Origin of the sequence: Mogibacterium sp. CM50, assembly GCF_000293155.1 — a bacterium.
Taxonomy (GTDB): domain Bacteria; phylum Bacillota; class Clostridia; order Peptostreptococcales; family Anaerovoracaceae; genus Mogibacterium; species Mogibacterium timidum.
This window is the reverse complement of sequence record NZ_ALNL01000043.1, coordinates 1-57,671: the sequence shown is the minus strand read 5'-3', so window position 1 is coordinate 57,671 and position 57,671 is coordinate 1. Positions and strand designations below refer to the sequence as shown.

At 43.6% G+C, this 57,671-nt stretch carries 48 protein-coding genes and 3 pseudogenes (1 of these 51 running past the window's edge); 41 read left to right on the top strand and 10 right to left on the bottom strand.

The features are described from left to right. Positions 1–499, bottom strand: partial view of a hypothetical protein gene (locus HMPREF1152_RS07110; RefSeq protein WP_009644551.1) — the 5' portion only. 329 nt of this gene lie to the left of the window's left edge; only the first 499 of its 828 coding nucleotides appear in the window; it begins with the start codon at positions 497–499; its stop codon lies beyond the left edge, outside the window. Positions 500–707: 208 nt separating this feature from the next. Between HMPREF1152_RS07110 and HMPREF1152_RS07105 the strand changes: the two genes are divergently transcribed. The 14 genes from HMPREF1152_RS07105 (at position 708) to HMPREF1152_RS07040 (ending at position 15,985) form a co-directional block, all read left to right on the top strand. Next, complete coding sequence (locus tag HMPREF1152_RS07105) at positions 708–2,360, top strand: [Fe-Fe] hydrogenase large subunit C-terminal domain-containing protein (RefSeq protein ID WP_242822289.1); 1,653 nt, start codon at positions 708–710, stop codon at positions 2,358–2,360. Between the two features lies 1 nt (position 2,361). Next, a complete protein-coding gene (locus HMPREF1152_RS07100; protein ID WP_009644564.1) occupies positions 2,362–3,534 on the top strand; it encodes a SpoIIE family protein phosphatase in 1,173 nt (390 codons plus the stop codon). 149 nt (positions 3,535–3,683) lie between these two features. Next, positions 3,684–5,009, top strand: coding sequence for a replication-associated recombination protein A (locus tag HMPREF1152_RS07095; protein ID WP_009644481.1), 1,326 nt, complete (start codon positions 3,684–3,686; stop codon positions 5,007–5,009). 379 nt (positions 5,010–5,388) lie between these two features. Further along, positions 5,389–6,576 carry a GTP-binding protein gene (locus tag HMPREF1152_RS07090; protein WP_009644570.1) on the top strand — a complete coding sequence of 396 codons (1,188 nt, stop codon included), beginning with the start codon at positions 5,389–5,391 and terminating at the stop codon, positions 6,574–6,576. Then, complete coding sequence (locus tag HMPREF1152_RS07085) at positions 6,573–7,511, top strand: TIGR03943 family putative permease subunit (protein WP_009644491.1); 939 nt, start codon at positions 6,573–6,575, stop codon at positions 7,509–7,511. The genes HMPREF1152_RS07090 and HMPREF1152_RS07085 overlap by 4 nt, the downstream gene beginning before the upstream one ends. A 200-nt stretch (positions 7,512–7,711) precedes the next feature. Beyond that, positions 7,712–8,392, top strand: a complete 681-nt coding sequence (locus HMPREF1152_RS07080; RefSeq protein ID WP_009644523.1) for a response regulator transcription factor — start codon at positions 7,712–7,714, stop codon at positions 8,390–8,392. Beyond that, complete coding sequence (locus HMPREF1152_RS07075) at positions 8,376–9,944, top strand: sensor histidine kinase (protein WP_009644471.1); 1,569 nt, start codon at positions 8,376–8,378, stop codon at positions 9,942–9,944. The genes HMPREF1152_RS07080 and HMPREF1152_RS07075 overlap by 17 nt, the downstream gene beginning before the upstream one ends. Next, positions 9,937–10,794, top strand: coding sequence for an ATP-binding cassette domain-containing protein (locus HMPREF1152_RS07070; RefSeq protein ID WP_009644556.1), 858 nt, complete (start codon positions 9,937–9,939; stop codon positions 10,792–10,794). Before HMPREF1152_RS07075 ends, HMPREF1152_RS07070 begins: the two co-directional genes overlap by 8 nt. Beyond that, positions 10,787–11,539 carry an ABC transporter permease gene (locus HMPREF1152_RS07065; RefSeq protein ID WP_009644492.1) on the top strand — a complete coding sequence of 251 codons (753 nt, stop codon included), beginning with the start codon at positions 10,787–10,789 and terminating at the stop codon, positions 11,537–11,539. The genes HMPREF1152_RS07070 and HMPREF1152_RS07065 overlap by 8 nt, the downstream gene beginning before the upstream one ends. 416 nt (positions 11,540–11,955) lie before the next feature. Further along, complete coding sequence (locus tag HMPREF1152_RS07060; protein WP_009644515.1) at positions 11,956–12,324, top strand: GntR family transcriptional regulator; 369 nt, start codon at positions 11,956–11,958, stop codon at positions 12,322–12,324. Further along, positions 12,324–13,019, top strand: coding sequence for an ABC transporter ATP-binding protein (locus HMPREF1152_RS07055; protein ID WP_009644563.1), 696 nt, complete (start codon positions 12,324–12,326; stop codon positions 13,017–13,019). The genes HMPREF1152_RS07060 and HMPREF1152_RS07055 overlap by 1 nt, the downstream gene beginning before the upstream one ends. Then, a complete protein-coding gene (locus tag HMPREF1152_RS09065; protein WP_009644487.1) occupies positions 13,013–13,807 on the top strand; it encodes a hypothetical protein in 795 nt (264 codons plus the stop codon). The genes HMPREF1152_RS07055 and HMPREF1152_RS09065 overlap by 7 nt, the downstream gene beginning before the upstream one ends. Before the next feature lie 132 nt (positions 13,808–13,939). After that, positions 13,940–15,274, top strand: a complete 1,335-nt coding sequence (locus HMPREF1152_RS07045; RefSeq protein WP_009644572.1) for an MATE family efflux transporter — start codon at positions 13,940–13,942, stop codon at positions 15,272–15,274. Between the two features lie 306 nt (positions 15,275–15,580). Next, positions 15,581–15,985: an RrF2 family transcriptional regulator gene (locus HMPREF1152_RS07040; RefSeq protein ID WP_009644541.1), complete on the top strand. Its 405-nt coding sequence runs from the start codon at positions 15,581–15,583 to the stop codon at positions 15,983–15,985. A 212-nt stretch (positions 15,986–16,197) separates the two neighbouring features. Here the strand turns inward: HMPREF1152_RS07040 and HMPREF1152_RS07035 are convergent, their stop codons facing one another. Continuing rightward, the gene (locus tag HMPREF1152_RS07035; RefSeq protein ID WP_009644503.1) at positions 16,198–16,866 is read right to left on the bottom strand and encodes a trimeric intracellular cation channel family protein; all 669 of its coding nucleotides are present in this window, start codon (positions 16,864–16,866) and stop codon (positions 16,198–16,200) included. Positions 16,867–17,053: 187 nt separating this feature from the next. Between HMPREF1152_RS07035 and rarD the strand changes: the two genes are divergently transcribed. After that, positions 17,054–17,938, top strand: a complete 885-nt coding sequence (gene rarD / locus HMPREF1152_RS07030) for an EamA family transporter RarD (RefSeq protein ID WP_009644484.1) — start codon at positions 17,054–17,056, stop codon at positions 17,936–17,938. A 111-nt stretch (positions 17,939–18,049) separates the two neighbouring features. Here the strand turns inward: rarD and nhaC are convergent, their stop codons facing one another. Further along, positions 18,050–19,480 (bottom strand): Na+/H+ antiporter NhaC, encoded by a 1,431-nt coding sequence (nhaC, locus tag HMPREF1152_RS07025; protein WP_009644529.1) that lies wholly within the window; start codon positions 19,478–19,480, stop codon positions 18,050–18,052. 200 nt (positions 19,481–19,680) lie between these two features. Between nhaC and HMPREF1152_RS09610 the strand changes: the two genes are divergently transcribed. The 5 genes from HMPREF1152_RS09610 to HMPREF1152_RS07005 all read left to right on the top strand — a co-directional run bounded on the left by HMPREF1152_RS09610 (position 19,681) and on the right by HMPREF1152_RS07005 (position 23,195). Then, entirely contained in the window at positions 19,681–19,878 is a 198-nt protein-coding gene (locus HMPREF1152_RS09610; protein ID WP_009644496.1) for a 4Fe-4S dicluster domain-containing protein, read from the top strand. 18 nt (positions 19,879–19,896) lie between these two features. Beyond that, positions 19,897–20,976: a 3-methyl-2-oxobutanoate dehydrogenase subunit VorB gene (locus tag HMPREF1152_RS07020; protein WP_009644559.1), complete on the top strand. Its 1,080-nt coding sequence runs from the start codon at positions 19,897–19,899 to the stop codon at positions 20,974–20,976. Beyond that, positions 20,976–21,701 carry a thiamine pyrophosphate-dependent enzyme gene (locus HMPREF1152_RS07015; RefSeq protein ID WP_009644488.1) on the top strand — a complete coding sequence of 242 codons (726 nt, stop codon included), beginning with the start codon at positions 20,976–20,978 and terminating at the stop codon, positions 21,699–21,701. The genes HMPREF1152_RS07020 and HMPREF1152_RS07015 overlap by 1 nt, the downstream gene beginning before the upstream one ends. 11 nt (positions 21,702–21,712) lie before the next feature. Next, the gene (locus tag HMPREF1152_RS07010) at positions 21,713–22,249 is read left to right on the top strand and encodes a 2-oxoacid:acceptor oxidoreductase family protein (protein ID WP_009644516.1); all 537 of its coding nucleotides are present in this window, start codon (positions 21,713–21,715) and stop codon (positions 22,247–22,249) included. Between the two features lie 148 nt (positions 22,250–22,397). Further along, entirely contained in the window at positions 22,398–23,195 is a 798-nt protein-coding gene (locus HMPREF1152_RS07005; RefSeq protein ID WP_009644527.1) for an IclR family transcriptional regulator, read from the top strand. A gap of 53 nt (positions 23,196–23,248) precedes the next feature. Here HMPREF1152_RS07005 and HMPREF1152_RS09900 read toward each other — a convergent pair. Further along, positions 23,249–23,437: pseudogene (locus tag HMPREF1152_RS09900) on the bottom strand (transposase); the annotation flags it as partial. Between the two features lie 73 nt (positions 23,438–23,510). Between HMPREF1152_RS09900 and HMPREF1152_RS07000 the strand changes: the two are divergent. From HMPREF1152_RS07000 to HMPREF1152_RS06965, 8 genes and pseudogenes are all read left to right on the top strand, one after another. Then, on the top strand, positions 23,511–24,263 hold the full coding sequence (locus tag HMPREF1152_RS07000) for an ABC transporter ATP-binding protein (RefSeq protein WP_009644574.1): 753 nt from the start codon (positions 23,511–23,513) through the stop codon (positions 24,261–24,263). Beyond that, on the top strand, positions 24,260–26,125 hold the full coding sequence (locus HMPREF1152_RS06995) for an ABC transporter permease (protein ID WP_083844351.1): 1,866 nt from the start codon (positions 24,260–24,262) through the stop codon (positions 26,123–26,125). The genes HMPREF1152_RS07000 and HMPREF1152_RS06995 overlap by 4 nt, the downstream gene beginning before the upstream one ends. A 710-nt stretch (positions 26,126–26,835) precedes the next feature. Beyond that, a pseudogene (locus HMPREF1152_RS09385) lies at positions 26,836–27,087 on the top strand (BREX system Lon protease-like protein BrxL). Between the two features lie 125 nt (positions 27,088–27,212). Continuing rightward, positions 27,213–28,246: pseudogene (locus HMPREF1152_RS10085) on the top strand (hypothetical protein); the annotation flags it as partial. Between the two features lie 556 nt (positions 28,247–28,802). Further along, complete coding sequence (locus HMPREF1152_RS06980; protein WP_036379374.1) at positions 28,803–29,330, top strand: RNA polymerase sigma factor; 528 nt, start codon at positions 28,803–28,805, stop codon at positions 29,328–29,330. Then, entirely contained in the window at positions 29,327–30,115 is a 789-nt protein-coding gene (locus HMPREF1152_RS06975) for a hypothetical protein (RefSeq protein ID WP_009644520.1), read from the top strand. The genes HMPREF1152_RS06980 and HMPREF1152_RS06975 overlap by 4 nt, the downstream gene beginning before the upstream one ends. Then, entirely contained in the window at positions 30,096–30,983 is an 888-nt protein-coding gene (locus HMPREF1152_RS06970) for an ABC transporter ATP-binding protein (RefSeq protein WP_009644504.1), read from the top strand. The genes HMPREF1152_RS06975 and HMPREF1152_RS06970 overlap by 20 nt, the downstream gene beginning before the upstream one ends. Continuing rightward, on the top strand, positions 30,976–32,169 hold the full coding sequence (locus tag HMPREF1152_RS06965) for an ABC transporter (RefSeq protein ID WP_009644526.1): 1,194 nt from the start codon (positions 30,976–30,978) through the stop codon (positions 32,167–32,169). The genes HMPREF1152_RS06970 and HMPREF1152_RS06965 overlap by 8 nt, the downstream gene beginning before the upstream one ends. Positions 32,170–32,248: 79 nt before the next feature. Here HMPREF1152_RS06965 and pduL read toward each other — a convergent pair whose 3' ends face one another. After that, on the bottom strand, positions 32,249–32,833 hold the full coding sequence (pduL, locus tag HMPREF1152_RS06960; RefSeq protein WP_009644530.1) for a phosphate propanoyltransferase: 585 nt from the start codon (positions 32,831–32,833) through the stop codon (positions 32,249–32,251). 288 nt (positions 32,834–33,121) lie between these two features. Between pduL and buk the strand changes: the two genes are divergently transcribed. The 3 genes from buk to HMPREF1152_RS06945 are packed head-to-tail and all read left to right on the top strand — an operon-like array spanning position 33,122 to position 36,720. Next, positions 33,122–34,180: a butyrate kinase gene (gene buk, locus HMPREF1152_RS06955; RefSeq protein ID WP_009644472.1), complete on the top strand. Its 1,059-nt coding sequence runs from the start codon at positions 33,122–33,124 to the stop codon at positions 34,178–34,180. A 39-nt stretch (positions 34,181–34,219) separates the two neighbouring features. Beyond that, positions 34,220–35,401 (top strand): aminotransferase-like domain-containing protein, encoded by a 1,182-nt coding sequence (locus tag HMPREF1152_RS06950; RefSeq protein WP_009644517.1) that lies wholly within the window; start codon positions 34,220–34,222, stop codon positions 35,399–35,401. A gap of 44 nt (positions 35,402–35,445) precedes the next feature. Beyond that, entirely contained in the window at positions 35,446–36,720 is a 1,275-nt protein-coding gene (locus HMPREF1152_RS06945) for an MFS transporter (RefSeq protein WP_009644508.1), read from the top strand. Between the two features lie 312 nt (positions 36,721–37,032). Here the strand turns inward: HMPREF1152_RS06945 and HMPREF1152_RS06940 are convergent, their stop codons facing one another. The 3 genes from HMPREF1152_RS06940 to thrS all read right to left on the bottom strand — a co-directional run bounded on the left by HMPREF1152_RS06940 (position 37,033) and on the right by thrS (position 40,923). Continuing rightward, positions 37,033–38,121, bottom strand: coding sequence for a PTS transporter subunit IIC (locus HMPREF1152_RS06940; protein WP_009644482.1), 1,089 nt, complete (start codon positions 38,119–38,121; stop codon positions 37,033–37,035). 145 nt (positions 38,122–38,266) lie between these two features. Continuing rightward, the gene (locus tag HMPREF1152_RS06935) at positions 38,267–38,779 is read right to left on the bottom strand and encodes a transcription repressor NadR (protein WP_009644550.1); all 513 of its coding nucleotides are present in this window, start codon (positions 38,777–38,779) and stop codon (positions 38,267–38,269) included. Between the two features lie 92 nt (positions 38,780–38,871). Then, positions 38,872–40,923, bottom strand: coding sequence for a threonine--tRNA ligase (gene thrS / locus HMPREF1152_RS06930; protein ID WP_009644545.1), 2,052 nt, complete (start codon positions 40,921–40,923; stop codon positions 38,872–38,874). 527 nt (positions 40,924–41,450) lie between these two features. Here thrS and HMPREF1152_RS06925 point away from each other — a divergent pair. The 9 genes from HMPREF1152_RS06925 to radA all read left to right on the top strand — a co-directional run bounded on the left by HMPREF1152_RS06925 (position 41,451) and on the right by radA (position 51,940). After that, positions 41,451–41,873, top strand: a complete 423-nt coding sequence (locus HMPREF1152_RS06925; RefSeq protein WP_009644536.1) for a hypothetical protein — start codon at positions 41,451–41,453, stop codon at positions 41,871–41,873. 23 nt (positions 41,874–41,896) lie between these two features. Beyond that, the gene (locus HMPREF1152_RS06920) at positions 41,897–42,550 is read left to right on the top strand and encodes a hypothetical protein (RefSeq protein ID WP_156791982.1); all 654 of its coding nucleotides are present in this window, start codon (positions 41,897–41,899) and stop codon (positions 42,548–42,550) included. Between the two features lie 132 nt (positions 42,551–42,682). After that, positions 42,683–43,006, top strand: coding sequence for a hypothetical protein (locus HMPREF1152_RS06915; protein ID WP_009644538.1), 324 nt, complete (start codon positions 42,683–42,685; stop codon positions 43,004–43,006). Between the two features lie 169 nt (positions 43,007–43,175). Next, positions 43,176–44,570, top strand: coding sequence for an asparagine--tRNA ligase (asnS, locus tag HMPREF1152_RS06910; protein WP_009644534.1), 1,395 nt, complete (start codon positions 43,176–43,178; stop codon positions 44,568–44,570). Between the two features lie 208 nt (positions 44,571–44,778). Next, positions 44,779–46,713 (top strand): elongation factor G, encoded by a 1,935-nt coding sequence (locus HMPREF1152_RS06905; protein ID WP_009644502.1) that lies wholly within the window; start codon positions 44,779–44,781, stop codon positions 46,711–46,713. Positions 46,714–46,925: 212 nt separating this feature from the next. After that, complete coding sequence (locus tag HMPREF1152_RS09060; protein WP_009644519.1) at positions 46,926–48,140, top strand: AI-2E family transporter; 1,215 nt, start codon at positions 46,926–46,928, stop codon at positions 48,138–48,140. Further along, entirely contained in the window at positions 48,140–48,958 is an 819-nt protein-coding gene (locus tag HMPREF1152_RS06895; protein ID WP_009644493.1) for an ABC transporter ATP-binding protein, read from the top strand. Before HMPREF1152_RS09060 ends, HMPREF1152_RS06895 begins: the two co-directional genes overlap by 1 nt. Next, positions 48,955–50,529: a putative ABC exporter domain-containing protein gene (locus tag HMPREF1152_RS06890; protein WP_009644510.1), complete on the top strand. Its 1,575-nt coding sequence runs from the start codon at positions 48,955–48,957 to the stop codon at positions 50,527–50,529. The genes HMPREF1152_RS06895 and HMPREF1152_RS06890 overlap by 4 nt, the downstream gene beginning before the upstream one ends. Positions 50,530–50,563: 34 nt before the next feature. After that, positions 50,564–51,940: a DNA repair protein RadA gene (radA, locus tag HMPREF1152_RS06885; RefSeq protein WP_009644497.1), complete on the top strand. Its 1,377-nt coding sequence runs from the start codon at positions 50,564–50,566 to the stop codon at positions 51,938–51,940. Positions 51,941–52,033: 93 nt separating this feature from the next. Here the strand turns inward: radA and HMPREF1152_RS06880 are convergent, their stop codons facing one another. Both HMPREF1152_RS06880 and HMPREF1152_RS06875 read right to left on the bottom strand, forming a co-directional pair. Beyond that, the gene (locus HMPREF1152_RS06880; RefSeq protein ID WP_083844350.1) at positions 52,034–53,467 is read right to left on the bottom strand and encodes a sensor histidine kinase; all 1,434 of its coding nucleotides are present in this window, start codon (positions 53,465–53,467) and stop codon (positions 52,034–52,036) included. Next, a complete protein-coding gene (locus HMPREF1152_RS06875) occupies positions 53,442–54,128 on the bottom strand; it encodes a response regulator transcription factor (protein ID WP_036379381.1) in 687 nt (228 codons plus the stop codon). Before HMPREF1152_RS06875 ends, HMPREF1152_RS06880 begins: the two co-directional genes overlap by 26 nt. Before the next feature lie 181 nt (positions 54,129–54,309). On the opposite strand from HMPREF1152_RS06875, the gene HMPREF1152_RS09055 reads away from it, so the two are divergent. Beyond that, positions 54,310–57,671: Cna B-type domain-containing protein (locus HMPREF1152_RS09055; protein WP_009644566.1), on the top strand; the 3,362-nt coding region annotated here is incomplete at its 3' end.

The following is a 57,671-nucleotide window of genomic DNA, read 5'->3' as shown; positions in this document are numbered from 1 at the left end:
TCTGTTCTTCGATATCGAGGTATCTGGATTCAAGAGCGTCCTTGGTACTGTCCTCCTTAGCTCCTACCTTGAACTTGTGGATTAGCTCCTTCGCCGATTCCTTGTCCTCATCGCTGTAGATGTCCTTTTTGTACTTGTTGAGCTTATCGAGCAGATCCTTGATCATCGCCGACTTAGTCTTGACCTTAGCTACGTCCTTGTTGAATCCGGATACTGTCTTCCCTAAATCCTGTTTGAGCACCTGCTGCTTGAGCTTGTCCTCGTAGTCGCGCTTGATCTTGTTGACCGTGCCGATATCTTCCTTGAAATACTCGGACGTGTCCATCTTGCTGATGATGCTCAGCGCCTTGGCACGCATGCGGTCGACCGACGGCGTGTATTGCGTCAGGCCAAAGGCGATAGCGCCGGAGCAGATGATTATTATTATGTAATTCGTTATAGACTTGCGATTGAACAGTCGAATGGTCAATCGTTTCCATACTGAACTTGCAGAATCCATACATTCTCTCCATGGATGGTAAATTTGCGATATCACATCAGCATATATCCACATGAAATAATCTTATCTGAAATACCGCCTTTTGTAAACGAACAAATTGGGATATGATAAATACAGGTATGAAAAAGTATGAATGGTCGCGACCGCGACTGCTAATGAATATATTTTGAAGAAAAGCGAGGGTAATTAAATGGCTCATCCTTTATTTTTGAAAAAATCAAACTGCAAGAACTGCTATAAGTGCGTCAGACACTGCCCCGTGCAGTCAATCAGGTTCTCCGGCAATCTTGCCCACGTCATCGCCGATGAATGCGTTCTGTGCGGACAGTGTTATGTGGTCTGTCCGCAGGATGCTCAAAAGATCCTCAGCGAGGTTGAGAAGGTTGAGATGCTGCTTGAGGGCGACCGACCTGTATATCTGAGCGTCGATCCGTCCTTCGTCGCATATTACGATGGAACGGGAATCGAGACGATGTCTGAAACAGCCAAAGAGCTGGGCTTCGTGAGTGCAGAAGAGACTGCACCGTTCGGCGTCGTGGTAAAACGCGAGTATGAGGATGTCATCAAGGATGAGCGCATGAGCGTGGTAATATCATCGTGTTGTCCGTCTGTCAATCTCATGATTCAGAAGCATTACCCGGATCTCATCGGCAATCTGTCCAACGCCATGTCACCGGTACAGATTCACTGCGCTGACATCAGGAAGCGTGAGCCGGAAGCCAAGATTGTATACGTTGGTCCTTGCATTGCTCGCAAGGACGAGGCGAATCGTCACGGGTCGACAGTAGATGCCGTACTCACATACGAGGAGTTCGACGAGCTGCTTATCGCTCATAGCTTGGAGATTCACAAGGGAACGGACGAGTGCAAGCAGTCCAAGGAGCGACTGTTTGCAGCTGCCGGCGGTATCATTAGGTGCATGGATAAGAAGTCCGCAGGCTACGCTTACCTCACGGTGGATGGCCCTGACAAATGCATCGATGCACTCGAGGACATCGCAAATGGCGAGATGGAACAGTGCTTTATCGAGATGTGGGCATGTTCCGGCGGCTGCGTGGGTGGTCCGACGATAGAGAAGCTTCACAACAATCCGGTTAGAAACTACAAGGCTGTAAGCCGATATGCCGGCGATGAGCACTTTGATATAGAGCAACCGGAGCTAGGCGAGATAACTCGCAGCTTTGAGATTATGAAGGGCATGATGCCGATGCCTAACGAACGCAAGATTCGTGAGATTATGGCTAATATGGGCAAGACCAGACCTGCCGACGAGCTGAACTGCGGTATGTGCGGATATGACACCTGCCGTGAGAAGGCTATTGCCGTGTATCAGAACAAGGCGGTAATCGAGATCTGTCAGCCACTGCTCGCCAAGAAATCAGAGGATTTCTCGGACATACTGTTCGACAACGCTCCTAACGGACTCATCGTGCTCAATGAGAGACTTGAGGTGCAGGAGATCAATCCTGCGGCATGCAAGATAATGAATATCAGGAGACCACAGGATGTATTTGGCGCACAGATAGTGACGCTGCTCGAACCTAAGCCTTTTATGGACGTGCTGCAGACCAAAAAGAGCACGTTCCAGTGTTCATATCTCGCCGAGTATGACAAGTATGTGGAACAGACAATTTTGTATGACAATAAGTATCATATGCTGATCTGCCTGCTTGACGATGTCAGCGATGAGGCCAGGGAACGCAATAAAAAAGCGCAGATAATGCAGCAGACGACAGCGATTGCGGATCAGATGGTCGAGAAGCAGATGCGTATCGTACAGGAGATAGCGTCGCTCCTCGGAGAGACCACCGCCGAGACCAAGATAGCGTTGACCAAGCTCAAGGATACGATGGAGGATTAGTATGAACGATCTCAGTATAGACATTGGATACAAGAGTATTAATCACTACGGTGAACAGCTATGCGGAGATACGGTAGCGGTTGCGCAGCAGGAGAATGGCGACAGAATCATAGTTCTTGCCGACGGCCTGCGAAGCGGAGTAAAGGCGAGCATCCTATCTACTCTCACCTCCAAAATCATCTCCACTATGATGGCTGAGGGTATGCCGCTCGAGGAATGTGTGCACACTATAGCGGCGACACTTCCAATCAGCTCGGAATATGACGTAGCGTATTCAACCTTTACGATTATGCATATCAAGGATAACGAATCGCTGGAACTGATCCAGTACGAGAACCCTCGCGTAATACTCATCAGAGATTTTGCCGCAACCGACTATGAAATGATAGAACATGTTATAGACGGTAAGAAAATCTATCGCTCGGAGATTAAGCTGCAGGAAGATGACATGTTTATAGCCATGAGCGACGGCTGTCCCGGAGCTAACATCGATCTCTCGTACAACAAGGACTGGACCGAGGCTGACATCGCTTCGTTTATGGAGACCATCGCACCGGTCGGTTATCCTGCCAAGACCTTGGCAACAATTCTCGTCGAGGAATGCAACAAGCTCTATGGTGGCAAGCCGATCGACGATGCCACTGCCTGCATCATCAGGGTTATCAAACGTGCGCAGGTCAACCTGCTGTTTGGACCTCCTACCAGCCGAGATGACTGTGACCGCATGATGTCGCTGTTCTTCTCCAAGGCAGGTAAGCACATTATCTGCGGAGGTACGACCGCATCGATTGCATCCGCCTTCCTGGGCAGGCCTATCAAGACCGGCAGGGTAAATGGCAAGGTCGGTGGACCGCCAATCTCCGAGATTGAGGGTGTTGACCTCGTCACCGAGGGTATCGTAACCATAGATCACGTCGTTAAGAATGCCCGTGATTATCTCGCAAACGACGAAGGCTTCGCCGAGTGGAGTGTTTCGCACGACGCATCCTCTCTTATCAGCCGTATACTTTTTGAAGAGGCGACCGACATCAACTTCTTTGTCGGAAGAGCGGTAAACCCGGCTCACCAGGAAGCAGAGATGCCACTCAATTTCAGTGTCAAGATGAACATGATAGAGGAGCTGTCCGCATCTCTCAAAAAGATGGGAAAGCGTGTCAAGGTCAGCTACTTTTAGACCGGCACTTTTCGTTTGAAATATTCAGCTTGGCAAAGAAAGCGCAGTACAGGGAGTGTACGAAAAGGGAGCAACGCGGTGAACCGGACGAGGCAGGCATATGAGGCCACGAACTGTAAAGTATATCAGGCAGGAAAAGGGTATAGTTAATGGAACAGATTTCAATATTTGAAAAAGACAAGAGCAATGATGAACCGCTAGCTGCGCGCATGAGACCTAAGAATCTCAGTGAGTTTGCGGGTCAGCAGCACCTCATAGGAGAGGGCAAGATTTTGAGCCGGTTAATTGAATCCGATAAGGTTCCTTCGATGATATTCTGGGGACCGCCGGGAGTCGGAAAGACTACCCTTGCGCAGATAATCGCAGGTAAGACCAAGGCGAATTTCATCACCTTTTCCGCTGTTACCAGCGGTATCAAGGAAATTCGCAACGTCATGCAGCAGGCTGACCGATACGCGAGATTCGGCGAGAAGACCATAGTGTTTATCGACGAGATTCACAGATTCAACAAGGCTCAGCAGGATGCTTTCCTGCCGTTTGTAGAGAAGGGGAGCATCACGCTCATAGGCGCTACCACTGAGAATCCGTCCTTTGAGGTTAACGGCGCTTTGCTGTCCAGGTGCAAGGTATTCGTCCTCAAGGCTCTCGAAACCGATGATATAGAGCAGCTGCTCAAGCGCGCAATCGCCGACCCCAGGGGATACGGAAGTGAGCGTGTCAATATCACCGATGATATGCTGCATATGATTGCTGAGTTTGCTAACGGCGATGCCAGAAGCTCACTGACGACTCTTGAGATGGTCGTTCTAAATGGTGATGTGCAGCCGGATGGGACGATCGACATCACGATGGAAACGCTGGAACAGTGTATTTCCAGGAAGTCATTGCTATACGATAAGGATGGAGAGGAGCATTACAACATTATCTCCGCTCTGCATAAATCCATGAGAAACTCCGATGCGGACGCTGCCGTATACTGGCTGGCTCGCATGCTGGAGGCAGGTGAAGACCCGCTGTATGTCGCCAGACGCGTTACCAGATTCGCTTCGGAGGATGTCGGACTTGCGGATCCTCGGGCACTTGAGATAGCGATAGCGGCCTATCAGGCCTGCCATTTTATAGGAATGCCTGAGTGCTCGGTGCATCTGACGCAGGCTGTCATATACATGGCGCTGGCACCTAAGTCCAATGCGATGGAGGTGGCGTATTTTGCCGCCAGGGACGATGCTCAGGAGCACATGGCGGAACCGGTTCCGATGAATATCAGGAATGCGCCGACATCGCTGATGAAGGGACTCGGCTACGGCAAGGGGTATAAGTATGCGCATGACTACGAGGATAAGATAACCGCCATGCAGTGTCTGCCCGACTCACTGACGGGGCGTGAATACTACAAGCCGACTGAGCAGGGTGTTGAGGGCAGATTTAAGGAGAGGCTCAATAGCATCAAGGCCTGGAAGAAGACTCACAAGTAGGTGACGGGCACTGAAGCACGGCTTGTTAAGGAACTGCGCAGGAAGTCGGAAGAGGTAAAGATAAACGTGTATCCCTCAATTCCGGTGCTTGTCGAGGAACTGCGCAGGAAGTCGTAATAATACGATATAAGCAGCCATCTGCAACGGCATGGGCGAGGCGGATGGCTGATATTTTCGAGAAATAAAACACAGCAGTGACAAAAAGAGTTGGCTTTATGTGATATAATTCCGTCGTGCGGTTAGTTATCACGTACTTTAAATTGCAGCGGATACTCTAATGGCATAAGACTAATTACGCACGCTGCACGGCTACCGGCTGAGCAGCGGGTATAAGATTAAGATTTACCTGAAAATTTACGAATAGAAAGGATTGAGGGATATGACAAAAGTTGATATTTTCTCGGGATTTCTGGGAGCCGGAAAGACAACTCTTATCAGAAAGCTTATCGAGGAAGCTTACGATACAGACAAGATTGTTCTGATCGAGAACGAGTTTGGGGAGATTGGTGTAGATAAGGGATTTCTGCAGAATACAGGAATTCAGATCAATCAGATGAATGCGGGCTGTATCTGCTGCACTCTGGTAGGTGATTTCGGCAAGGCTCTTAACGAGGTTATCGAGAAGTACAATCCGGAAAGAATTCTCATCGAGCCATCCGGTGTCGGCAAGCTGTCAGACGTAATTATTGCCGTCCAGGATCTCGGCAATGACAAGATAGAGCTCAATGGATTCACGACTGTCGTAGATGCCGGGAAGGCCGATATGTATATGAGCAACTTCGGTGAGTTCTACGAGAACCAGGTGGAGCATGCAAGCTCGATTATCCTCAGCCACACAGCAGGCCTGTCACAGGATGATATCGATAAGTGCATCGCGTTGCTGCGTGAGCATAACAAGGAGGCTTCCATCGTTACTACAGATTGGAAGGACATCGATGGAGCCAAGATTCTCGAGATAATGGAGCAGAAAAGAACCCTCTCGGCAGAGCTGGATCATCTGAGAGAGGAAGCATATAGAGAGCAGGCTGAGCACGAGGCAGAGCACCATCACCACGATGATCACGACCACGAGTGCGGACACGAGCACCACCATCACCATGACGATCACGACCACGAGTGCGGACACGAGCACCACCATCACCATGACGATCACGACCGCGAGTGCGGACACGAGCACCACCATCACCACGACGATCACGACCGCGAGTGCGGACACGAGCACCATCATCACCATGACGATCACGACCGCGAGTGCGGACATGAGCACCATCACCACGGCCACCACGCCGACGAAGTGTTTGATGAGATGGGCGTTGAGACCGCACATCGCTTCACGAGAGACCGGCTGGAACAGGCTCTGGCAGGACTTATGGACCCCGAACTATGCGGACAGGTTCTGAGGGCAAAAGGCTTTGTAGCAGGCACAGATGGCGAATGGTATGAATTTGACTACGTGCCGGGCGAGCCTGAGATCAGAGTAGCGGGCGAGGCCGAAGCAACCGGTGTAATATGCGTGATCGGAGTAGGACTCAACAAGGATAAGATTAAGGAGTTGTTTGGAATATGAGGGAAAAACCGGTATATTTATTTACAGGATTTCTAGGTGCTGGTAAATCGACCTTTATTCAGGACACATTGGCAACGCCGGAGTTCGGGGAAGGTGCGAATACACTGCTTCTAGTCTGCGAATCAGGTGAAGTAGCCTACGATGAGAGCAAGTTTGCGGACAAGGTTTTTATCGAGAGAATCGAGAAGGAGAGCGACCTGACAGAAGCTCGGCTCAACGGCATTGCATCCAAATACTTACTTAATAGAGTGCTGGTGGAATATAACGGTATGTGGATGACGCAGACGCTGTTTGAGAATATGCCTCGCAATTGGGTCATCGCGCAGGAGATGACATTCTTTGATGCCACGATGTTTGACCTGTATAACAAGAACATGAGACAGCTGTGCTTCAACAAGATGCAGAATGCAGAGCTTGTCGTGTTCAACAGGTTCAAAAAGGATAACGACAAGCTCCCTTTTCACAAGGAGGTGCGCGTCGCAAACCGTCGCTCACAGATAGTATATGAGTTCGGACCTAACGATATTGAGGTCGACGACATAGTTGATGAGTTGCCGTTCGACAAGAAAGCGAGCACTGTCGAGGTTGCCGATGATATGTATGCGGATTGGTACCGCGACATCAACGAGAACCAGGACGATTACAGCAACAAGAGCATAGTTATCAAGGGCAGAGTGGTCAAAGGCGGAGATATGAAACACGGACAGTTCGGATTCGGACGTCATCTGATGACATGCTGCGTTGAGGATATACAATTCGCGGCTCTTCTGGGTATCTATGACAGGATTGATGATTTCAAGAACGGTGCGTGGGTTCAGATCAAGGCCAAGGTCAGAATAGAATTTGTAGATGCCTACGGAGAGAAGGGGCCTGTACTGTACTGCAAGTCAGTGGAAGCTTGTGAGCCGTGCAATCCGGAGGTTGCTACGTTCTAGGATTCAGATCGGAACATTCTAAACAACTAAATACACCTCTTCTGTCAGAATTTTGAGGTCACCTCAATTCGATTCCGAGGGGAGAGGTTTTTCTTTTGCTATTTTTCGGCGAGTGTATAATAAATAATGTGCAAGGTAAATTCATATCAGATTCATACGGCGGGATTACTGTATAACCGGAGGAAAGAAAGGACATACGTATGGCAAAGATACTTTTCCTGGAAGATGAAAAAATGATTCGCGAGGTATTATCGGAGTACATGGCAGTAGCAGGCTATGAGGTAATCCCCTTTGATAGAGGAGACAACGCCATAAAGTTTGTGGCAGAGGGCGGTCAGTTCGAAATCGCTGTTCTGGATGTCAGGGTGCCGGGGGCAAGCGGGCTCGAGGTTCTGGAAGCCGTCAAGGCGAGACCGGGTGACGACGTAGGGGCTATAATGCTCACTGCATATGACGATATCAATACGCAATTGGAAGCATTTAATTTCCTTGCTGATGATTACGTCACGAAGCCGGCTTCTCCGATAATTCTGATAAAACGGATAGAAGCTGTCCTGAGAAGGACCGGGAAGAGTATTTCTTCTGAAATGGAGCATGGATTCGTAGTCGACGAGGAAGAATTTAGAGCTTATTACAACAGGAAAAATTTGAGATTGACCGTGAGTGAGTTTGTTCTGATGAAGACCTTGAGAGACAGCCCGGGAAGAGTCTTCAGCAGAGATCAGCTGATAAATAAAATATTTGATGAGGATTATATTGCGAACGACAGAATTATAGATGCTCATGTCAAAAATCTAAGAAAGAAGCTGCCCTTTGACTATATTGAAACCGTTATAGGACTTGGATACAGGTGGAGAAAAGAAGATGAAATTGGGAAGTAAGACATTTTTATACAGTGTCATAATCTCTTTAATAATGGGAATAGTTATATTTTCTTATATGATTTTTCTGATGCCATCAATGTATATGGACTATAAGGGGAAGCAGAATTTGCAGAATTCAAGGACGGCCATGGAGTACTTTAAAGAGCATGAATCCTTGAAAAGCACGGGCATAGGTGACTCGACTATGCTGGGAATAGTTGTTCCCAAGCATGGTTACTCAATTAAGGTTACCGGAGCGGGGTTTGACGGACATGTTGAATTTACGAGCCCGTCAGCAAAAATGCTTATAGATAAAATAAGAGCTGTGGACGAAAATGACGCAAAAAACAGCAAAGCGTTATTCCGGGAATTCAAGCCTGTTCTATCTTCAATCCTTTCTGAAAATACAGGTGAAATTAAGAAAAATTTCAAAATAGATATTAATCTTGAAGGAAATTCAGCTCAGTTTGAAGCAAAGGGGCGGAAGCTTCATTATTTCAGCGGTGGCATAGGAATAGGAGAGTTCAGTGTACAAAGTCGTTATTCCGGCACGAGCTACACGTATTTTGTGGGAGTAACAAATAAGGGAGATAACACCTTAATCATGGCAAACAGCGTGATGACACCGACTGCAAAGGAGATATTACCTGTGCTATACGGTTCAATGCCTATGCTTGCCTTATTTATGATAATATTGGCGTTCGGAGTTTCGGCGATTTATTCCAAAAAAATCGTTGAACCGATAAAAAAACTATCGATGGATGCCGAAAAAAGGATGTATTCTTCATCCGATAATCTTGCTCCGCTGGAAATCTCAGGGAAAGATGAAATTGCCGATTTGACTGCAGCCCTAAATCTCCTTTATGAAAAACAGGCGCAGGCAGTTAATGAGCTTGAGGAAGAGAATAAGCGGAAGGAAGTGTACATGCGTGCTACATCACATCAACTGAAAACACCTATCGCAGCATCGATGCTTCTTGTGGACGGGATGATCGGTAATATCGGCAAATTTGGAAACAGAGATATATATTTGCCGGAGGTCAAATCCCAGCTCAAGGAAATGATGAGCATAATTGATGAAACTTCAAATATCAACGGTATAGCTGATAATAATGAGATTGAACCGATTGAGATGATGAGCCTTTGCCGGGAAATCATAGGTAAAAACCGTATTAACGCTGATTTAAAGGGGATTGCTATACAGCTTGAAGCATCAGGAGGAGATATTTGCTGGCAGAGCAACACTATGATGCTCAAAAAAATACTGGAAAACCTGGTTACGAACGGAATAAATCATACGAAGGAAAACGGAAGCGTGAAGGTTACGGTAGAAAAGACACGAATTACTGTTTTTAATCAGCCGGGGCATATCGAAGAGACTATTGTCGAAAATATATTCGAGCCGTTTGTGACAAGTGTTGAGGCTGAAGGTTCCGAACGCAATAAGGGGCATGGGCTTGGGCTTTATATAGCAAAATATTTTGCCGGAAAGCTTGGTATGGAGCTGAGCGGTGAGAATGTGCAGGACGGCGTGGAGTTTGTATTAGAGAAAAGAGGTAGCGATGATTAGACTCGACAATGTAAAGGTTAGCTTTAAGGATAAGGTTGCCGTAGATCTCGGCCGGGTAGTGGAGATTAAGGACGGTGAAAGAGTTGGAATTATAGGCAGCAACGGAGCCGGTAAAACAACACTGCTCAGGAGTATTCTCGGGCTTGTTCCGCATAAGGGGAATATAACCTTGAGCATTCCATCAAATGAGATCGCTGTTCATATGCAGCAGAATTCATACATAGAAACTGTTCCGATCAGAGTAATAATTGAGATGATTATGGGGTGCAGAATAAATGAAAATCCCAAGCTCGTTGAGATGATTAAGTTTTTTGAGTTTGAAGAGTGCCTAAAGAAGCGGTGGAAGCACCTTTCAGGGGGGCAAAAGCAAAGGCTTACGCTTATCCTGGTAATGTGTAAGGACAGCGAGATTGCGATGTTTGACGAAGTGACATCAGGTCTTGACTTTGAAACCCGCCAGCGCTTGGTGGAAAAGCTTGTGGAGTGGTACAGGGATAGAAAAACAACTCTTCTTATAACATCACATTACTATACAGAGCTGGATAATCTGGCGACAAAAATACTTTATTTAAAGGATGGAAGAGTTGTTGATTACGGTTCAAAGGAAGAGCTTTTTCGTAAGTATTGCGGGAATGCGGTGTTGATATTTGAAGATACGGAACGTGCTTCTGCGATTGCAAAGGATCACAAGCGGATTTTCTCTTCGGATGAAGATATAGCACTTTCGTGCTCAAGCATGGAGGAAGAGCTTGAGATTACAGAGAAATTGATAAAAAACCATATTAATTACAGAAGAAGCGATAATGATATAGAGATGATGACTATAAATGCGGGGAGAAACGATGAATAAGTATACGATTAAATATGAATTTCTAAATACGCTATATAACGGATATTCGATATTTTTCGGATCGGTATTTCCGGTTGCATTAATTCACTTGATACGAATAAGTGCGTTAAAGGATGTTCCTGATAGCTATAAGTCAGAGGTTGTAACTACCATGTTCATCGGAATGGCGATGCTCATCCCTTTGGCAAGTATTTTTCTAAGCCATGCGGCTACATATTCAAATGAGTTGGACAAAAACGTTCCTGAGCGCATCCTTCTGTTCGGCTTCTCCGAAAAGGATATATTGCTTAACAAGCTTGTTTCCAACATGATATTTTTGACACTATGTGTGGCCATATATCTGGTGGGAACGGTCCCTTTCATGGACTTAAAGAAGCCTACCTTGGCAGCCGGAGCACTGTGGTTATTCGGAATATACTTTCTTTCAGGGATCTTGATGGCTTTAGCTCACGGAATTGCCACGCTGATAAGAAAATTCGGCCCAACGTACGGTGTTACCATGGCTCTGTACTTTGCGATGATGATCTTGAGCGGCTATATGGGAATTTCTGTATCAGATCTGCCCAAATCGCTTAAATGGTTGTCGGATTTATTGCCTACGACTCAGCTTGGAAACGACTATATAGATTTCTGGATGGGGAGACCATATAATTTCGGGCCGCTTATTCAATCCATGCTCTTTATGTCCGCAGTAAGTGTTGCCATCCTGTTAATTGCGTTTAAGGTAAGAGGACGGAAGAATTAGAAGTCTTTACGAGCTCGGTGAATATGATGAATATGAAGAAAATTAATATCCATTCACGGACGAAAAATATTTGAATTAAATGTGAAATGTCGCTTTGTATGGAAGCGCACAGCAGGGAACAGTGTTTTGTTCCCTGCATATTTAATTGGATTTTGTATCTGCTTTAGCAGTGGATTTACCGAGCGGTAGCGAGGTGATCAACAAACCGCCGGTTATGCGATTGTCAGGATTCTTTTGTTGCTATAGAAATTATCTTAAGAAAATTTTCATATATTTTCTGCTTGAAATTTTCCGGCGATGTGTTATTGTATTAATAGATTAATACAATAACACATCGCCGAGGAACATATAAGCGTGAAAGCTGTATATTATAATCCGGTGCATATGAATTTAATAAATTCAGGAAGGAGAAATTAGTGAATTGGAATTTTGTTGATGGAATGCCTATATACCTACAGATTATCGATGAGCTTACCATACGAATTGCCAGGCGGGATTATTTGCCGGGGGAGAAGCTGCCATCGGTAAGGGAAGTCGCGATTGAGGCAGGCGTTAATCCAAATACAGTGCAGCGTGCACTTACAGAGCTCGAGAGACGCGGGCTTGTGCGTACGGAGAGGACCAGCGGGAGATTTGTAACGGAGGATGAGAGCGTTTTGAAGGAGATACACAATAATTTATCAAGTGAATATATTGCTGAAATGATTCAGAAGCTACGAAATATCGGAATGAGCGATAAAGAAATTATTGAGGCGGTTACCGGCTGTTTAAGGAAGGAGAAGTAATGAGCATAATAGACATCAAGAATCTAACCAAGGTATACGGTTCCAAGGCGGCCCTGTCCGGTGTGGAGCTGCACATAGAAAAAGGTCAGATAGTAGGCCTGATGGGACCGAACGGTTCCGGTAAGACAACACTGATTAAGACACTGATGGGACTGCTCAGAGCTGACTCGGGCACAGTCCTGATAGACGGCAAAGCTCCCGGAGCCGAGACGAAGGCGCATATCGCCTACCTGCCGGATAGAATCACATATCCGAATTATATGACAGCAGGCGGACTGGTTCAGATGTATCAGGACTTCTTTGCTGATTTCGATAAGCTCAATGCGATGTCGATGCTCAATGACCTCGGGATTGAACCGGGACTCAAGCTCAAGGCTATGTCAAAGGGTACCAAGGAAAAGGTACAGCTTATACTCACAATGGCCCGTAAGGCTGAGGTTTATCTTCTTGATGAACCTATCGCGGGAGTTGATCCGGCAACAAGAGATTATATACTCAAGACGATAATCAGCAACTACAATCCGGAGGCGGTTGTGATCATCTCTACTCATCTTATTGCTGATGTGGAGGCGGTACTCGATGATGTAATCTTCATCAAAGAGGGGGAGATAGTCGTGCATGAAACTGCAGATAATCTCCGCGAGCAGAAGGGGCAGAGCATCGATAAATTATTCAGGGAGGTTTTTAAATGCTAGGTAAATTGATGAAATACGAGTTCAAGGCTCTCTTTCAAGAGCTCGGAGTATTATACATGGTGTGGCTTGCGTTGGAGGTAATTATAGGGGTTCTGTCCAGAGGAGCCTGGAGAATTCCCGATTACGTATCTAATGTTGTTATTTTGGCATATGTTGTCGCATCCATAGCGGTGGTTGTTATGACCTTTATAGTAATCGTAGACCGCAGATTTTACAAAGCCTTCTACGGTGATGCGGGGTATTTCACGCTTTCTCTCCCTGTAAAAATCAGTACTCACATCTGGAGCAAGGTTATTACAACTACTATATGGGTGTTCCTTGCCGGTGTGCTGGGCTTATTTGCGCTAATACTTGGCATACTTGCTGTATCTCCGGGAGTTGAAATGTTTACCGGAATTGATCTGATCAATACAATATTTACAGCTATAAATGAAAACAAATTGCTCGCAGGTAAAGTTGCGTTTATGTTTTTGGAATTAATCATACTGGCAATAGTAGCTGCGGCCAGGTTTGTACTCAAGTTCCTGACCTGCGTGAATGTCGGAGCGCAATTTAACAGGTTCAAGGCAATCCTGATGGGCGTATTCTTTGTGCTGTTCTCCATCGTGGAGGCATATGTTCTCGTGTTTATAATGGGTAATCTTCCGGTAAATGCCGAGGTAATAGGGAGCGATATTAATTACTCATTCTGGGGCGTAGGCTGCCTGATACTCGTTCAAGCAGCTGAGTTCGCAATTTACTTCCTAACATCGAACTACCTGATGAAGAAACGATTTAACCTCGAATAGAAATTAAATAAATACAAGCTGCATTGCAGTTGAGGTAAATTATTAGTATACTGGGGCTACAGTTTGAGTGATATTTCTCACTTGAGCTTGAGAATGAGACAGAATTGCAAATAAATATGAGGATGGCTGGGATTGAATAGTGACAGTGCATTACTTAGAAAATATTTGCGGTACATTGTTCCGGCTATGGCAGGTCAGCTGATATTCACCCTGTATATCATAGTTGATGGAATATTTGTAGCTCGCGGTGTATCCGAGACGGCTCTTGCAGCCGTCTCTATTGTTACGCCGTTTGTAACCTTGCTTTTTGCGATTTCCATTACTTTTGCAGTAGGCACATCAACTATTGTAGCCAGACTTCTTGGTGAAAATCGTACTATAGAGGCAAGAAAGGTCTTCACAGAGAGTGTTGCAGCGATGTTCGTGTTGTCTATAGCAGGCAGCGTGCTCATCTTTGTATTTATCAACCCGCTTTCCGGGCTGCTCGGAGCATCGGACGCAACTCTTCCTTATGTCAAGCAATACCTGCTGACAATCGTACCATTTATATTCTCGTTTATCGTTTCGTACAACCTCGAGCTGCTGCTTGCGACGGACGGCTATCCTGAGCGGTCGACCATATACGTCACGTTGGGGGTTATTCTAAATGTTTTTCTCGACTGGTACACCATATTCCGACTCGACTGGGGGATCGTGGGAGCCGGCCTCGCGACATCGTTCTCACAGACCGTCGTAATAGCAATATATCTGGTTCACTTTTCCGGCAGCCGAGCGACGCTTAGATTCAAACGATTCAGATTTCGCAAGGGCCTGCTTCGCCGTGAATTTATGTGCGGCTTGCCGTCAGGTATCACCGAGATGTCGCCCGGCATAGTGACGTTCATCTTCAACAACTTCATAACTGCCTTCCTGCACGACAGGGAGCTGATAATCTATTCGATCCTTTCTTACGTAATTCTGCTGGCATCTGTTCTTGCAAATGGCATCGCCCAAGGCGCGCAGCCGCTTGTCAGCTACTATCACGGTCGCCGTGAGAGGGCGTCTTTTCACACTATATTCGGTTATGAGATTAGGACAGGCATAGCGTTATCCGTGATTGAAATTATACTTGTACTGACCTTCGGCAATCATATTGCAGCTCTGTTCGTAGGAAGTGACAGCAATCTTAATGATGACGTTTTGTCTGCGCTGAGATTTATTGCTGTTGCTTTTCCGGTACTTAGTCTTAATATTATAATCGCCGGCTACCTGACAGCGCTCGAGAGATCCCGAGTTGCAGTCGTAATCTCGCTTATGAGATGTACGGTCACTCTGGTCGTATCAATAGCGGTGATAAGCATTGTATTTGGGTTGTCAAAACTCTGGCTGTCGCTGTCCATATCCGAGGCAATATGCTTGATATTCGCAGTGCGGATTTATAAGAAGACACGAAGCGTGGCTGCCTCGGAGGAATTAAACGATATGTGATAGGTTGTAATAAGCCGCTTAAGTAATTCGACCTTAATTTGAAACCGCATGATTGCAAAGCATAATATGTTTATGCATTTCAATACTGTCAAATGCAGCAAATAGTGTATAAATAATATACTGTATAAAGCTTGGAATCCTATTGAATAACTGCTCGCAGTGTGTTAACAATATATTGTAGCTGAATTATCTGTATGTGCAATTGACACGTGCTGTAATGTATGTGTTAAATTTTCACCGCTTCCACTTGACCGTATAGGTACAGTTTGGTGTTCTGCATGTAAGATTAGGAAATGAGAGGCGAATATGCTTTTTAACAGAGAAACGGATTATGCACTTAGAGTTATTAAAAACCTGCATACAGACATACCAACGAGCATAAGCTCGCTGGCAGAAGGAGAATTTATATCCGAAGCGATCGCTTACAAGGTTGCAAGAAAATTAGATAAGGGAGGCCTCGTCAAGAGCATGCGCGGGAGTAACGGCGGTTATATGCTAACCAGACCTCTGACAGATATTACATTATTCGACGTATATCAGATAATGGAACCTAATTCCTTCGTAAACGAATGTCTGCGCGGTAATTCCAATTGTCCGGTTAATACAGGACACAGCCCGTGCATGATTCATGCTGAGTTCTGTCGCGTACAGAACAATCTCAACAATGATCTCAAGCGCCGCTCTTTGGCAGATATTATCGCTGCAAAATAGACGTGCTTCACACCGACATTTTGCCGGTGTACATGACACAATGACATAGATGAGCCGGGCAGATACGAGTACTCCCGGCTTCACAGTATCCGTCTGACAAAAGCGGAGCAGCAGAGCCGCTCCGTTTTCTTGTGACTCAGTTTTTATTTGTTTTAGCTGTCAGCCTCATCCGGCTTCAAAATACAATCGATATGCACATACATTTCTGAGACTTAACTATCGCTTGTATTTCTATCAGGGTTAGCCTTAGGCAGACTCCAGCGATACCGTGCGGCCATCAATCGCAAAACCAGGATAATTGCTGCTCCGCCGGTCATTGCGATTCTTTGGTCTATATTGTTCCACAGCACCGTGCAGAATATGGCCCCGATGAGTGACGCGCTGGCATAGAAGTGCTTGACGAAGATGTACGGTCTGTCACCGGCCATCATGTCCCTGAGCACGCCACCGCCGACACCCGTAACTACTCCGACAAACGACAGCAGTATCACGCCGTGGATAGATGTCGTAGCATATCCGGCTTGGATGCCACTTACCGTAAACACGCCTAGTCCGACGGAATCCATGACGAGCATGAGCATCTCATAGAGCGTAGATTTAGAAAATATCCATTTTCTGACCGGCGGCAGGAATACGATAACTGATGTGATAATAGATACTATTAGGTATATCGGATTCCTAAACGTCAGTGGAGGCGTCTGTCCGACGATCAGATCCCTGATAATTCCGCCGCCGACACTTGTGGTTAAGCCTAGTATGGTGATACCCATGAGATCCATACCTTTCTCAAGGCCAAGCGTGGCGCCTGAGATCGCGAAGGTGATGGTGCCGACGATCTCTAGTGCAAATATGATGTTTTCAATGCTGTATAGTTGTAACAAATTTTATGGACTCCCAGTGATATTTAGGTACAATATGAGTTTTATCGATGATATCTTAGGATAACATGTGTTGTTGGTACCTGTAAATTAATGTGTAATAATTGCCCGCAAGCGACTGTAAGATTACAATATATATGTATAATAATTACTTGCGAGGGCAGATTTGACAGGAAATAGAGGTGGTCTAATGAAAAGTGAATACGAAAAAGGCTTTTTAGCAGCGATTATGTGTACAGGTCTTTGGGGTGTTTTACCTTTATATTGGAAATCACTAATTCCAATACCTTCATCTGTAATAATAATTTATCGGATACTGTTAGTTGCTATCGTTAGCCTTGTATTTGCGCGGCTAAAATACTCGTGGCATGAGATATTGTCACCACTAAAGGATAAAAAGATTGTATGCAAGTACGTTATAACGGGTTTAATAATAACATCTAATTGGAGCATATTTATATGGGCTGTGAATTCTGGACACATTATACAGACAAGTATAGGATACTATATTGAACCGTTGGCAGTTTGTACAATGGGCATTATATTTTTTAAAGAAAGACTCACTTTTTGTAAATTAATTGCAATTGGATTGGCATCTTTAAGTGTAATTATTATATTAATTCATTATAGACAGATTCCGGGTATTGCACTGTTACTTGCAATTACGTTTGCTACATATTCGGCAATCAAGAAAACAGTGAAATATCCACCGGTATTGTCGCTATTTTACGAGACTATATTTTTAGCGCCATTTGCTTTCATTTATATTGTTTATATGGAATTACATGGAACAGGAGCAATTGGCAGAGGGGCCTTTTACCACTATATGCTGTTACTTTTATGTGGTTTCGCAACGGCTATACCGCTCGGATTATTCGCATATGCGGCACAAAGAACAACTATGTTTGTACTTGGTCTGGCAGAATATATAAGTCCGACTATAACGCTGATAATCGGGGTATTAATATATAAAGAACCTGCAGATAGAATTCTCTTTATGGCAATCGGAGTAATCTGGTTAGGGCTTATATTCTTTTCTTATGGGGAATTTAAAGACAGTAAGAACCGAAAGTAGGAATTTATTATTTGAACTGTTCAAGGTAAAGCAATAGCGATTTGCCTTATGACAAGTCGCTATTGTTTAGACGATATATGATTTATGTACCTAGGGAATGCACTAAACTTATTAAGCATCGACGATATCTTCCGGAGATATTGATGACCTTTTCTTTATTGAGAAACCTGTAATTGCAAATACTATTGCTACAAATGGGTTTATTAGGTTGAGAAACGCGTAAGGTGCATAATTGAGGGTAGGTATACTTAGATAAGTGCTAATAGCAACGGCACAAGTTGTCCAAGGTATCAACGGTGAAGTGATGGTACCAAAATCCTCCAATGTTCTCGAGAGATTCTGGGGAGCTAAATCCCTGTTCTTGTATTCGGAGCTATACATCTTTCCTGTAATTAATATAGATAGGTATTGTTCACCGCATATCACATTAATCATTACTGCAGTGAAACCGGTTGCACATATTAAACTTCCGTTGGATTTTGCTATTTTCAGGATGCTCTCTGCAATTGTTTCAAGCATACCGGATTGGTGCATTATACCACCAAATGTTAGTGAACATAGTATTAACGATACTGTCCACATCATATTTTGAAGACCGCCCTTTGTAAGCAGTTTATCCAGCATTTCATTTCCGCTATCCATAGTAAATCCATAGCTCAAGCATCTTCCGACTTCGATAATTGACGCTCCTTGAATTGCAAGTGCGCAGAATACACCTAATAGAACGCTGAATATTAATCCAGGAATAGCAGGAATTTTGAAATAAATCATGCAAAATAGAATCAAAAGCGGTAACAGCAAAAGCGGTGAGATTGTAAAATGATCTCTAAGTACAGCTGTGACAGTCACGATATCTTTACTAGTCCTGCTATGCGATACATACTTGAAGTTAACCAAGAAATACAGAATACAGGCAATCACAAAACTAACTGATGTGGTATACATCATGTGCCTAATATGTGCAAAAAGAGTTGTCCCTGAAACAGCCGGAGCAAGGTTTGTAGTATCTGAAAATGGTGACATCTTATCTCCAAAATATGCTCCGGAAACTACGCAGCCGGCGGTTATACTTGCTGGTATGCCCATTGCCGATCCAATCCCTACCATGGCAACTCCCAATGTCCCGCAGGTAGTCCACGAACTACCTGTAGACACACTGACAACTGAACATACTAATAAACACGTTACTAGAAAAAATCTAGGTGATAAAAGCTTTAACCCGTAATATATTAAGCTGGGAACAATTCCACCGGCAATCCACGAACCAATAATTAGACCAATAATACACGCAATAAGTATCGCTTGCATTGCATTCATTATAGAACCTATAATTCCTTTTTCAATATCAGCCCAAGGATTCTTTAACACAACAACCGAAATCACGGCAGCAATAATCGACGCTGTTATGAGTGGAATTTGTATATCGACTCTGTATTTTAGCAAAGCAAGTAGCAGGAGTATAAATACAGATAGTATCGGTATCAATGATAAACCTAGACTTGGTTTCCTGTGTGTAACAATTTCATTCTTGTGTTTTCTCATAGCACTACTCCGCACAATCAATTGTTTAAAATAGAACGATGTTCTAAAGTTAATCTATCACATCAATTGCGAATTGTAAATACTGTAGGTTATATCATTGACGATTACCATTAGCGGTGATACAATTCCGATAAACGAAACAATGTTCTAATATACAGAACATGACTGTTAAGATTCACCACAAGAAAGGATGATTGACTATGGAAAAAGTAAGAACGAGAGAGGAACGGTGCAAAGGATGTTATTTGTGTGTCGCAAATTGCAAACCTAAAGCTCTCAGCCTTTCTGGTAGAACAAACGGCAAAGGGGTTATTACTGTCGCTGTAGATCAGGAGAAATGCGTTCAGTGTGGTTGTTGCTACGCTATGTGTCCGGATTTGGTGTTTGAAATTCTGTAAATTAATAGGAGATTTGTTATGGAAAAGAGAATAATGAAGGGCAATGAGGCTCTAGCTGAAGGTGCTATAAGAGGAGGATGTCGTTTCTATGCCGGATATCCGATCACGCCTCAGTCGGAAATTCTTGAGTGGATGTCTTGGCGACAGAAAGAGGTTGGAGGGACATTTGTTCAGGGAGAGTCTGAAATTGCAAGTGTAAATATGACGTTTGCTGCACGTGCACTTGGAGTTCGTGCATTGACATCTACATCCGGCCCGGGATTTTCGTTATATCAAGAAGGTATAGCATATTGGGTATCAGCTGGAGTTCCCGCTGTAGCAGCGTGTGTACAGAGATTTGGTATCGGTGATGGATTTATTTCTGCTGGACAGGATAATTACTGGCAGGCAGTAAAGGGCGGGGGAAATGGTGATTATCACCTAATTGTACTCGCACCAAACTCCGTTCAGGAGAACGTAGACATGGCTTACGAATCATTTGCATTAGCAGAGAAGTGGAGTCACCCGGTGTTAATTCTCTCTGATGGAACTATCGGGCAGATGATGGAACCATGTGAGCTTCCTCCGTTTGTAGAATACGACATTGATCAGGAGCAACCATGGGCAGTAAAGGGCGTTCAACCTGGCAAAGATTACAAGGTAATTACCGATATCACATATTTCAAGGATATAGATGAATGGAATGATGATTATCTGGCGAGGATGCGTGAGATTAGCGAAACAGAGCAGCGTTGGGAGAGCTTCGAAGTTAAAGACGCAGATGTTGTTCTCGTTGCTTATGGAATATCTTCCAGGGTTGCACAGGGTGCTGTTGAGCAGGCTCGTGAAGAAGGCTTTAAATTAGGATTAATAAGGCCAATTACATTGTGGCCATATCCTCGTAAAGCATTTGAAACTATTCCGGATACATGCCGTGGTGTTGTTACAGTAGAAGTGAATATGATGGGACAGATGCGAGATGATGTAATTATAACAGTTAAAGGGAAATTTCCAACGTTTGCTTTGGCAACACGGCAGAGAATCCCAAAAGTAGATCAGGTAATTGAATTTGCAAAAGCTGTTTATAACGGCGAGGTTAAAGAAGTGGAGGTATTCTAATGGTTGCTAGAAAAGCCCCTGAACTCATGTATGCAGAGAATAGGTTCTGTGCTGGCTGTGGGCATGGAATTTTTGATAGGATTCTTGGTGAAGTTTTGACTGAAATGGATATTGTTAGTGATACGATCATTTGTTCAGATATAGGATGTAATCATCAGTTCCAGTTTTGTATGTGGGTCGATGCTATTGTTCCGCCACACGGTAAAATGGGAGCAGCCTTAACTGCTCAGAAACGTGTACGCCCGGACAAGTATGCGCTTACAATCTGTGGAGATGGTGGAGCATATGCTATTGGATTAGGCGAAACTATGGCTGCAGCAACTCGCAATGAGAATGTCACATTTTTTGTAATGAATAATACTGTTTACGGAATGACAGGTGGCCAAATGGCACCAACAACAATGATAGGGCAGCGTACGACATCATCAAAGGATGGAAGAATTTTGGCTGATAGTGGTGAGAATTTTGATGTTGTTAAGATAATGCGGGGATTGGCGATTGCCTATCTGGCAAGAACATCGGTCACAAATCCGGCAAATGTTGCAAAGACGAAAAAATATGTAAGAAAAGCGCTTGAAAAGCAGCGTGATTGTAAAGGCTTTTCGCTAGTTGAGGTACTTGTGCCTTGCCCAACAAATTGGGGTATGACACCCCCTAAGTCAATGGAGTATATTAATGATGTTATGACTAAACAGTATGAATTAGGGGAGTTTATTGACAGATAGTGGAGGGTATTATGAAGAAAAGCATTATTTGTGCTGGACTAGGTGGTCAAGGCGTGCTTACTGCCGGTAAAATACTGATGTATGCAGCATATGAAAAGGAATTAAATGTTACTTGGTTTCCTTCTTATGGAAACGAGATGAGAGGTGGAAATGCCAATTGCAATGTGATTATTAGTGACAAAAGAATCGCATCTCCATATGCCGATCATCCTGATGTTGTAATGGCGATGAGCAGTTCCGCGGTTGATATTTACGAGAATGCAATGAATCCAGGCGGTACTCTTTATGTAAATTCATCACTTGTAGATGAAGGCAGAAAGTATCGTGGTGATATTAAAGTTGTAAAATGTGATGCTACAGACTTAGCAATAGACCTAAAGAGTGAGAGAAATGCTAATCTCTGCATGTTGGGGAAGATGCTTGTTGAATCGGACCTTTTTGCATATGATGAATTTGAGAAGTCAATGTGCGGTTACTTCGAGATACAGGGCAAAGGGAAGTACAATGAAAAGAACAAAGAAATGCTTAGAGCCGGTTACAGTAAGTAAATTTAGGCGATTAGTCTCCTAAATTTGTAAAAACAGCGGATAAAAGCTCCTACAAGGTATTATATTTGGGGTATCGCATGAAACATTGCGGTATCCTTTGCTTTACGTTCAGTTTAGTTTATAATATCAATGATAATGGAGGTTTTATATGAGTGAACACAGGGTTGGTAATGCTAATCAGTCAGTGATAATAAATTCGGTAGATAGAACTATAGATATAATAGAATATCTATATCTGCAGGATAAAGGAGTTTCTATTTCCCAGATAAGTAAAGACTTGGGACTGTACAAGAGCACTGTTTACCGTACACTGGCTACCTTGCAGAACAGAGGTTATATTGAACAAAATGTTTCGAATGAAATGTATTCGCTAGGATCTAAGATTTATGCATTAAAAGGTAGTGAAGCTCCTGAACAAAAGCTGGTGGAAATAATTCTGCCGTATTTAAAACGATTAAATGACAAGTATTGCGATTCTGTAAATTTAGGAGTGTTAGATGTAGACGGTGAAGGGATGTATAGAATACGCCTTCTGGCAGAATGTGCCAGTAAATCTGTACTTGGAGTTAAAGTTGATATTGAGTCTATGAGTGAGTGCTATTGTGCATCTCTGGGTAAATGCTTGTTGGCTTTTTCAGATAATGTTGACTTGTCCGTATATGAGCCTAGCCCTATGACGAAGTTCACAGATTCGACGATTACTACTGTTAAGGAACTGGAAAAGGAATTGGAGAAAATTAAGAAATGCGGCTATGCTTGTGATGATGAAGAACGAGAGGTCGGATTGTTCTGTGTAGGAGTGCCCATATTTAAAAACGGCAAAGTTGTTGCAGCTATGAGCCTTGCTGGTCCAAAGTTCCGTATAATGGATGGCGAGTTTCAAGAGAAAATCAACTTCATGAAGGACTTAAGTGCTGAAATTACGAGAGAGCTTTTTGTAAAATAAGATATTGGATATCATTAATGATTATATATAAAAGTTTTTGTGAACTTGAATTGTCAAGCTAAGTGCAACACAGTTGAATAATAGACTTCATATGGTGTTTTGAACCCCGGGCATTTTCGCAGGCGCTTGTTCATTTCATCCACTTTGCTTTGTATATATTCTTCTGACACATCATTAAGGTCGTAACTCTTAGGAAAATACTCTCTAAGAAGTCCATTTGTATTTTCATTTGTTCCTCGTTGAATTCATTTAGTTTTATTACGGTATATGCTGCTTTTAGCTATATTCTAAATTATTTAGAGAGAAGGGACGAATATGAATAAAGATATATTGCAGGTTGCTCACTTAATGAAGACATATTCCTATAGGGGAGTGACAACTGAGGCGACAAGAAATGTGAGCTTTGTTGTACCGCAAGGAGAATTTTGTGTCATCATGGGTGCTTCAGGCGGAGGGAAGACCACACTACTAAATTTGATCTCTGGAGTAGATCGAGCAGATGCCGGAGATATCGTCATTAGCGATGAATTTGTTACGGATTTGAGTATGGAAGAGTTTGCTTTGTTCAGACGTGATCATATTGGGATTGTATTTCAGGATTTTAATCTGATCGACAGTTTGAATGTGACCGAGAACATTATCCTTCCCATGCATTTGGATGAAATGGAACCGGGGGAGGCAGTTTCGAAAGCGAATGATATCATGGAACAGTTTGGCATCTTAGAACTCAGAGATAAGTGGGTCTATGAATTGTCTGGAGGGGAACAACAGCGAGTGGCGATATGTCGTGCGCTGATCAATGATCCGCAGATTATACTCGCGGATGAGCCTACTGGCAATTTGGATTCCAGGTCGTCGAGCAGTGTTATGGAATGCTTTGAAGAACTAAATAAGAGAGGAATCACCATACTGATGGTCACCCATGATCCTGCCTCGGCCAGCTATGGGGATCGTATTTTATATTTTCAAGATGGAACGATTACATATGAAATCATCCGCAAGGACACGCGGGAAAATTTTTATCATGAGATCCTGTATGAGCTCAGTAAGCGTGAGGCGGTGAGATGATGAAACATTCCGACCTCTACAAAAAAATGCGCTCTGCGAAATGGAAACAGTCAACCTTACTGATCGGTTGTAATATCGTTCTGGTAGCTGTCGTTTTTTTCTTTGCGAGCCTTGCATTGAACAGCACCTTTATGAACGAAGAACTTGTAGACCCATTCATATCTTCAAATGTACTATTGCCAACTGCCGCAACATTGGCGTTTATGTGTTTCTTCATTCCATATTCTTTCTTTTCTTATCATAGACAAAAGACAAAGGAATACGGGATACTGGAAGCTGTTGGAATAGATAAAAATGAAACTAGAAATATGGTCATACAAGAAGACTGTTTACTTTCGACATGTATTCTGATCATTGGTTTATTGGTTGGAAGCGGAATATCTATTTTGTTCTATTCAACGGCAGGCACGATCATGGGAATCGAGGGACTTCGGTTCACAGCAGGTTTAAAAAGTTATGGTTATGTCACAGTAATTTTTACAATCGTAATGGTATTGACTGTGATAGCACTAGTGCTATATTACTCCAGAATGACAACCCGGAATCTCTTGATGGAAAATCGCAAGCATAGGAGAGGGATCAGATCACATGTGGCAATTGCTTTTATAGGTTTTGCAGTGGTTGCAGGCCCGCTTTTCTATGCTTTGTTGTGTCTGAATCAGGAAAATCGAAACAATCTCTTATTCTGTTATGGATTTTTTGTGGTCGGCATTATTTTAATGATGATGAATTCCAGCGGTGTGATAGATTTTTTAAAGAAGCGAAAATCCGGGAAATATTATTCCCGAATGATCTATTACAGTAACATCCGGTACAAATTTGCCGATAACATCAATCTCTTTATTTTTATAATTTGTCTTATGGGGATTGTCGTTTTTTTGCAGGCATTCTCTATTACGAGTATGAAATTAGGTATGAGAAATAATGAACAAAAATACCCCTTCCAAATCGTTATATGTTCATTTGAAAAGAACTCAGCGGTCAGCGATGCACAGATTGATAAAATTGCAAAGGATAACAAGATACAGATAGAAAAAAATTATGATATAAGGGCTTATGTAACAGAGCATTATGATGCTGTTTTTTCCTCGGAAAGTGTGTCCTCGTTCACGAATAAAAATTACAAACTCAAGAATAATGAATGCCTGGTATTTTCAGAATATCGGCTAGATGATGGTTATCCACATGATAAAATTGATTTTCAAGGATTCACTCTTGATGATAGTGAGTACTGTAAGCCTGTGCATAAGTATTATGATATTCTTCTCAACAATGATTTGATAGCAAGATACTGTATCATAGTAAATGACCATGACTATCAGAAGCTAAAAAGAAATGCATCATATGAAGAGGTGAATTTCCGTATGATCACATGTAAAAGTTTGGAGCAATCCCAAACGCTATTGGAAGGGATAATGGAACTGGACAATTTAGACAGGGATGATATATTCATATCCAATCAGGCTGAAGATGCAAAAAACAGTAAAGTGGGCATGCATTTTCTCATATTTGTTGTGACCTTGATGAATCTTCTTCTGATTGCATTGATGTTAAGCATGTTACATTTTCGGATGATGTCAGGGATTAGTGCGGATATTCGCAGGTTTCGAAGCATGCAGAAAATTGGCTATACCCGAGAGGAGCTTTGTTTGTCGTTCTATGCTGAAATAAAAACACTGACTGTCATTCCGGCAATGATCGCAGTCATCGCTGGAGGGGGATTCGCAATCGGATTAATGAGAGTATCTCACCTGGCGATGCTCACGTTTTTTTATACCGTAGTGATGGGAATCATTATTCTAGTAGCGGCACATTTATTTTCCTGGCAGTATACAAAGTATTATATCAGAAAAGTGACTTGATGAGGGCTCGGGACGGTTGCAGGGTGCCTAAATCTGACGACTGACGGTGTATGGATGTGGTCGGGAAATTCTTAGAAAGACGTGGAAGAATATGTGACGATTTAAATACTGCTTTAGTAATTATCATATTGGGGTTAACTTATATTTTGATGTCGGATATTCAAGATATTATAGAAAGAATATAAAAATAGCTAGTATAATTATACAGAATGTGAATTATTAGCTTCCGAGAATGCGAGAGGACAATATGATCGTATTGCAAATGGAATTTTAACATTAGACTCATTTCCGAAAGATATCGCATTTTTGATGCTGAACCAGAGCATTCTCTGAAAATTAGAAGGGGTGTAGTTGATAAGTATCTGGTATGTTACGTAGTTGGTCAAATGGTCGCGACAGTTATTGCCGTCTTTTATGGGTCATCTTATGTTCATGCATGCCTGAGTGAAAGAAGTGCGTATATTGATAACAAAATAGTAAGATCGTATAGATGACCGGTGACTGAAATATGCCCGCAAAATCTTCCGAAAACCTATCCACAAGAGATAATGTGTAGAATACATGCATTTGTAACCCTTGAAATATCAATAGAGGTAAATGTATAAGAGAGTGCGTTGTAGAGTTGGAACAATTTTAACCTATGTGAGTTCGGATCGCGCTCAATAGGAAAATAGTACCTGGTTAAAGAGGTTTCTCCGAACAGCATTCTTGTGTCTGGAGGACAGACGATAGTAGCAAACCTCTTCTATAACATGAGTCGCAGGATTATGGGACTTGTTAGCCTCTGGGTCTGTGTAGCTTTTGATATAGTTGTCGGCATTAAGTTCTAATATAATGACGGAATCCAAATCATGAAAGACTACATAGCATCAGGATTCTTTGCTAGAGATAAGGAAGAGAAAACAACAGCTGCATCAATTGTATTTGTAGGGAATATCAATCAGAGTGTTATGTACTGCTGAAAATATCCTGTATATTTCGGAGAGGGAGCCTCCCTTGTTCATTTACTTTGGGTGGCACCATCGCGGAATTTGAGGCACCTTTACGGAAGGTGAGATCCATCATATATAAATCCTCTACAATTGGCCGTGGCAAACGCCGCAAAGAACGGCTGCAGCAGGGAGCTGATGCAATCCCTGCTTTGCGTACAGAGAGGGTATTCTATGGAGCCACTTATCTGTTCGATCAGATCGGTGAACTCACAGGCGTCCGGGCAGATCTCAAGGTCTGTTTCCCGGATACATACAAACAGATACTCTCAATAGCATATTACCTGATCCTAGAAGATGAGAACCCCCTGTACAGGTTCAGCAAGTGGGGCAAGCTCCACCGGCATCCGTACGGCAAAGATATCTCCTCTCAGAGGTCCGGTGAACTGTTCCAGAGCATCACTGAAGAACAAAAGATGAAGTTCTTCCGCCTTCAGGGCGAACGCAGATCCGAGAATGAATACTGGGCGTACGACACGACATCGCTCTCCGGTTATTCTGAGACTCTCCGTCAGGTCAAGGACGGTAAGAACAAGGACGGAGATCATCTGCCACAGATCAATCTTGCCATACTGTTCGAGGAGTCGAGTCTTCCGTTCTACTACAGGAAGCTTGCCGGGAACATCCCGGACATCGTGTGCCGGAACATGAAAAGGAGTATCGGAAATACTTCGAGATCAGGGAGACTCCTAAGCGCGGCATCTCAGTCACATACTGTCAGGACAAGATAGATCAAGCTCATGAACGATATGGGTTCTTCATACTCCTCAGCAACGAGGTTAAGGACCCGATCACAGCGCTGAAGCTATACAGGATGCGTGACATAGCCGAGAAGGCGTTCCGGAACTATAAAGACCGCTTGAACCTTCGCAGAACACTGATTTCTTCGGAAAGTTCACTTGAAGGCAAGCTGTTCGTCGAATTTGTTGCCTTGATCTACCTGTCATACATCAACAAGAAAATGGAAGACGGTCATCTGTATTCAAGGTGCACGATGCATGAGCTCGATGTCATCGAATGCTATCCGGAACCCGGAAAGGCTCCTATACAGGGCGAAGTCCTGATGAAACAGGAACAGCTGTACCGTGATCTGGGTGTTAAGCCGCTGCTTGCTCGCCCGGAACAAAAGTAGTTATTGATGGATTCCCGAATGCTAGTGTGGATATTCGAGAATCCGGGTTGAAAAGGATTGATGATGAGGCAGCCGTGTTTATATTCTTTCATTTTTTATTTGTTACGTAGTACAAAGACGATTTTAAGGAAAAAGGTATATTCCCTTTAACTTGTCAAAACCGTCCTCTGAAAGCCTTATATTTCAAGCCCGTATTTATTTCTACTTCGTAACATGGGCATAAAAAGCGGTGTTCTTTAGTTTTTTAAAAGGAAGCATAGGGACACCACTTTTTCATATTGAGGCTATAACTTTTTTGCGGTTAATGTGGAGTTATGTCAACACGCATCCCTGAAAAGAACCCCTTTTCTCTCCTCGGAAGGCGAATGTCAAAAACTAATATTATAAAAAATAAAATAAATACGCTATCCTTTTGGATATATGAATCGTTATATTTAATAAAAGAGAGTTTTTCAGAATTAGGAGCTGAAGCTTATTCACTGAGATAAACAGGGTGAAAACCTGAATTTTTAACAATTAGCACTTGATTATAAGAGGAGGATTATTGGTGATAAACATGAATACGGATTATATATTAATCCGTAGTGCAAAAGATGGAAACACTAAGGCTGCGGAGTCAATAATCCGTAAATACTATGCGAATATATTTGATTATTGCAGATATCACTCGGCTGATATACATACAGCTGAGGATTTAACTCAAGAGGTGTTTTTAACTTTATTAAAAGAAATTAACCAATATAGGCATAATGGCAAACTTCTAAATTATCTTTATACAATTGCCAGAAATAAATGTATTGATGAAAAAAAGAGGATGAGAAATATGGAAATTTCAATCGATCGTGTGATGAGTACGATCGATTCAAACAACGATGATTGCGGTGAGGAAATAGAGTATTTGGATGCAAAGGCAGCAGTTGATAGATTACCTGATGATATACGGGAGATTATAGTACTGTATTTCTTTCTTGACAGAAAGCAGAAAGAAATTGCAGAAATATGCGGAATCGGGTTGCCTCTTGTAAAATATAGATTAAGAAAAGGGAAAGCAATGATAAAAGAGTTTTTGGAAGGTGAAGTATGAAAAATAAGAATTTTTCTGATAAAAAAATAGAACATCTGCTTAGAAATATTCCGCAGCAGATTACATCAGCTCCGTCAAAGGATGCTATAGACAGCACGGTTCTTAAAGCAAAAGAAATTATGATTACTAAAGAGAAGACAAGTCGTATTGATTTTGCTGAGTTCTTGATTATTCAGATGAAGATAATGCGTAAGAGATGGTGGATTCTTCAAGGGATACTATTGTTCTTGGCATGTGAATGGCTGTCTGTTTCAGGTGATGTTGATTATATATATCGAGGATGGAGTATTTTGGCTGCGTTGTTTGTCATATTGATCATCCCTGAATTATGGGAAAATATGGAATGCAAATCAATGGAAATCGAGGAATCCTCATTATTTGATTTAAGAAAGGTATATGCGGCAAAACTTATAGCTTTTGGACTTGTGGATACGATTTTTCTAACATTCTTTTGTACTGCTGCAACGCAACTTCAAAATATTTTGTTTGTAGATATATTAAAACAATTTGTTTTCCCTGTTATGATTGCGGCTACTATATGCATAATAGCATTTTCGTGTAGCAAACCTTTTAATGAATTAGCAACTATGATTATATGTATTGTTGCTAATTCAATATGGATGTCTGTAGCACTTAATGAAGCGATTTATTCTAAAATAACACCATTGATATGGATGGGGCTATTTGCCGTTTGTATTTCTTTGATTATCTATAATGTGCGCAAGGTTCTAAATAAAAACAGTAAATATCGGGAGGAACAAATAAATGGATTTAATTTTGGATAGAGTAAGAAAAAGCTTCAGAGATGCGGTTGTTGTGGATGATGTTTCGATTAGAATGCAATCCGGACTATATGGCCTTTTAGGCTCAAATGGTGCCGGTAAAACGACTTTGATGAGAATGATTTGTACAATTCTGAAACCTACAGAAGGGGCTATTTACTATGAAGGTGCAGATGTATTTGAAATGAATGAGAAATATAGAGATATTTTAGGATATTTACCACAGGAATTTGGCTTTTATCCGGAACTTACTGTAAAAGATTATCTTAAATATATTTCTGCGTTAAAAGGCCTCAGGCAAGCTATCTCAAAGAAACGTATTGATGAGTTGTTGGAACTTACGGGCATGCAAAAAGATTCATCAAAAAAAATGAAAGAATTATCGGGAGGAATGAAAAGACGAGTAGGCATTGCACAGTCACTTTTGAATGACCCTAAGATACTTGTATTGGATGAGCCTACAGCAGGACTTGATCCCATGGAAAGGATACGGTTTAGGAATCTCATAGGTCAACTGTCAAATGACAGAATTGTATTGTTGTCTACACATATTGTTTCTGATATTGAAGCCATAGCAAAAGAAGTATTTGTGATGAAGGAAGGGCGAATAATTGATCAAGGAACAATTGGCGAATTGTGTAGAAAACTTCCTTGTAAGGTATGGATATATCGTGAAAAAACAGAAGAAGCGGAGAGCTTTGTTTCCCGTTTCGTAAATCCTATTGGGGCGATCAAGACGGATGGAGAGTATACACAAGCACGTATTTTGGCAGAAGAAAGACCGGGAGAAAATGCAATATGTGTTGATACCACGCTTGAAGATGTCTTTTTATATCATTTTGGCGAGATTGGTGGTGGTAGTAATGATTAGATGTGAATTCAGCAAATTATTCAGTAGGGGTATTAACAGGATTCTGTTGTTGGCATTGCTTATTATCGCAGTTGCATTTAGTTTCTTTTCAATATGGAGCGTTAAGTTTGTAGATAAGTATGGAAATGTCCATAATGGTTTATCGGCACCGAGGAAACTTACTGAAGTCAAGTTAAAATATAAAGGAGCGTTAACCTCTGATATTCTTGCAGAAATAATACAGAAAGATAAAAATCTTAATAAAAAGTATGGGAGTACAATTTCGGATTCTGTATATGCAGTAAATGAGCAGGAATACGGTGACATAAAAGATATGATTGTTAGTATTCTTTGCTACGATAAAGATTTTGATGAGTCGGTAATTAATGGATTGGATATTAACAAATCAAGGAATATATATTCTATAAGAGAAAAGAATATTGATCACATGATAAAAGAATATGGTGTTCGAGAAGCGAAGAGAAAATATCTGAAGAAGCAGTATCAAAAAGTGCGTAAGCCTTTTGAATACGCTCCGGCAGAATCATGGAAAACCATGGGTTTATATGCGACAACATATTCGATGATATTGTTAATTGTAATATCCTTTTTCGCAGCAGGATTATTCTCAGAAGAATTCAGGCTTGGAGCAGATTCGATTTTCTTCAGCACCAAGATGGGTCGAAGCAGAGGAACGAAAATAAAGATAGCAACAGGTCTAATTATGGCAACTATAATTTATTGGGGAGCTATGCTCATAATGTCAATCATATCCTTTGGGGTTATGGGGATAAGCGGAGCATCTTCACCAATCCAAATAGAGGATAGCTATTGTATGTACGCATACACATTTGCACAAAAATATATGATAATGCTGTTATCAGGTTATGTAGGAGTTATGCTTGCAGTAGTGATAACAATGCTAGTGTCGGCCAAAACCCATTCTCTGGTTTTGGCTATGTGCTTTCCATTATCACTGTTTATATTGTCACCATTTATTGGCAGAGTGCTTCCATTTAAAAAATTTTTCAATATTACACCGGATCAACTGATAAATGTGTATAACTGTATCAAGTTGCCACTTTTATATCAGTTTGGAGAAACAGTGGTAATGCAAATACCTATGTTGATGACGATGTATTCTATTATTGCGATTATGATTATGCCGTTTATCTATAGGTCATTTAACAAATATTATGATAAATAATGATTCTATACAATCAATCTATATATAAACACAGTATGTGAAAAAACTGACGAAGGATCCGATGTGCATAGATCGGTGTTTACAGACTGCGTGCAATGCATGTCCCTACACAGTCGGAGCCAACACAAGCAGAATTTCCTTCGTCAGTGTCTAGGTGGACTACACTGTCCTCCCCTCCGATTCTAACAATGACATCACCAAAAACCAGTGCTCTTTTACATCCTGTATCAATCGATAATTCTACTATTTGGTTTTGTTCTACACCAAACTTGGCAGCATCATCTTCTGAAAGATGGACATGACGTTGAGCGATAATACAACCATGATCTACTTCGATTTCTGTGCCGTCAGCAGAGACAATCTTGATTCCGGGTGTTCCGGCGAGATCTCCCGACATTCTTATTGGTGCATTTACTCCTATTAAACGAGCATCTGTGGCAGCAAGTTCAATCTGTGTTTCTTTTCTGGCAGGTCCAAGAATCGCTACTCTATCTATTGCTCTTTTAGGACCAACAAGGGTTACCCTTTCCTCTGCAACAAAACCACCGGCAATTTCCTTTTTTACTTTAAGCTCATATCCTTTTCCGAAAAGCCTCTCTATATCTTCTTGAGAGAGGTGTATGTGACGTGCGCTTACTTCCACACTTACGTTTAAAGTACTCATTCTGTTCATCCTCTTCTATGCACATTGGAAAATTGATGTAATTTAAATAACTTGGGCTTCTGATGTTAAGGATAATGATTTTCTGAATTGATATCAAGAGCAAATTGAAATGGAAAAACCTTTTTATAAATGTAATTCAACTTTGAAGTTTTGAAATTTCAACATGTATGCTGTAATTTCTTAATTATAAAATTGATTGACATAGATTAGAAAAACTAATAAAATACTTATAAAATAGAACATAGTTCTGATTAATAGAACAAGGACTGAACAACTAGGAGAACGTATATGAAGTTGCTAATTATAAATCCTGGTGGGACAAGCACTAAGATTGCAGTTTATGAAGATGATAAAGAAATTTTTAAAAAAACAGTTATTCATTCTGCGGATGATTTGGGTATTTTCCCTCATGTATTTGATGAATATGAATACAGAAAAAATCTAATCATCGAATCTGTTGAAGAGGCTGGCTTCTCACTAAAAGACCTTGGTTGTGTAGCAGGTAGAGGCGGATTAATGCGCCCTATCGAAGGTGGTACATATGCGGTAAACGACAAGATGATTGATGATCTTAGACAGGCTAAGTATGGTGAGCATGCATCTAACCTAGGAGCAGTTCTTGCAAAATCTATCGGTGATGAACTTGGAATTCCTTCGTTTGTTGTTGACCCCGTTTCCGTGGATGAAATGATGGATAAGGCGAGGATTGCGGGAATTAAAGAGTTAGAGAGACCGAGTTGGTTTCATGCATTGAATCACAAGGCAGTCTCTAGATTCGTTGCAAATAAACTGGAAAAGAAATACGAAGAATGTAATTTTATCGTTGCACACTTAGGCTCCGGTATTTCGATAGTTGCACATAACCACGGGAAGATGGTAGATGGTAGTGGCGGAAGAACGAACGGCCCGTTCTCCCCTGAGAGAAGTGGCGGACTTCCATCTTATCCGCTTATCAAGCTATGCTACTCTGGTGACTACACCTACGAGGAGATGGTTAAAAAAGTTAGTACATCTGGAGGTATTTATGATTATCTAGGTACTAAGGATCTTCTAGAAATCGAAAAGCGCATTGAGAACGGTGATACAGAAGCGAAGCTGATATACGATGCATTTGCATATTTTGTTGCGAGAGAGATAAGTTCTTACGTTCCGGCTTTCTCAGAGCCAATTGATAGAATTATCATCACTGGCGGAATCGCACATTCCGATTACATTACAGGCGAAGTGTCCAAGATGACGAAAGCAATCGCTCCTACAGAAGTAGTAGCAGGCGAGTTCGAGATGATAGCTTTGGCGTTAGGTGCACTCAGGGTGCTTAACGGCGAAGAGGATGTAAAGATATACTAACGTATATTGAACTGATTAATGAATAAGGGGAGGTTAAAAATGAAATTTTCTATTCGTATGGATCGTATAAAAGCATCCGGTATTCGTGCTGTTCAGAAAAGGATTGCAGGTAATGATAATATCATATCTTTTGCTGCAGGATTGCCTGATCCGGCACTATATCCTTTAGAGGATTTAAAAGCTGCCACGGATGAAATGATTGAAATGGAGGGAATTAGAGCCTTTTCATATGGACTTACAAAAGGTAATGGGGAACTTCTTGAGTTTATCGTTGATAGAATGAATAAGAAAGAAAACGTAAAGTGCACAAAAGATAATATATGTGTGCTTAGTGGATCGCAGCAAGGTATTGGTCTTGCAGGGTTGATGTTTATCGATGAAGGTGATGTTGTAATTACAGAGAATCCAAGTTATCTGGGAGCCATTAACGCATTTAGACCTTATGGTGCTGAATTTGCAGGGGTTGATACTGATGATGACGGCATAGTTATTGAGCACCTGGAAGAAGTGCTTAATAACACACCTGAGGCGAAATTGATGTATGTAATCCCAAATTTTCAGAACCCAACTGGTAAGGCATGGACTCTGGAACGTAGACAGAAATTTATGGAAGTTGTTTCTAAACATGACGTGGTAGTAATCGAGGATAATCCTTACGGAGAAATAAGGTTTAGAAATGAACAATTACCTGATCTTAAGTCATTAGATAAAAAGGGTCAGGTAGTGTATCTGGGATCATTTTCAAAGATTCTAAGCCCGGGAATGCGTGTAGCTTGGATGTGTGCTGAACCAAAGGTTGCATCTATGGCAGAAGAACTAAAAGAAACTAATGATTTACAGAGCCCTGAGATTACACAGATGATAGTTGCATATTACATGAAGATGTTTGATTTAGAGGAACACATCAGGGAAATACAGGAGACATATAAGCACAGAGCTGATCTGATGATCAAGATGATTGAACGGTATTTTCCAAAAGAAATAAAATACACAAAACCGGATGGAGGAATGTTCTTGTGGCTAGAGCTTCCTGAAGGGCTTGACAGTGACAAAATTTTGGATGATGCAGTAAATGCTGGAGTCGCTTATATCCCAGGGGAATCTTTTTTTGCTCATGAAGGAGTTAAAAACACTGTTAGAATGAACTTTACTATGGTAAATGATGATCAAATTCGTGAGGGTATTAAAATTCTTGGAGAAGTATTTAAAAAATATATATAAAGTGGTTAGAGAAAAAATTCTATTTATTGAATTTGGAGGGATTTATGAAAAGTAAATTCAAGCTTGTCCTTACAATACTTGTAATGGGAGGATGTTGGTCCGTTGTATATCTAGTACCTTACCTACAATATACTTGGTATGATCCATTTAAAGAATTCATAGGTGGAACCAATACAAAGTTGGGGCTATTGATTACAATTTACGGATTTGGAAACGTTTTTGGAGCACCTGTCGGAGGATGGCTATCGGATAGATTCAACTACAAGACAATTTATGTTTTGTCGGTATTTTTGAACGGCGTATTCGCTATTTTATTCCTTCTACATCCTACATACGGATTTGCAATTTTGATGTGGATAGGTTTTGCGTTTGCAAGCTTGTTCTTGAACTATCCGGCACATATCAAGATTATAAGAAATTTAGCTAGTGATGAAAATCAAGGGAAAATCTTTGGTTTTAATGAGACTTCGATTGGCCTGTTCAACATAATCATCAGCTCCGCAATGATGCTGGCGTTTACAAAGTTTGCAGTTAGTGTCGGAGGAATAAGAGCTGCCGTTATATGCAATGCAGTTATATCGTTTGTGCTCACTATACTTGCTTTCTTTGTTTTAGAGAGTCCCTCAAGGAAAGCTGTTAGAGAGAAACTGGCTGCTGAATCCAAGGAAAAGTCAAACTTCTTTAAGGACTTTGGTTCTATAGCTAAGCAACCTGCGACATGGCTAGTTGCTATTAGTATTTTTGCAGTATATTCGTTTATGTCTACATTGACATATTTCACTCCATATTTTACTCAGGTGATGGGTGTTACAGTGACGTTAACCGGATGGGCTGCCATTGCCAGACAGTATGGAATGCAGCTTGTAGGAGCACCTATAGGAGGAATTGCGACTGATAAGGTAAAGTCGCCGGCAAAGGTTTTGATACTAGTATATATTGTTGGAATCATAGGATTGGTATATATGCTAGTTCCTAAAACCAGCGTAACTGTAGCAACAGTGTTAGTGGTTACATTGGTACTGTCATTCTTCGTATATATCGGAAGAGGTGCATACTATGCAACACTTACAGAATCAGGAGTACCAAGAGCATTGAGTGCGTCTACAATAGGCGTTGCTGCTGCTGTAGGTTTCTCGCCCGACCTGTTCCAGTTTACGTTATTCGGGTACTGGATGGATAACTGTGGGAAAACAGCATTTACATATATGTTTGTATATCAGATTATAGTTTTAATTGCCGGCATATTTGCTTCAATTGGTATTCTTAAATTAAAGAAAAAGAATGCTCAAGCACATAATTCGAATGTGGAGACCCTATAGTATAAGGTTGTCTGATGCGATTTGGTGTTTTGGATACAAATCATATAAAATTCCATAATTGCGGCAGGACACCTGAATAAGAATAAAGGGAAGACATGGTTTTATAAATCAGTCTTCCCTTTATTTTGCAAAGATTTAGACTATTCAATTATGTTGGGTTGTTAAGAGATAATTTTGAATAGTGTTATATGATTTAAGATTGAATAGTGGATTGATAGCGGGTATATTAGCCTAAGCTAGATATGATTAACCGATACTAAAAGGGTGAAAAATAAACCTATTGTGTGATATCTTCTATGGCTTAAAGAGTGGTTACAGTCTTTGGTCTCCTGTTTTAACCCAGCCAGCGCGTTTAACAGCCTTGTGGAATAGTATAGTTAGAACTGCTGGTAGGACAACGGATATAAGTATTAGTCCAAGCCAATCCATAGAAGTGATACCTGCCTTTGCTCCCTTTGCGATATCAGCAACCCAACCGGAATAAACGCCCAAAGGACCAACAAGTCCACATGTACCCATACCACTTGCGATAGCAGGACCATTCATCTTGAGGTGGAATATGCAGGTTGCGATAGGACCTGTGATTGCAGAGGTGAGAGTAGGAGCTATCCAAATTTTAGGGTTTCTTACAATATTGCCCATCTGAAGCATCGATGTGCCTATTCCTTGTGATACTAGTCCGCCAACACCGTTATCTTCGTATGATGCAACTGCGAAACCAACCATCTGTGCGCAGCAACCAGCAAGAGCCGCGCCACCAGCAAGGCCTGTTAGACCGAGAGCTGCGCATATAGCTGCGGATGAAATAGGAAGAGTTAGTGCTATTCCAACAACGACTGCTACTATGATACCCATCAGTAGTGGCTGGAGTTCTGTAGCCCACATGATGATATCTCCCATCTTCATTGCTGCGTTGCCTAATGCTGGAGCGATGAACCAGGATAAAGCAATTCCTATACCTATAGTTACACTGGGTGTAACTAATATATCAATCTTTGTCTCCTTGGATATAGCCTTTCCGCATTCAGCAGCGATAATAGCTACAAATAGCACTGCTAGAGGACCACCGGCGCCTCCAAGTGCATTTGAAGCAAATCCGACAGTGATAAGTGAAAACAGAACTAGCGGAGGAGCAGCGAGCGCATATCCAATCGCGCATGCCATTGCAGGCCCTCCCATAGCCATCGCGAGTCCACCCACAGTGTATTTGATGCCACCGATAGTAGCTACTGTCTGCGACAAGGCAGTGATATGAAGTTGCACCCCTATGGTGTTGATGATTGTTCCGATAAGAAGCGAACAGAAAAGCCCTTGGGCCATGGCACCGAGGGCGTCAATTCCATATCTCTTTCCGGAGATGATTATGTCTTTGCGTTTTAGAAATGATGTGAAACTAGCCATTAAAAAGCCTCCTAACTATATACAGGTGTCATGACACCTGTATATACATTAAAAGAGGCTGTATAAAAAGTCAATATTAAATTAAAGAAAATGTTATCGGCTACTCCAAAAGTATGCTGTCGTTTGCCAAAAAATATTTTGTCATTTACTCGAAGAGTATCCCAATAGAACGGAGCTTTTCCTTGATCAGCTCAAGTGTAGCTTCATCTCGGCAAATAATCGCGTGCAGATGAATGCCATCCGTTAGCAGAGATAGCGGTGGCGCCTTGCTTTCGTTAACTCTATCTACAAACTCCCTTGCTTCAATCCTGTTAGATATGTGTAGATTGCCGACGAGCTCTCCATATATCGGATGATCCACTGTGACATCTAGTACTGTGCCGCCGCAGTCGACGATGGCATTCAACTCCTCTAGAATCTCAGCTCTATCGTGCTTACACGCAATCTGGTAGATTGATGCTGCTTCCTGATTCAGAGGCAACACGTATCCACGAGGTGTGGCTGTTATGTCATATCCCTCTGCTCTCAGTATTGCAATGTCGCCGACTACAATCTGCCTGCTTACACCGAACTCTCTTGCCAAAGCCGAAGCGCTTACAGGTGAACCTGCAGACTGCAATTTCTGTATTATCTTATCTTTACGCTTATCCCTCTGCATGTCGAATTCTCCGTATTATTATCATACTAATACACGACTTATAGCCTGACAATATACACTAATAAATCACCTGTATATTATAGTATGTACTACTATTTATCTTTCTTCTCTTCTTCGCTGACCTTCTTCGCTCTGATTGCCTTTGTACGAATCTCCTCGCAGATTGCGTTTACAAACTCGCCCAGAGGTTTGCTGCCTTCGTCTCCTTCGAATCTCGAACGAACGGAAACAGTTTTATTCTCAGCTTCCTGCTGTCCAACGACTAGCATGTAAGGGAGCTTCTCCATCTGAGCCTTTCTGATCTTGTATCCGATTCGCTCAGAGCTGCTGTCGATTGTAACATCAACACCGTTTCTTCTTAGTTCAGCAAAGATTTCCTCTGAATAATCCTGATACTTATCGGAGATAGGAAGGATTCTAACCTGCTCTGCGCATAGCCAAGTAGGGAAGTTACCTGAATATTTTTCAATAAGCCAAGCGAGAGTTCTCTCGTAGCATCCGAGCGATGTACGGTGAATGATGTATGGACGCTTTTTCTCGCCATTCTTATCGATGTAGTACATATCGTATCTCTCGGCTAGGAACATGTCGAGCTGGATAGTGATCATTGTATCTTCCTTACCGTACACATTCTTTGCCTGAATGTCTAGCTTAGGCCCGTAGAATGCAGCTTCACCGGAAGCCTCCGTGTAATCGAGCCCAATCTCGTCAAGGATATCGCGCATTGCAGCTTCAACCTTATCCCATTCTTCGGCAGTGCCGAGGTACTTGCCAGGGTTTTCAGGATCCCACTTTGACATTCTATATGTAACCTCTCCCTCGAGTCCGAGAGTTGTGAGGCAGTGCTTAGCAAGCTTTACGCAGTTCTTGAACTCTTCGTCGACCTGCTCAGGTGTGCATACGAGATGACCCTCTGAAATCGTGAACTGACGAACTCTAGTAAGTCCGTGCATTTCACCGGAATCCTCGTTACGGAATAGAGTTGAAGTTTCGCCCATTCTGTAAGGGAGGTCTCTATAGCTGTGCTGCTTAGCCTTGTATACATAGTACTGGAACGGGCATGTCATAGGACGAAGTGCAAATGCATTTGCGTCAGCATCGTTCTCAACGAGGCTCAGGTCTTCTAGACCTCTGATCTCACGAGTTGCATCTTCTGCGTTGTTGAGATCGTCGAGGTTTTCGTAACCAAATACAAACATACCGTCCTTGTAGTGGTACCAGTGGTCTGAAATCTTGTAAAGAGTCGATTTCGCCATCAGCGGTGTTCTCGTTCTCACGTAACCCCATTCGTAATCCTCAAGGTCTTCAATCCAGCGCTGAAGCTTCTGGATCATCTTAGTTCCCTTAGGGAGGAATAGAGGAAGTCCCTGACCTATGATGTCTACTGTTGTAAATAACTCCATCTCGCGTCCGAGTCTGTTGTGGTCTCTGTTCTTGATGTCAGCTAGGTACTCGAGATACTCCTCTAAGTCAGATTTCTTGTTGAAGGCAGTACCGTAGATTCGAGTGAGCATCTTGTTGTGCTCATCACCTCTCCAGTAAGCACCGGAGCTTGAAGTTAGCTTGAACGCCTTAATCTGCTTAGTGCTCATCAGGTGCGGTCCTGCACAGAGTTCGATGAAATCTCCTTGCTGATAGAAAGAAATAATCTCGTCCTCCGGAAGGTCTTCGATGAGCTCAACCTTGTATGGCTCATTTCTCTCTTCAAATAGCTTTATAGCTTCATCTCTAGGAAGTGTAAAGCGAGTAATCTCGTCACCCTTCTTGATGATTTTCTTCATCTCTGCCTCTATCTTATCGAGATCCTCTCTAGTGAGAGCCGGCATGTCAAAGTCGTAGTAGAAACCGTTTTCGATTGAAGGACCAATTGTCATCTTAGAATCAGGATATAGATTCTTAACAGCCTCTGCGAGCACGTGAGAACATGTGTGTCTGTACGCATGCTTTCCCGCACCGGAATCAAATGTGAGAATGTTAACCTCAGCATCCTTATCCACAACAGCTCTGAGGTCACAGACCTCTCCATCAACTTCACCAACGCAAGCAACTCTCGCGAGACCATCGCTTAGGTCTTTGGCGATGTCAATGATGGACATCGGTGAAGCGTATTCTTTTTTGCTACCGTCTTTTAGTGTAATAATCATAATAAGAACTCCTTTCATTCGCGGAAGGAATATAAAAAGCCCCTTCCGACAGTCAAATTGTCAGAAGGGACGCATACATTCGTATTCGTGGTTCCACCCATCTTCCGAAGCTCCTGCTCCGGCACTCTTTGAAGCTTTTAACGCGGCTAGGCGGGCAGGATTAGTGCCACTCGGAGGTGGTGTTCAGAGCGCCCTGTGCCGGAATGATCTCACCGTCCATCCCTCTCTCATAGCCTTAAAGCGAACCTACTGTCCTCGTCATCGTTTTAATAATAAGTTATACTACCACCGAGGGTATTAAATGTCAATGAATTTAGAGATGCAATCTGTTATAATTTAGCGGCAAAATCTGATATAATTCAAGGGCATGAACGCAAAGTTTCAAAGTGAAATTATGGGGTGAAAGATTATGAATTTATATGTAAAAGAATACGCTGAATTGATAAGAGATTACGAAGCGAAGCAAGGTATCGAGAGTCGGTGCTTGCGTATAAAAAGCAAAAGATAATTTGGAGGAAAGCTGTTTAATGAAGATATATCAATATTTTTTGATTGGGCTAAAAGAGACATGGGATAACAACTTCTTTAAAATAGTGGTATTTACCGTTGGAACCGTCATTCTTGTCTCGACGATACGCAAGCTGATGATGGTCAGCAGGAGCGGCGGAAAATTTTCAGAACCTATACATATCTCAAATGGGAATGTATACATTCATAGCGGTATTGTTCCGGGGAACCGAGTGATTCCTTTGAAGGAGCTCGAAGCGGTTGAGATACACTTTGTGCGCGGAAGGCGTCTAAATGGTCGCAGATATTTTATAGAGTTTGTGAGAAAAAAAGGGAGAAACAAGGGTATCATTATTGGAAATGATAAGGCCACTGAAGCGAGACTTACGCAGATTAAGAAGCAGCTGAAGAAGAACAAAGTCAAGGTTCGTGAGATAAAGTAAGTGAAGGGAAATAGGTTAGTATATTGGAAAACAAGAAAAAAGCGGTTCCTTGGAGAGAAGGGAAGGTCATATCGGTACGCCTTAGAGATGGGAGATACATCTTGGCGCAGATGGTAAAATCGCCATACATGGTTTTCTTCAAGCTCTTTAGCGAGGATAACTCATGGGAAGGTGTGATTCTATCAAATGATAAGGTGTTGTTCTGTCATGCGGTTACGCGCCAGTGGAAGGCGCACAGTCCTATCGAGAGCATTAAAGGTGTAGAGCCGATTTCTGACTACGAGCTTCCAACCAGATGGGTTCATACAGAAGGCCTAGGTCACAGAAGTCGAGAAATTATCGTCGACGGAGTAAAGCGAAGTGTGGTAATACTCGGCACTCGACTAGCATTGGTTGAAAGAGATATGATAGATAATAGCAAGAACAATGCACCGTGCGGACTCTATCATACGGTGGTTAAGTCTGGTTTAAAAGAAGCAGATTGGCCGATGGTTGAAAATATAGAAACTATGTCAGTCGAGATGTACCCGGGCTTGAATGAGCGGCTATACCTGTGTAGCCTTCTGGGGGAAAACGTAAATCCGGAGCTCGAGATTTACCTTGGAAGACCGATTCCGGAAGTATATAACACATATGTAAAGATAATGTGCGGAGACAAAATCCACGATTACTGTTAATACGACGAATTAAAATCAATACCTAGTTAAACCCCTTGAATCTGGAAGATGAAAAGGGGTATTATACTGGGTGCAGATTAATGGATTTAACCATGGTAAATCAAAATAAATCGAAGGAAAAGGGTGGACACAATGGGAAATAGAGAAATGAAAGTTAAAGTTAATATGCCGGTACTCCCCGAGAGATTAGGGGGATACACAGTTACAGCAAATAGGTTCGACGACATGTTCCTAAAGCTCTTCGACAAAGAGCCTTACGGAATCAACTCGGAGATTAACCTTATCGCCGGGGACGAGAGAACTAGCGTTGAAACCGTAAGCATAGATAGAGGTGAGCGCTGTATGAGCATCAGCCTCAAGGTGGGATATCCAGAAGTATTTACTTCAGGTGAAGTGCTGAGTAGACTTGCTGAAGTGGTTGCTCCCTACAAGTGCGGTATCGAGAAGATAGCGTAGAAAAGCAGCAGAATCGGGTGAGCTGCTCGGAAGTTTATGAAAACAACGAAAAATAACATGTAAATAGCTATAAAATGGCTCAAACACTCGATAAATCACATGTAAACGTGATACAATTAATAAATTCGTGCATTTGCGAGAACAAGACGGTAATAGGAAGGATATACTAATGAAAGATATTGAGATCAGAGAACTCTTCCGAAACAGAGAAGAGTATGCAGGTAAAGAGATTGTTGTCAGAGGCTGGGTGAGAGGTAATCGTGCATCCAATCAGTTCGGTTTCATCTCGCTCAATGACGGTACCTTCTTCACTCCTCTGCAGGTTGTGTACGAGGCATCTAAGATTGCAAATTATGACGAGATATCCAAGGCTCGTCTCGCAGCCGGACTCATGGTTAAGGGGGTGCTTGAGCTGACCCCCGGAGCGCAGCAGCCCTTTGAACTCAAGGCAGCAGAGATTGTTGTCGAGGCTGATTCGATGGCAGATTATCCGCTCCAGAAGAAGCGTCACACTATGGAATACCTGAGAGAGATTGCACATCTTCGCCCTAGGAGCAACACCTTTTCAGCTGTATTCAGGGTTCGCAGCATCGTTGCTTATGCGATTCATAAGTTCTTCCAAGAGAGAGACTACGTATATGTACACGCTCCAATCATCACAGGTAGTGACGCAGAGGGTGCAGGCGAGATGTTCAAGGTTACTACGCTAGACCTTAACAACGCGCCAACTAACGAGGATGGTTCTATCGATTATTCGCAGGACTTTTTCGGCAAGGAGACCAACCTCACTGTGTCGGGACAGCTCGAGGCAGAGGCGATGGCGCTGGCATTTAGAAATGTATATACATTTGGGCCGACGTTCCGCGCAGAGAACTCCAATACCGCCAGGCATGCGTCCGAGTTCTGGATGATCGAACCGGAGATAGCATTTGCAGACCTCGCTGATGACATGGATGTCGCAGAGGATATGGTAAAATACATCATCAACTACACGCTTGAGCATGCGCCTGAGGAGATGGAATTTTTCAACAAGTTCGTGGACAAGGGGTTGCTCGAGAGACTTCATAACATAATAAACTCGGATTTCGAGAGAGTTACTTATACCGAAGCGGTTGAGATGCTCAAGAAGGCTGACAAAGACTTCCGGTTCCCGGTTGAGTGGGGAATCGATTTACAGACCGAGCACGAGAGATATCTCACAGAGGAAGTGTTCAAGAAGCCTATCTTCGTAATCGATTATCCGAAGGAAATTAAGGCGTTCTATATGAGGCTCAATGACGACGGCAAGACTGTTGCGGCTTGTGACCTGCTCGTTCCGGGCGTTGGAGAAATCATCGGCGGCAGTCAGAGAGAGGAGAGACTCGACGTGCTCGAGGCTAGGATGGACGAGATAGGCATGAACAGAGAGAGCTACGATTGGTATGTAGATCTACGCAGATACGGAGGCGTTAAGCACGCCGGATACGGACTCGGTTTCGAGAGAATGATTATGTATCTGACAGGTATGAGCAACATCCGTGACGTAGTGCCGTTCCCTAGAACTCCTAAGAACGCAGAGTTTTAGAATATATTTGCAGCCAAATGCATTGATAAGCATAAGCGGTGATGACTCGTTTCCGTGCAAGGGAACGGTGATTCGCCGCTTTTTAAGCGCTTTTTAGTGACATTAAATTATTGTATTGAACAGGAACAACCTATGTTATACTTGTAACGAGAGTTTAAATTATTTTACGAGCTCAACAAAATATTAAAATCAATGGGAGGATCTAAGGATGAAAGGTTATTCTACAGATAAGATTAGAAACGTCATACTTCTGGGACATGGCGGCTGCGGTAAAACAACTTTTCTTGAAGCGGCTCTGCTTGCCACCGGCGCAATCACCAGGATGGGCAAAGTAGAGGATGGTAACACCACATCGGATTACGACAAGATGGAAATTGAGAAGAAGCATTCCATCAGCACTACACTCGTTCCGGTTGAGTACCAGGGATATAAGTACAATTTCCTCGATACTCCGGGCCTATTTGACTTCACGGGTGAGATTCGTTCAGCGCTCAGCACAGCTGCATCATCGATTATCATGGTGGATGCATCCGCGGGAGTACAGGTAGGAACCGAGAAGGCGTGGGAGGAATGCAGCAAGCATAAGAATCCTAAATTCATAGTCCTCACCAAGATTGATAAAGATAACGTAGACGTTGACAAGGTAGTGGCGCAGCTGAGAGAGAAGTTCGGCAACTCGGTAGTTACCGATGATGATAAGGATGCTCTCAACGAAGCGGTTGCAGGTACGGATGAGGCTCTGATGGAGAAGTTCTTCAACGATGAGCCGTTTACAGAAGAAGAATTCTATAACGGACTGATGACGGGAATTGCAACAGGAGATGTAGTTCCAATCATCAAGATGTCGGCCAAGACAGGCGAGGGTGTTGACGAGGTGCTCCGCTCTATCAACAGGTATGTGCCGATGCCTACCGACCACCCGCCATATTCAGCTAAGAATATCAAGGGCGAAGACGTTGAGGTTACTACAGATCCGGCAGATAAGCCGGTTCTCTGGATATTCAAGACCAAGGCGGATCCGTTCCTTGGCAGGATTTCCTACGCAAAGGTTATAACCGGAACTGTCAAGGCAGGGCAGGAGCTGTACAATGCGCGTTCTCAGAAAATGGAAAAGCTCGGCTCTATGTTCTACGTTAGAGGTAAGTCACAGGTTCCGGCAACCGAGGCTGTGGCCGGGGATATATTTGCACTAGCTAAGCTGGCAGGTACCAGGACAGGCGATACCCTATCCCCCAAGAGCGAAGGCATCAGCTTCGAGCCAATCGACTTCCCTAAGCCTAACTACTTCATAGCAGTGCAGGCTAAGGATAAGAACGATGAGGAAAAGATGGCGCAAGGACTGTTCAAGCTCATGGAGGAGGATCCGTCATTTGAGCTGGTGAGAAATCCGGAGACTCATCAGTCACTGCTCGGTGGGCAGGGAGATCTCCAGATAGGTATCATCAAAGAGAAGCTCAAGAAGAATTACGGCATAGATGTTGTGACAGTTCCTCAGAAGATCGCATACAGAGAGACTATCAAGGGCACCTCGGATGTGCAGGGTAAGCACAAGAAGCAGTCAGGTGGAGCCGGGCAATATGGAGATGTGCATATCAGATTCTCTCCATCCACGGAAAATTTTGAGTTCTCCGAAGAGCTGTTTGGAGGAGCAATCCCTAAGAGCTATGTTCCGGCTGTTGAGAAGGGTCTGCTGGAGTCCATGGAGAAGGGGCCTCTTGCAGGCTGCAAGGTTGTCAATATCAAGGCGGTTCTGTACGACGGCTCGTATCATGATGTAGACTCCAACGAGATGGCGTTCAAGATTGCCGCTTCTCTCGCATTCAAGAAGGGGATCGTAGAAGCTAAGCCTTGTCTGCTGGAGCCTATTATGAAGCTCGATATTACAGTTCCTGAGAAGTACACAGGAGACGTGATGGGGGATATGAACAAGCGCAGAGGACGCATCCTCGGCATGGATCCGGCGGATGACGGCAAGACCTGCCTGCACGCAGAGGCGCCGGAGGCAGAACTCTTCGATTATGCAATTGTGCTCAGAGCTATGACTCAGGCAAGAGGCAGCTTCGAGATGGAATTCTCCAAGTATGAAGAGGTTCCGGCTAACCTGGCACAGAAGATCGTCGAGGCCCACAAGCAGGAGGCTTAAAGCAAGTGATAATTTGGGACACCCGAAGCACATTTCAAATCTCGGCCCATAAGCAGGATGTTGAACGAAAGTAAACTGCCGCATGCTTGAATTTTTATAAAATCTTAATAATTATAGAGCTCAATACCGGGTGAACCAACTGGCGTACCCGGTATTATTTTGTTATCATCAATAAATAACGGAATTTTGTTGGCGAGAGGATAACAACGAGGATGAAATTCAGAGACAGATTTGATAAAAAATATCTTAAGCTTATGGCATATGTGATACTTACTGTCGGCATGTCATATGCGCTGATACTTGTGATGGGTCAATATCAATCTATAAGCAGGATGATATTGCATGGCCTGAGCTGGGTAGGCGCGATTGTTAAGCCGGTCATTATAGGAGGAATAATTGCCTATATATTGCATCCGCTTGTGAGACTTGTGGAACGCCTGATAGTAAAGCTTGCGTCAGGATCCAAGCTTGGCAATAAGAACAGCGTGCGGCTTCACGCACTTTCGGTAGTATTATCGATAATACTGATTGCAATAGTGGCAACAGCAGCGATTTCTGCGATTGTATTTGCAATAACCAGACAGGTGCAAACCTTGAACTCAGGCAGTATTAACACTCTGATAAACAGCATCGTAAGCCAGGCTGAAGCATTCGAACGAGGACTGAGGCTGTGGCTTTCAAAATACAATATAGGGGATGGCTTTGTAGTCAAATTTGAACAGAATCTGATAGGCTGGGTTACAAGGCTACTAAATAACGGAAGCGGACTTCAAACACTCTTCTCAAATATAGCCTCGGGTGCAAGCACACTGCTTTTCTCTATGATGTTTACAGTCTACCTCCTGTTTGATTCGGCGAATTTACGTAAATATTGGGGTTACGTGATAAGAACGTTCTGGTCACAACGTGCCAACGACAGACTGAATTACATATACAATGATGTCAACAAGGTGTTTAGCGGATATTTCCGAGGGGCTGCTCTCGATGGGCTTATGGTAGCGCTTCTAATCAGCATAGCGTTTACAATCGTTGGAATGCCGTACGGTGTGATGATAGGAGTAACCGCAGGAATTGCCAACCTCATTCCATATATGGGACCGATTGTCGGGTACGGGTTAACAATAATTTCAGGTGTAATAACAGGTGAGCTCAAGACGATGCTTATCTCAATTATAATCATTTCGGCGGTACAGGTTATTGACGGCGCTGTTATAAATCCCAAGCTGCTGTCAAAGAGTATAGATGTACATCCTATGCTTGTAATAATTGCGATTATTGCCGGCAATAAGGTAGGCGGATTTGTAGGAATGCTCGCGGCCGTTCCGGTGTCTGCTCTATGCAAAATATGGTTTGAAAGACTGGTTGAGAGAAGGTCAGGCAGACGTAATGCGTTAATACAGCCGGATAAGGAAAGGATAAGGGAATAATGCTGGAGATTAAGAAGCTTTCAAAATACTACGGTAAGTTCAAAGCGGTTGATGACGTGAGCTTTACCGTGCCGACGGGGCAGATTGGTATTTTGCTTGGGCCCAACGGGGCGGGTAAATCTACTATCATCAAGAGTATCGCGGGACTTCTCAGATATGAGGGAACTATTGCGGTTGACGGAATCCCATCCAGAAGTCTGGAGGCCAAGAAGAGGTTTGCATACGTGCCGGAGCTGCCGGCGCTGTTTCCGGCACTCACCGTAGTAGAGCATCTTGAATATATCAAGCGAGCGTACCGCTCGGAGATAACAGACGCGGAGCTTGATTCACTGCTGGAACGATTTGAGATGAGCGACAAGAAAGGCAAGCTCGGTAATGAATTGTCCAAGGGTATGATGCAGAAGCTGAGCATCTGCTGTGCACTGGCTATCAAGCCGAGTGTGCTTTTGCTTGATGAGCCGATGGTTGGGCTGGATCCGGTGGCAATCAAGGAGCTCAAGAAGCTTATAATGGAGTTAAAATCGCAGGGAGTTACAGTGCTGATTAGCACGCACATGCTCGAAATGGTCAAAGAGCTGTGGGATTATGTCTTCATAATGAAGGATGGAAAGCTTGTCGGGACATACGCCAATACTCCCGAATATAATGGGGATATCGAACGCATTTTCTTTGAAATAACCGGAGATACTCAGTCACATGACGAGAACGATACGGAGTTGCAGCAATGTGCAGATTCTGAGTCTGATGGTGAGCTATATAACGATGAAAAATCATGTGAGGATGACATGCATCGTACCGACGAGGAGGCAAAGCTATGAATGCCTTGATGTATTTATATGTGCGCCAGTTTAGAAACAAGCTCCGGTCGAACTTCAAGAAACCGCTGGCATGGATTACATTGATATTGCTTGTGATATACGTATTGTGGCTCATCAAGACTATGGTTGCTTCATTGAAGTTCAAGAATGTCAATCAATTCATAACTGTGCTGCTCATGATACAATTATACGCGGGCACTTTATCTATCGTAACTTATTTGAGACGCAAGGGGATAATATTTACTCCGGCAGACGTGCGTTTCCTGTTCCCGGCACCATTCTCTCCTAAGAGAATTCTGATGTACGCCTCAGCAAGGGGAACACTGATCAGTATGGCAGTTACATTGGTAATTCTAATAACAGGATGCGTGAAATTTCCCGAAAGCACCCCTAAGTTTCTGGTGTTCGGAATAGCCTATCTGATTCTTGGTACTATTTGCGAGCATAGTCTGGCAATACTGTGTTACGGCAATGAGGTAATAAGCAAGGAGCACATCAAAGCCCTGTGCCGGATTTCCTACGGCCTCATCATTGCCGTCAGCCTGGCATTTGTTGCTATGTTTATCAGCTCAGGCTTGTCAGCGCAAGTCCTAGTGCAATTTCTCGGGCATCCTCTAATCAAGGCTGTTCCGATTGTCGGATGGAGTCTTGGATTTATTCAACTCTTCTTCATGGGGCCGACTGTCGGTAACGTCATAACAGGCGGACTCTATGTAATCTCGACCGCTGTGCTTGCCGCGGTAGCTTACAAGAGCAAGTGCGAGGGGGATTATTACGAAGATGCGGAAACCTTTGCGAAGGATTATGCTGAACTCAAGAAGAAATCCAATAAGGGCGATACGTCAAGCTGGCGTCTTGGGGGCAAGAAGGAGTACAAGGAGGCAACGGTCAGATATAAAGGAGATTATGCCAGAGCTATATATTATAGACAGCTGCTGGAGTATAAAAAGGAGACTACGTTTTTCTTTAATTTGCGCAGCTACATCTGTATTTTCATCGGGTGTATAAGTATCGCCGGCATCACCATAGATATCGATCTCGGTCTTGGAAATCTATTGGCGATACCTGTAATTCTTGTGTACGTAGAGCTGTTTACGTCCATCGGTCGGACAAAGTGGGAAAAGGAAATTGAAAACCCATATATATTTATGATTCCGGATACGAATCTCAGGAAAACATGGAATGCGACCAAGCTTGAGCACATCAAAGCTGCTCTGGATGCAGCCTTCATAACTGTTCCCGGAGGCTTTGTGCTGGGACTGACCGTTATACAAATGCTGCTGATCATTATGGCATTTATCGGGATAAATGCTACAAACGTGTACTATCACATGGTTGTAGAGGTATATCTCAGCAAGGTGCTGGATGCATTCCGATTCCTGCTCAACCTCATACAGTTTGCGGTTAAGACGTTGGTAATAGGCATCTCGGCTGCAGTGCTGGCAGTATGCATCGTGACGGGGATAGGAGTGGAGATAGGCTTTAGTGCAGTCTGCGTGATAACTGTACTGATGTCACTCTCCGGAATGTTCGTGGCGTCATTGGTACTGGAGCATATGGAGTCAGAATAGGTGAGAAATTCCGGTATTAAGGAGTAATGAGATAATGGCTAAGAAAGCGAAGACTGTATATATGTGCGCGGAATGCGACAATGAGTTTCCGAGCTGGCAGGGGCAGTGCTCTTATTGCGGTGCGTGGAACTCTATTGTTGAGCAGAAGGTGAAGCCGGTTCAGGACAATGATGCGAGAAGGCGGACGACCGACAAGGCAGCGCCTTCCAAATTGATAAATGTGGGCACCGGCAGCTACACGAGGATCACGTCGGGGATCGCAGAGCTCGACAGGGTGCTCGGCGGCGGAATCGTACTTGGATCGATGATACTGATATCCGGTGAGCCGGGAATCGGCAAATCAACGCTGATCATCCAGTCGGCAAATTCCATAGCTGTTAACAATGGGACTGTGTTGTACGTGAGCGGTGAGGAATCCGAGAAGCAGGTTAAGCTGCGCGCCGACAGGGTGTGCGACAATCTTTCCGGTGACCTTCTGATATTTCCCGAGACCAACCTTGAGAGTGTGCTGATGGCCTGTGAACAGGTCAAGCCCAAATTCCTGGTTATCGACTCGATTCAGACGATGTATTCCGATGAGCTGGACAACACTGCGGGCAGCATCACGCAGATTCGCGCTTGCTCGAACCTGCTCATGAAATACGCTAAGAGTAACAATGTTCCTATCTTCATTGTGGCGCATGTCAACAAATCGGGCGACCTCGCCGGCCCCAAAACTATCGAGCACATGGTGGACTGTGTGCTCAATTTCGTCGGGGAGCGCGACAGGGATCTCAGGATACTGCGTTCTGTCAAGAACAGATTCGGTACCACCGAGGAAATCGGGGCTTTCAGCATGGGTGCTTCCGGTATGACCGAGGTCAGGGACTTGTCCGGCACGCTGCTGGAGAGCTCAGATGCCCGTGAGGAAGGATCGGTAGCTTCGGCGCTCTACGAGGGCAGCCGTCCGGTATTCTTCGAGATTCAGGCGCTGGTGACACCTGCCAATGTAGGCTTCGCGCGCCGAAGCGCAATCGGAATAGATAATAACAGACTCAATATGATACTGGCTGTGCTGGAGAAAAAAGTAGGGATCTCTCTGTTAAATTATGATGTCTATGTCAATGTTGTCGGCGGGCTCAAGCCCGACGGCCCGGGCGCAGACCTGGCCGTCGCGCTCGCGATCTACAGCTCGTTCCGCGAGCGCACCTCGCCTCGCCGCATCGTCGCGCTCGGCGAGGTCGGGCTCACCGGCAATCTGCGGGCAGTGAGGAATGCGGACCGTATAGCAAGCGAAGCGGCACGCCTCGGCTACGAAGCCATAATCCTGCCAAAGGGCAACATCAAGGGAGCCAAGCCGGGTACCGGTATCCGCGTCATAGGAGCAGACAGCCTCGGCGATGCCATCAAGGCTTACGTAAATAAGGACTAGCAGGAATATAATCTCTGCTAGTCCTATTTCCGACCGCTAATGAAGCTAGATTGTCAGATTCAGAAACCGGATATATCCGACCTCTAATTCGTCCTATTTCCGAACTGTATTGAGCTCGAACCAGAAATCGCTTCCCTTGCCTTCCTCGCTCTCGACTCCGTAGTTGGCGTTGTGGAGACTCAATATGCCTTTGACGATGGAGAGGCCGAGCCCTGTGCCCTCGATGTTCCTGTTACGGTTGGCACTGGTTCGATAGTAGCGCTCCCATACGTGCGAAATTTCCTCGGCGGCAATCCCGTCACCGTGGTCGATTACGTCAAATCTGACGCTGCGGCCGACCTTCTTGAGCTCAATATGGATGTATCTGTCTTCGCCGCAGTATTTTACTGCGTTGGAGATAAGGTTAGCCATAACCTGCTTGAGCTTATCGTAGTCACCGTAGACATAGGCGGAGCGACACTTGCTAAATGTGATGTTATAGCCTTCCTGCTGGTTGAGTACCTCAAACGTCTCCTCAACCTCGGACGCGGCCTTTACTATGTCGAACTTCGTCATGTTGATCTCTGCGGAGTTAGACTGCAGCCTGGATACGGATAACATGTCCGTAACGAGCTTGTTGAGCCTGTCAGTCTCCGAGATGATAACTGCGAGGTGTTCGGCTCGCTTCTCAGGGTTATCGCCTGAAATATCGTTGATCATCTCTGCGTATGACTTGATCATTGTCAGCGGAGTCTTGAGATCGTGTGATACGTTGGCAATCAGGTCGCGCTGGTATGAGTCGGTCTTCTGCATCTCGTATGACGCCTTGTTGAGCGTCTTGGCGAGCTCGTTCGTCTCGGTGAACATACCGCCGTTGAATTTAACATTATAATTGCCGTTACTGAGCTCGACAGCCGACCTGGTGATGCCGGCGATAGGCAGCGACAGCCATGTCGACATGATGATTGCCAGCATGCTGGCAATCATCAGCGTGATAAATGTGATGTACAGCAGCTGTGAACGCAGTATTGAAATTGTCGACTGTACAGGGTACAGCGGAGCGATCATGTACAGGATGGTGCTGTCCGAGCGACTGCCGAGATATGTCGCATATACGAGTCTGGAGGCGTCCTTGCCTTTGTCGGCAATCGTCAGAGAGACTGTGCCCAGCGAGCTTTCCTCGAGCTTTTCCTTGGCATTGGATATCTCAAATAGATATTTGGATGAATCGTCCGGTGCGAAGCCTCCGTTGCCGTACTCAGATGTTGAAGTCTTGGTGTCGAGTCTAATGTAGAGACCGTTGCGTTCAGCAGCCTTGCGTGCATATTCGTCAAAATTCCCTTTGTTGGTGGAATAGTAATTGCCGAGCTTGTTCGCTGTGTTCTGCGCCTCGCGAGCCATCATGCGCTCGTAGTAATTGTTCATAAAGAAGCTCTGCATGAACCATATCATCAGAAGGATGATGCCGGCGAAGATCATGAAGTACATCAGCGAGATGGCACGTATGCTGTTTGGGTCCCATCTATTTCTCTTTGTCTTCGTACTCAAATTTGTATCCAACTCCTCTTAGTGTAACGATAAAGTCTCTATATGGACCCAAATTGTTTCTCAGATTCTTGATGTGAGTATCAATTGTTCGATCATCACCGAAGAAGTCATAGCCCCATATATCCGAGAGAAGCTTGTCTCTTGATAATGCGATGTTCCTATTCTGGATCAGATAGAAGAGCAGGTCATATTCCTTAGGTGTGAGATTAACCCTCTCTCCGTCGATGTAAATAGTACGCGCCGCGAAGTTAACCTCGAGTCCGTCAAATTTCATAACAGTGCTTGTCGAGTGATCGGCACCCTCCCGCCTTGAGATAACTGCATTTACACGAGCCATAAGCTCCTTAGGGCTAAAAGGCTTTACGACGTAGTCATCTACTCCGAGCTCAAAGCCGAACAGCTTGTCGTACTCTTCGCCTCTTGCGGACAGCATGATTACAGGGATATCCTTGATTTTCTTTATTTCCTTCACAGAGCTGAAGCCGTCAAGCTTAGGCATCATAACATCCATGATGATAAGATCGTAATCGTTGAGCTTGCAGAGCCCGATAGCACTCATTCCGTCGGCAGCCTCGGTAACCTCGTAGCCGCTGAATTCCGAATATTCTTTGATGACCTCTCTTATCTTAGCTTCGTCATCTACAACCAGTAATTTCTTCATAATATGCTTTCCTTTCATATCCTGCAGCATGTAATTAATTTTCTGCTCTAAATTCTATTCAAATTTTACACAATTATAACACAGCGAATATACATATTGTGGAATTGCATTGAAGAATACGAGAGTGTAGCGTGTTTGTGAATGCCTGTAAGTGCTTAAGCCGGCTTCGTGAAAACAATGAATGACAAAAAAAGTAGACTTTAATTTACAGTCCGAAAAGGTACAAAAAACTCCCATTGTCAATGTCAAGGCGAATTACTATCTGACTCAGACTGCAAAATTCTTCGGAACCTATCCCTCGCCGGGGCCCGGCGATCCGGCAACCTTTTTCAGTAAGGGCAACAGCAAGTCCGGAGGAACGTCGTCGACCAATACCAGCGCCCACTGGGGCATTGACGCGAACAGACCTAATTATAAGTATAAGTTGACCTCTCCTCTCAGTGGCAAGGAAAACGACACAATCTCGGACGCATCTACAACGATCGCCTTTCTGTTCGGATACGATGCGGCGTTCGGTTCCTATTCTGCCACAGAGACCACCTATGTGGAGGACCTACTTCCGGGCGATACATACAAAAATATTGAGTTTGAGAAAAACGTTACAATAAGAGGCACACACCTGTATAAGGACGGGAAGACACCGGTTTTACGGCAGAATTACGTCGATGGCAAGCCCACCAACTGTTACAATCCTACGCAGGCAGGGTACGTAAATTTTGATGATTTTTTCACAAAGAGAGAAGCGGCCGTAGGACAGTCCTATGAGGATTTCAAGGCATCGCTCAAGAAAGGGGAATACGGCATCTACAAGAACCCCAACGGGGATATCAGACTGGTGATGAATCTCGGAAAGGTGGGCTCGAAGGATCCCAAGAGTATGTACACATGGGGAGATCTCTGTGACAAGGTCGGTAAGGAGAAGGTGATCAATGGTTTTTTCCCTACATATGACATCACCCCGGACAATGACTTGCAGAGAGTTCAGATACCGGTTGATACCATATACGATCAGATCAAGGACTGGCCTATTACTGATCTTAACTTTGTCTTTAACGCTGATCTGGTTAAGCCGGTCATGCGGACAGGAGCTTACGTCGAGAACACGGCGACCATTTCAGACCAGTCGGTGACGGCAAGGAACTTCTTTGTCGTAGGTGACATCAGTCTATATACATATAAGGACGGCGCAGCCATCCTGAAGACGGACGCCAAGACGGGACAGGGTGTTGAGAAGGCGGAGTTCAAGCTTCAGGAGAAGGCTCCCGCCGGAAATTGGATTGATACGGATTCACAATATGTGAAGGACCATATAACGATTGTCGGCAGCAACGGCGGCAGCAAAGTCGGTGACCGTCTCTATACCAATGCAAACGGTATCTTGAATATCAGAGGACTCTTGAACGGTAAGACATATCGCCTGGTGGAGACTAAAGCTCCGGAGGGATATGACAACAGCAATCCTGCCGTATCGAAGGAGTTTGTAATAAGCTTTACCGATAAGGATGCACCAAGTGATAATAAGGATTTCACACTTACCAACAAGAAGTCGGAATACAAGGTAACGTACAAAATCGTCAAGAATCCGGCGGGAGAGGAAATCCCTGCAGGAAGTCCTACGGCGCCTGTTGATTCCAAGACTTACAATCAGCATGCGACCGTTGACGTGAAGCCTGACCTGTCCATGTCAGGATATATCTTTACAGGCTGGCATACCGAAAGCGGACAGAAGGTCACTGTCAAGGATAATGACAGCTCGTTTGAGATGCCGAACGGTGATGTCGAACTTGTTGGCTACTGGATCAAGAATACGACTGAGGTTTCAGGAGAGAAGACTTGGAACGATGCCGATGATCAGGATGGGAAGCGTCCGGACAAGATCACGGTAAACCTCTTGGCAAACGGAAATCCTGTTAAATCGATGGAGGTAAAGTCTGACGCAAGCGGAAAGTGGAAATATACCTTCAAGGATGTAGCCAAGTATGATAATGCCGGCAGAGAAATAGTATATACCGTAACGGAAAATGCAGTAGCTGAATACACACCTGCAATCAGCGGTTATAACATCAAGAACAGTTACACTCCGAAGAAGACTTCGGTTACTGTAACCAAGAGATGGGATGATAGCGACAATCAGGACGGGAAACGTCCGAACAGCATCAAGGTACAGCTGTACGGAAATGATGATAAAGTCGGAAATGAAGTAGAAATTACCGATGGAAGCGGATGGAGCTATACATGGAATAACCTTCCTGAGAAGAAGGCAGGAAAGACTATAAAGTATACGGTAAAGGAAGCAGAATCGATAAACGGCTACACTGCATCCTATAATAATGAGAATCAGGGAAATATAATCATCAGCAACAAACATGTTCCGGAGAAAACAAAGGTAGAAGGGGAGAAGACCTGGAACGACAGGAATGACCAGGACGGAAAGCGCCCTAAGGAGATTACTGTAAACCTTCTGGCAAACGGAAAAGAAGTTAAGAAGGTGAAAGCTACAGCAGCTAATGGTTGGAAATACAGCTTTACCGACCTTCCGAAGTATGAAAACGGAAGGGTGATTAAGTACACCGTAACGGAGGATGCTGTGAATGGATATACTCCGGATATTGACGGTTATAACATCAGGAACAGTTATACCCCCGAAGAGACAAGCGTAACGGTTACAAAGGGTTGGGACGATGCGAACAATCAGGACGGAAAGCGCCCTAAGAGCGTCAAGGTTCAGCTGTATGCAAATGGTGAAAAGAAGGGAGCAGAGGTAGAGCTTGGTGATGGAAATATCTGGACTCATACATGGACAAAGCTTCCGAAGAAAGCTGGTGGGAAAGATATAGAGTATACTGTAAAAGAGACTACGAAGGTAGAAGGTTATACTGCGGAAGTAGATAACAGCAATACGGGAAATATCAGGATCATGAACATCCACAAGCCTGAAGTTACGGAAGTCAACGGTAAGAAGGTATGGAATGACAAGGATGACCAGGACGGAAAGCGGCCTAAGGAAATCACTGTAAATCTTCTGGCGAATGTAAGAGAAGTTAAGAATGTTAAGGCTACAGCAGCTACCGACTGGAAATACAGCTTTACCGATCTTCCGAAGTACGAAAACGGAAGGGTGATCAAGTACACCGTAACGGAAAACACCGTAGATGACTACAATACCGAGATAGAAGGCTATGATATCAAAAATAGCTATACTCCTGAGGAAACCTCTGTAACCGTAACCAAGAGATGGAACGACAGCAACGATAAGGATAGAATAAGACCTGAACGTATCAAAGTACAGCTCTATGCGAACGGAGAGAAGAAGGGAGAAGCTGTTGAGCTTAAGGCAGGAAGCAATTGGAGCTATACATGGAACAGGCTTCCTAAGAAGGCTAAGGGAAAGGATATAAAGTATACCGTTAAGGAGGAAGGAAGTCCTTCGGGTTATACGGTGAGTGTGGATGATAAGGATCATGGTAACATCATCATCACCAACAGCCATACACCTAAGGAGATTACGAGACCTAAGACAGGAGATACGAACAGATTCATCGC

Coding starts and splice junctions, on each gene's coding strand:
- HMPREF1152_RS07015 (WP_009644488.1), top strand. CDS start 20,976: ATGGTTGCTAGAAAAGCCCCTGAACTCATGTATGCAGAGAATAGGTTC.
- HMPREF1152_RS06935 (WP_009644550.1), bottom strand. CDS start 38,779: ATGCAGAGGGATAAGCGTAAAGATAAGATAATACAGAAATTGCAGTCT.
- HMPREF1152_RS07000 (WP_009644574.1), top strand. CDS start 23,511: ATGAATAAAGATATATTGCAGGTTGCTCACTTAATGAAGACATATTCC.
- HMPREF1152_RS07080 (WP_009644523.1), top strand. CDS start 7,712: ATGGCAAAGATACTTTTCCTGGAAGATGAAAAAATGATTCGCGAGGTA.
- HMPREF1152_RS07005 (WP_009644527.1), top strand. CDS start 22,398: ATGAGTGAACACAGGGTTGGTAATGCTAATCAGTCAGTGATAATAAAT.
- HMPREF1152_RS06895 (WP_009644493.1), top strand. CDS start 48,140: ATGCTGGAGATTAAGAAGCTTTCAAAATACTACGGTAAGTTCAAAGCG.
- nhaC (WP_009644529.1), bottom strand. CDS start 19,480: ATGAGAAAACACAAGAATGAAATTGTTACACACAGGAAACCAAGTCTA.
- HMPREF1152_RS06970 (WP_009644504.1), top strand. CDS start 30,096: ATGGATTTAATTTTGGATAGAGTAAGAAAAAGCTTCAGAGATGCGGTT.
- HMPREF1152_RS07075 (WP_009644471.1), top strand. CDS start 8,376: ATGAAATTGGGAAGTAAGACATTTTTATACAGTGTCATAATCTCTTTA.
- HMPREF1152_RS07100 (WP_009644564.1), top strand. CDS start 2,362: ATGAACGATCTCAGTATAGACATTGGATACAAGAGTATTAATCACTAC.
- HMPREF1152_RS07040 (WP_009644541.1), top strand. CDS start 15,581: ATGCTTTTTAACAGAGAAACGGATTATGCACTTAGAGTTATTAAAAAC.
- HMPREF1152_RS07010 (WP_009644516.1), top strand. CDS start 21,713: ATGAAGAAAAGCATTATTTGTGCTGGACTAGGTGGTCAAGGCGTGCTT.
- HMPREF1152_RS07020 (WP_009644559.1), top strand. CDS start 19,897: ATGGAAAAGAGAATAATGAAGGGCAATGAGGCTCTAGCTGAAGGTGCT.
- radA (WP_009644497.1), top strand. CDS start 50,564: ATGGCTAAGAAAGCGAAGACTGTATATATGTGCGCGGAATGCGACAAT.
- asnS (WP_009644534.1), top strand. CDS start 43,176: ATGAAAGATATTGAGATCAGAGAACTCTTCCGAAACAGAGAAGAGTAT.
- HMPREF1152_RS06965 (WP_009644526.1), top strand. CDS start 30,976: ATGATTAGATGTGAATTCAGCAAATTATTCAGTAGGGGTATTAACAGG.
- HMPREF1152_RS07095 (WP_009644481.1), top strand. CDS start 3,684: ATGGAACAGATTTCAATATTTGAAAAAGACAAGAGCAATGATGAACCG.
- HMPREF1152_RS06875 (WP_036379381.1), bottom strand. CDS start 54,128: ATGAAGAAATTACTGGTTGTAGATGACGAAGCTAAGATAAGAGAGGTC.
- thrS (WP_009644545.1), bottom strand. CDS start 40,923: ATGATTATTACACTAAAAGACGGTAGCAAAAAAGAATACGCTTCACCG.
- buk (WP_009644472.1), top strand. CDS start 33,122: ATGAAGTTGCTAATTATAAATCCTGGTGGGACAAGCACTAAGATTGCA.
- HMPREF1152_RS06915 (WP_009644538.1), top strand. CDS start 42,683: ATGGGAAATAGAGAAATGAAAGTTAAAGTTAATATGCCGGTACTCCCC.
- HMPREF1152_RS06940 (WP_009644482.1), bottom strand. CDS start 38,121: ATGGCTAGTTTCACATCATTTCTAAAACGCAAAGACATAATCATCTCC.
- HMPREF1152_RS07065 (WP_009644492.1), top strand. CDS start 10,787: ATGAATAAGTATACGATTAAATATGAATTTCTAAATACGCTATATAAC.
- HMPREF1152_RS07085 (WP_009644491.1), top strand. CDS start 6,573: ATGAGGGAAAAACCGGTATATTTATTTACAGGATTTCTAGGTGCTGGT.
- HMPREF1152_RS09065 (WP_009644487.1), top strand. CDS start 13,013: ATGCTAGGTAAATTGATGAAATACGAGTTCAAGGCTCTCTTTCAAGAG.
- HMPREF1152_RS06890 (WP_009644510.1), top strand. CDS start 48,955: ATGAATGCCTTGATGTATTTATATGTGCGCCAGTTTAGAAACAAGCTC.
- HMPREF1152_RS07090 (WP_009644570.1), top strand. CDS start 5,389: ATGACAAAAGTTGATATTTTCTCGGGATTTCTGGGAGCCGGAAAGACA.
- rarD (WP_009644484.1), top strand. CDS start 17,054: ATGAAAAGTGAATACGAAAAAGGCTTTTTAGCAGCGATTATGTGTACA.
- HMPREF1152_RS09610 (WP_009644496.1), top strand. CDS start 19,681: ATGGAAAAAGTAAGAACGAGAGAGGAACGGTGCAAAGGATGTTATTTG.
- HMPREF1152_RS06980 (WP_036379374.1), top strand. CDS start 28,803: ATGAATACGGATTATATATTAATCCGTAGTGCAAAAGATGGAAACACT.
- HMPREF1152_RS06945 (WP_009644508.1), top strand. CDS start 35,446: ATGAAAAGTAAATTCAAGCTTGTCCTTACAATACTTGTAATGGGAGGA.
- pduL (WP_009644530.1), bottom strand. CDS start 32,833: ATGAGTACTTTAAACGTAAGTGTGGAAGTAAGCGCACGTCACATACAC.
- HMPREF1152_RS06950 (WP_009644517.1), top strand. CDS start 34,220: ATGAAATTTTCTATTCGTATGGATCGTATAAAAGCATCCGGTATTCGT.
- HMPREF1152_RS06995 (WP_083844351.1), top strand. CDS start 24,260: ATGATGAAACATTCCGACCTCTACAAAAAAATGCGCTCTGCGAAATGG.
- HMPREF1152_RS07070 (WP_009644556.1), top strand. CDS start 9,937: ATGATTAGACTCGACAATGTAAAGGTTAGCTTTAAGGATAAGGTTGCC.
- HMPREF1152_RS06905 (WP_009644502.1), top strand. CDS start 44,779: ATGAAAGGTTATTCTACAGATAAGATTAGAAACGTCATACTTCTGGGA.
- HMPREF1152_RS07055 (WP_009644563.1), top strand. CDS start 12,324: ATGAGCATAATAGACATCAAGAATCTAACCAAGGTATACGGTTCCAAG.
- HMPREF1152_RS06975 (WP_009644520.1), top strand. CDS start 29,327: ATGAAAAATAAGAATTTTTCTGATAAAAAAATAGAACATCTGCTTAGA.
- HMPREF1152_RS06925 (WP_009644536.1), top strand. CDS start 41,451: ATGAAGATATATCAATATTTTTTGATTGGGCTAAAAGAGACATGGGAT.
- HMPREF1152_RS09060 (WP_009644519.1), top strand. CDS start 46,926: ATGAAATTCAGAGACAGATTTGATAAAAAATATCTTAAGCTTATGGCA.